Below are 43,688 nucleotides of genomic sequence, written 5' to 3'. Positions count from 1 at the left end.
TGACCGCTTGGCGCTTGGCGGACGCGCCGACCAAAATTTCGCCGTCTTCTTGGTAGGCAATGATGGACGGCGTGGTGCGTGCACCCTCGGCGTTCTCGATCACCTTGGTGGTGTTGCCTTCCATGATGGCCACGCACGAGTTGGTGGTGCCCAGGTCAATGCCAATGATTCTTCCCATTTTTTTCTCCTTTGCGAATCAGCCCCCGAAGGCAGCTGTTTCATTTCCTATAAATCGATATTTAACAATTGTGGATAACTTGGTGGATTTCAAGTGCGCAGGCTGTGTTCAAGCCTGTCACTTTGGGGCTGTGACGGTGACCAAAGCAGGGCGTAGCACGCGGTCGGCGATAAGATAGCCTTTTTGTAGTACGGAGACCACGGTATTGGGCTCTTGCTCAGCAGGCACCACCGAAATGGCTTGGTGCTGGTGCGGATCGAACTTGACACCGGCATCTGGGTTGATTTCGATGACTTTATGCCGCTCTAAAGCACTTTTGAGTTGGCGAAGTGTGGCCTCAGAGCCTTCGCGCAGCTGCTCGGCCGAGGCGTCAGCAATGGCCAAACCGGCGGTCAAGCTGTCAGCGACAGGCAGCAGGCTTTCGGCAAAGGCTTCAACTGAGAACTTTCGGGCTTTGGAAATTTCTTCTTCTGCGCGACGGCGGGCGTTTTCAACTTCCGCTTTTGCCCGCAAAAATTGGTCAGCCAAATCGGCATTTTTGGCTTGCAACACTGCCAATTCGGCCAATGCCTCGCTCAATGGGTCGGCAGGTAAATCGGATGGGGCTGAAGCTTGGCTTGGGTCCATGGAGGGCTCGGGTTGACCCGTCGGCTCTGACGGTGGGGTTGGATTGGGTTCGGACATACAAAATAAAAGGGCTGATTCAAATCAGCCCTGTAAATGGGAGGGGTTTGGTAAATTTCAAGGGCTAAAAATTAAGCCTCAATCCCCAAGAGCTCTACCTCGAACAGCAGCGTGGCATTGGGCGGAATAACGCCTCCCGCCCCGCGCGCACCGTAGCCGAGTTCGGCGGGAATCAGCAGGCTACGCTTGCCACCAATCTTCATGCCTTGCACGCCTTCGTCCCAGCCTTGGATGACCATGCCTTGGCCCAAACCGAACTCAAATGGGTCGTTACGGTCCAGGCTAGAGTCAAATTTCGCCCCTTTTTCGCCGTTGTCCCACAACCAACCGGTGTAGTGCACTGTCACATGTTGACCTGCTTGGGCGCTATCACCCTCGCCGTGGTGGGTGTCTTCGTATTGCAGGCCGGAGGGGGTGGTAATCATGGTGTGGATTTGGATGGTAAAAAGAAGTTGGCGAGTTTAAGCCCACGGCGGATCAATCTATCCTTTAGGGGGAAACCCGAGTTTTTCATCTTTATGCCAAGATCTCATTTTTGATGGGAGATGAGATGCAAGCTGCTGATATGACCCTCACCCAAACCCGCGCTGCGCTGGCCGCCAAAACCCTTGGCGCTGCGGAATATGCACAAGCTTTGATCGATGTGCAACAAGCCCAAACGTCGTTGAATGCGTGGGTCAGTCAAGATAACGATGCGCTCTTGGCTGCTGCGCGAGCGTGTGACAGCGGCGGCTGGTGTCAGCAAACGGGCAAGGCCTTGGCGGGCATTCCCATTGCGTTGAAGGACAACATTGATACGCTTTCCTTAAGCACCTCGGGTGGGACCCCCGCTTTGAAAGACGCCCAGCCTTTGCACAATGCGCCTGTCGCTCAAAGTTTGTTTGACGCTGGCGCTTTGCTGGCTGGCAAAACCAATATGCACGAGCTGGCCTTTGGCATCAGCTCCAACAACGCCTACACAGGTGCAACCCGCAACCCTTGGAACCACGCCATGATTGCAGGCGGCAGCAGTGGTGGTTCGGCCGCGGCGGTGGCGGCTCGCATGGTGCCTGCTGCGCTGGGTACAGATACAGGCGCTTCGGTCAGGTTGCCAGCGGCACTTTGTGGCGTGGTGGGTTTTCGCCCAACTGTTGGGCGTTATTCGGGCGTAGGCATCATTCCTATTTCGCATACCCGCGATACCGCAGGCCCCATCACCCGCAGCGTGGAAGACGCCGCATTGATGGACAGTGTGTTGTGCGGTGCTGGCGTGGGTTTGGACAAACTTGACCTCAAAGGTTTGCGCTTGGGTGTACCCCGAGTTGACTTTTACCAAGGTGCAGACACCGAGGTGTTAGACGCCATGGAGGCCTTGCTGGGACAACTGGCACGCGCGGGTGTGACCTTGGTTGAAGGCGATGTGGAAGGTATGTCGGCCTTGAATGCGCAGATTGGTTTTCCGCTGGCTTTATACGAGTTGACGTTGGACCTGCCAGCTTATTTGGCGCACAACCGCTACAAGTTGACGCTGGCACAGATCGCCGAGAAAATTGCCAGCCCTGATGTGGCAGGTATTGTGGGCTCGCAACTGGGTGACCAAGCCATGCCGCGAGCGGCTTACGATGCAGCATTGAAAGCGCGGGTGCATTTGCAAGCGGCCTACGCCGAACATTTCGCATCGCACCGTTTGGATGCGCTGGTGTTTCCCACCACCGTGTTGCCAGCCCGTCCAATTGGGCAAGACGAAACGGTTGAGCTCAATGGCTTACAAGTGCCTACATTCCCAACCTATATCCGTAATACCGACCCTGGCAGCAATGCAGGCATCCCGGGCATCAGCATCCCCATGGGCTTGAACACAGCGGGCTTGCCACTGGGCTTGGAGTTGGATGGGCCCGTGTCCTGCGACAGACGTTTATTGGCCGTCGCTGCGGCCATTGAAGCCTTGTTGCCGCCCATGGCTGCGCCCAAGCGTTAAAGGGGGATTAAGACTCGGCGGTAAAGCCGATGCGCTTGACGATGGGCCCCCATTGCTCGTACAGACGGCGCATGTCTTTGGCCATGTCCTCGGGGGTACTGCCCAAGGTTGACAAGCCCTGCAACGCCAAGCTGTCGATTACGCCTTTGTCTTTCAAGGCGATATTGATAGCTGCGTTGGCTGAAGCGATCACGTTGGCTGGCGTTTTGGCGGGTGCGAAAAAGCCAAACCATTCTTCAACTGTTAAACCGTTGAAGCCTTGTTCGGCAAAGGTGGGTATATCAGGCACGAACACGGATCGCTGTTTGCCTGAGGTGGCGAGAATGCGAAGTTTGCCTGCACGGTGATTGGCCAAAAAGTCGCCGTGCGGCGTGAACATGGCGGGAATTTGGCCAGCGATCACATCGGTTACCCCTGGCACCGAGCCTCGGTAGGCCACATGTTGCATGGCGACACCAGACTCCAAGCTCAGCAATGCACCCAAGAAGTGGGGTGTGGAACCTGCTGCAGGTGAGCCGTAATTGGCACGATCGGGATTGGCTTTACACCAAGCGATAAAGTCTTTCACGTTTTTCACATTTGCTGGCACCATGGGGCCCACCGCCAAGCCATGTGACAGCACCGAAGCTGTGGACACAGGGGCGAAGTCTTTGAAGGGGTCGTAGCTCAAAGATTTATAAATATGGGGATAAATCAGCAGCATGGAATAAGCGCTGAGTAACAAGGTGCTGCCATCAGCTGGGGCGTTTTTCACTGCCTCAATGGCGATGCGCCCACCCGCACCGGTTTTGTTCTCCACCATCGCCGCATTGCGAGAGTAGGCAGAGCTTGCCAATTTGTCGCCGATCCGTCGACTGGTAGTGTCGGCAGTGCCGCCCACTGGAAAACCACACAGAATTTTTACCTGCTCGATGGGCAAGGTGTTTTGGGCAAGCGCAGACCAAGGTGCGAGTGCACTGGCGGCCAAGGGCAGGCTAAGGGCTTGCAAGGCCTTGCGACGGGGTAAATGCTTGTTCATGGGTGTTGTCCTTGTGGCTGGGGAAGAAGGGTGTGCACGGTTGTGCCGCTATGAAAAGCTTGCACCAGCGCATCACGGTGTTTGAGCACTGCACGTTGGTTGATGGAACCTTTATCGGTTACCTCTGCCTTATCGATGGAGGGTGGTTCTGACAGCAAGACCAAGCGAGCCACACGGTTAGCGCTGCCAGTGGCCTTGGCAGCGAGTTGGTTCAACACGTTTTGGAAATGGGCCAGCACCTTGGGGTCTTGCAAAACTTCAGGCCAGTCAGCGTTGCTGGGCAAACCTGCCAACTCTCGCACCCTGGGCGTGGTGAACAGCATGGCGCCCACTTCTTTCATGTTCAAGCCGGTGATGACCGCATCTTGCACATAAGGTGCGCCTGCGGCGATGATCTTGGCTCTGAGCGGTCCAACACTCACAAAGGTACCGGTAGCCAGTTTGAAGTCTTCCGCAATGCGGCCGTCAAACTTTAATCCGACGTGGATGTTGTCGGGGTCTATCCACTGCACCGCGTCACCGCTTTTGAAGAAGCCTTCGTCGTCGAAAGCATCGGTTGTGGCCTCAGGCGCTCTCCAGTAGCCGGGCGTGATATTGGGGCCTTGGTAACGTACCTCTACCTTGTCGCCCATGGGCACCAGTTTCAAGCGCATACCTGCGGCGGGCAGTCCGAGGTCACCGGATTGCACCTCGGGTCGAGGCACAAAGATGGCAAAGGGACCAGACTCGGTCATGCCCAAGCCCGTGCCCATCACAATGCGCTCGCCTATCTCGCGCTCTTGCGCCGCATGCAAGCTGTCCCAAATAGGTTGAGCCAAGGCCGCACCCGAGTAAAAAAACATCCGCAACCGGCTGAGCAAATTTCGCCTGAGTTCATCATCACTGTGCATGGCGTTGGCGATTGCTTCAAGCCCAGTTGGTACATTGAAGTAGACAGTGGGTGCTACTTCACGCAGGTTGCGTAGAGTTTCGCCCATGAGTGCAGGAACGGGTTTGCCGTCGTCGATATAAAGCGAGCCGCCATGGAACAGCGTGAGGCCCATGTTGTGGTTTCCACCAAAAGTGTGGTTCCACGGCAGCCAGTCCACCAGCACGGGCGGGGTCTCGCCCAGCACCGGCATGGACTGCCACATTTGTTGTTGGTTGGCGCACCACATGCCATGCGTGTTGATCACGCCTTTGGGCATATTGGTCGAGCCCGAGGTAAACAAAAACTTGACAATGGTTTCAGGACCTGTGGCAGCCATTGCTTCATCCACATTAAAGGTGTCTGGCGTGTCAAACAAAGCGCCTAAAGGTGTGTGTGCTCGATGAGACAACTCTCCATGACTGATCACCACCTCGACACCGCTGGACACCGTGGCAGCAATGGCTGGACCATACTTTTGAGCATCGGTAGCGAAGACCAAGCCGGGGGTAAGGGTGCTGAGAATGTGGCGAAGTTTGTCGAAGTCTTTGCTGACGGTGGAATACGCAGGCGACACAGGGCAATAAGGCACGCCCACCAACATACATCCCAATGCCAGCATGGCGTGTTCCAAGCTGTTTTCGCTCAAGATGACCACGGGCCTTTCAGCGCTCAGCTTGCGCTGTAACAAGGCTTGACCAATGCGCCGAGCGCCTGCCAAAGCGCGGCCATAGTTCAGGTGCTGCCAGTCGCCTGTGCGGCCATCGGCAAAGCGTTCTCGTCTGGCCAACAGGGTGCGTTCAGGCGTGTGCTGGGCCCAATGCAAAAACTTATCCGTCATGCGCTGGGGATGGGCTTGCAGGGCTTGCTCGGCTTGCACATATTCCACACCATCGGGTGTGACTTCTTTTTGCACACGGGTGATGCCATAGCGCATGGCGCGGTACTTTGGCGCCGACAGCGTCATTTCTTTTCAACCTTGGCGGCGCGGCCTTGCAAAAAAGCCTCAACCCGGGCCTTTGCCTCAGGCGCGGCTTGGGTGATGGATGACATCAGCGACTCGGTAACAAACCCATGGTCGGCGGCTTGCTCAGCGATACGGGGCAGCGCGTGCATCAGCGCATAGTTGGTCAGGGGCGCGTTGGTGGCAATGCGTTGGGCCAACTCCATGGCTTTGTCAAATGCGGTTCCAGCAGGTACCAGGTACTGCGCCAAGCCAATGCGTTCGCCGTCTACCGCGTTGTAGACGCGACCGGTCATCATCATGTCGGTCATACGTGCTACGCCAATCAGTTTGGGGATGCGCACCGCGCCGCCGCCGCCCACGAAAATACCGCGCGAGCCTTCGGGCAGCGCGTAAAAGGCGGTGTCGTCGGCCACACGGATGTGGCAGGAGGCGGCCAACTCTAAACCGCCGCCCACCACAGCGCCTTGCAAGGCTGCCACCACAGGCACCGCGCCAAACTGGATGCGCTCAAAAGCGCTGTGCCACATTCTGGAGTGGTGCATGCCTTCGCCTGCGTTGCGGCTTTGCAGTTCGCTCAAGTCCAGTCCTGCACAAAAATGTTCGCCATCGCCACACAGTACGGCGGTTTTGGCGGTGCTGGGCAAGTTGTCAAAGGTGTGGCGCAAGGCCAGAATCAGGTCATCGTTCAAAGCGTTGCGTTTGGCCGCGCGGGTGATGCGCACCACGGCCACATCACCCTGCATATCGAGTTGTAAATCGGGGTTCATAAAGCGTGTCTCTGATCGTTATAGTTGGTACAAAGGATCTTATTCGACCATGAACCATGCCGACTTGATTGCCATTGACATCCACACCCACGCCGAGGTGAGCTGCTGGAACCCATTTGACAACTATGGCGAGGAATACGACCGCGCCGCTGACAAATACTTTGGCTCGGACCGCCGTCCCACCATCGAGGAAACCGTGGCTTATTACCGCGAGCGAAAAATCGGCTTGGTGATGTTCACCGTGGACGCTGAGTCGCACATGGGCAGGCGCCGTATTCCCAACGAAGAAATCGCCAAGGCCGCGCGGGACAACAGCGACATGATGATTGCCTTTGCCAGCATAGACCCGCACAAGGGCAAGATGGGTGCGCGTGAAGCCGAGCGGCTCATCAAAGAGGAGGGCGTGCGTGGTTTCAAGTTTCACCCCACGGTGCAGGGCTACCATCCTTACGACAAGATGGCTTGGCCGATTTACGAAGTGATCAACGAACACAAATTGCCTGCTATTTTTCATACCGGCCACAGCGGCATTGGTTCGGGCATGCGCTGCGGTGGCGGCCTGCGACTGGCCTACAGCAACCCCATGCACTTAGACGAGGTGGCCGCCGACTGGGGCGATATGCAAATCGTCATGGCGCATCCTAGCTTTCCCTGGCAAGACGAGGCGCTGAGTGTGGCCATGCACAAGCCCAATGTGTGGATCGATCTTTCAGGTTGGAGCCCCAAGTACTTCCCCAAGAGCCTCGTTCAGTATTCCAACACTTTGCTCAAAGACCGCGTACTTTTTGGCAGTGATTACCCCCTGATTACCCCCGAGCGTTGGATGAAGGACTTCGAGGTGGCGGGCTTCAAACCCGAGGTCATGCCCGGTATTTTGAAGGGCAATGCGGTGAGGTTGTTGGGCTTGGCTTGATTTGCCTGTCATCCAGGACTCAATTGGGAAATGGGCTCTTTGCAAACCCTATTTAGATAAGCATAATGGCTAGCGATTTCGTGAATCCAACTTCCCGCAACTTTTGGAGGTGCCAATGTCCCCGTCTACGATTATTTTTATATTGTTCGTGCTATTGGTCTTGTTGTTCTCCACACAAACCTATTCCCTGAAAAGCTGGTTTTTCAGTGGCAGCTTGTTGGACAATGACCCAGGTGAAAGCAAATTGCGAAAGAACCCTGAATTTGGCAAAAAGCTGATGGCTAACCCGTTGGATGCTCGCTGACTTGATAGCCTAACCTCAAACCCTTTCGGGTTGAAGTTTTAGTTGGTGCCCCAAACCTCTTGTGCGGTTTCCACGACCAAGCGCAGTTTGTTGCGCTGGTCTTCCACGGCGATGTTGTTGCCGTGCACCGTGCTGGAAAAACCGCACTGTGGTGACAGGGCCAATTGAGACAGGGGTGCGTATTTCGCGGCCTCATCAATACGGCGCTTAATGCTGTCCTTGGTTTCCATTGCGCCAAATTTGGTGGTCACCAAACCCAGAACCACCAACTTGTCTTTGGCCAAGAAGCGCAAGGGGCGAAAGTCGCCGCTTCGGTCGTCGTCGTACTCAAGAAAATAGGCATCGATATTCATCTCAGACAACAGCGCTTCGGCCACGGGTTCATAGTTGCCTGCTGCTGCGTGGGTGCTCTTGAAATTGCCGCGGCACAGGTGCATAGCCAAGGTCATGCCAGCGGGTTTTTGCGCCACCACTTTGTTGATGAAGGCCGCGTAGCGGTGGGGCAATTCGTTGGGGTCGTCGCCACGGGCGCGCGCTGCTTCACGCATTTTGTCGTCGCACAAATAGGCAAGGTTGGTGTCATCCATTTGCACATAGTTGCAACCCGCAGCAGACAGGCTGCGTAACTCGTCGCCATAGGCCTTGGCGACATCATCGTAAAACGCAGGGTCGAGCTCGGGGTAGGCGTCTTTGCTGATGCCAGCACGGCCGCCACGAAAGTGCAGCATGGTGGGCGAGGGAATGGTCACCTTGGGTGTGCTGCCTTTGGCAATTTGAGACTTCAGGTAGTTGAAATCGGCAAGTTGTATGTCTTTCACATGGCGCACTTTGTCAATCACGCGGATGACTGGGGGTGCCAGTTCTTGGGTGCCATCAGGTCGCTCGATGGTCACAGGGATATCGGTTTTCACGCCGCCCATTTGCTCCAAAAAATCGATATGGAAATAGGTGCGACGGAATTCGCCGTCGGTGATGGACTTTAAGCCCACGTCCTCTTGAAATTTCACAATCTCGGTAATGGCTTTGTCTTCCACTACGCGCAGTTGTTCGGGGGAGATGTGGCCTTTCGCATTTTGTTCACGGGCTTGCAGCAGATAGGCGGGACGTAAAAAGCTGCCAACGTGGTCATAACGGGCGGGGATGTGGGGGGTAGTCATAGGGGCTCCATGGGTGAAGGCTGGTTTTGGTATACAAAAAATGCAAGATATTTGATTTTCAGCGCTATTTTAAGGGGTTTTTGGGTCGTATTGCATACAATAGTGTCCCATGAGCACCTCATCCGATACCGAAGAGCATCCTGTCCATTCGCAATCGGTCAAAGCGCAATTGCGCTTGCGCGAAATGATTTTGGCGGGTGACTTGCCCGCAGGCTCACGCATTGCAGAGCTTACTTTGGTGGACAAACTGGGCGTATCTCGCACACCGATTCGCACGGCCTTGATGAAGCTGGAGCAAGAAGGTTTGCTTGAGGCCCTGAGCAACGGTGGCTATGCGGTACGTACTTTTACCGAGCGCGATGTGTCGGACGCCATCGAGCTGCGAGGCACCTTGGAAGGCTTGGCGGCACGTTTTGCGGCGCAGCGTGGGTGTGCCCCCGTGGTGTTGGCCCAGGCCAAAGCTTGTTTGGACCTGATCGATCAGTTATTGGCCAGTGACAGCTTGAACGACGAAGCTTTCAGCGCCTATGTGGCGCACAACGAGCGCTTCCATGCCCTGTTGTCGGAGATGACAGGCAGCGCTGTGCTGCAAAGAGAGTTAGAGCGAGTGATTGGTTTGCCCTTTGCCTCGCCCTCGGGCTTTGTCATCAGCCAAGCCAACAGCCCTCAAGCGCGTGACATGCTCATCATTGCCCAAGACCAGCACCGTCAGGTGTTGACTGCTGTCGAGCAACGTGAAGGTTCAAGGGCCGAGGCCATCATGCGTGAGCATTCACGCATGGCGCAACGCAATTTAAGCGAAGCCATGCGCAGCCCCGATTTGCACCATATGCCAAGCGTTCGGCTGATTCGCCGCAAAAGTTGAGTTACTGTCCACCTAGAATCAAGGGCTTGCCCCTCGGAGTTTGTTCATGAAAACATCGTTCATAGTTCGTTGTCTGACCTCGGTCTTGCTTTTCTGTTCATCGCTGGCTTGGGCTGAAGAATCTTTCAAAATTGGCCTGATCCTGCCCATGACGGGGCAATCAGCGTCCACCGGCAAACAAATCGAGGCGGCGGCGCGTTTGTTCATGGCGCAAAACGGCTCTGCTGTCGCCGGTCGCAAAGTTGAGCTGATCATTAAAGACGACGGCGGCGTGCCCGACGCCACCAAACGCATCGCACAAGAGTTGGTGGTGAATGACAAAGTCGGTGTGCTCAGCGGCTTTGGCCTGACCCCCTTGGCCTTGGCCACAGCGCCTATCGCCACCCAATCCAAAACCCCCATGGTGGTCATGTCGGCTGCCACCTCCAGCATCACCGAGGCATCGCCTTTCATTGTGCGAACCAGCTTTACCTTGCCGCAATGCGCCGTTGCCATGGGCGACTGGGCACCTAAAAATGGTCTCAAGCGTGTGGTGACTTTGGTCAGCGATTACGGCCCTGGCATTGACGCTGAGCGTTATTTCAAAGAGCGCATGCAACTCAACAGCGCCCAGGTGATTGAGAGTTTGCGTGTGCCCTTGCGTAACCCCGATTTCGCCCCTTTCTTGCAAAAGGTCCGCGATTTGAAGCCAGATGCCTTGTTTGTGTTTGTGCCATCTGGCGCGGGTGCTGCAGTGATGAAACAGTTTTTAGAGCGTGGCATGGACAAAGCCGGTATCAAGCTGATTGGCACTGGTGACCTAACGGACGACGACCAGTTGAACGACATGGGCGAGGGCACCCTAGGGGTGGTCACGGCCCACCATTACTCTGCAGCACACCCGTCTGCTTTGAATAAAAAATTCGTCGAAGCCTTCAAGAAAGCCAACAATGGCTTGCGTCCCAACTTCATGGCGGTGGGCGGCTATGACGGAATGCGGGTCATTTACGAAGCTTTGAAAACCACCAAGGGTGGGCAAGGCGGTGGCGAAGCTATGCTAGTGGCCATGAAGGGGCAAATTTTTGAAAGCCCACGCGGTCAAATTTATATCGATGCACAAACCCGCGATGTGGTGCACAACATTTATCTGCGCAAAGTTGAAAAGAAAGATGGCCAGCTTTACAACGTGGAGTTTGATGTCATCAAAGACATGAAAGACCCAGGCAAAACCAAATAAGCACAGTCATGCTGACCTTGCTGTTCGATGGTGTGGCCTACGGGATGTTGCTGTTCATCCTGTCGATTGGCTTGGCGGTCACGCTGGGGTTGATGAATTTCATTAACTTGGCCCATGGCGCTTTTGCCATGGCAGGGGGCTACACCACGGTGCTGCTCATGCAGCATGCAGGACTGCCTTTTTTGCTGTGTGTGCCGCTGGCGTTCGTGGTCACTGCCCTGCTCGGCGCAGTCATGGAAGCCACGCTTTACCGTCGCATGTACAACAAACCCCACTTAGACCAAGTGTTGTTCTCGATCGGTTTGACATTCATGGCCGTGGCTGGGGTGGACTACTTTGTGGGCTCCACCCAGCAGCTGGTGCAACTGCCGGAATTTTTAAAAGGCCGCACCGAGCTTTGGGACGGTGCTTTGGGGATGGGCCATTACCGCTTGGCCATCATCGCGGTGTGTGCGGTATTGGCGCTGGCGCTTCAACTGCTGTTGGTTCGTACCCGCTTTGGCTCTCAGTTAAGAGCTGCAGTGGACAACCAACGCGCGGCCGCAGGTTTGGGCATTGATGTCAACAAGGTGTTTTTGCTCACCTTTGCGGTGGGATCGGGCCTGGCAGGTTTGGGCGGGGCTTTAGGCGCAGAGGTCTTGGGCTTGGACCCCGTCTTTCCCCTCAAATTCATGATTTATTTTTTAATTGTGGTCGCGGTGGGCGGCACCTCTGGCTTGACAGGTCCTTTGGTGGCGGCCTTGCTTTTGGGTATTGCGGATGTGGCGGGCAAATACTACATCCCTAAGCTGGGTGCCTTCATTGTTTACAGCTTAATGATTCTGATTCTTTTGTGGCGACCCCAAGGCTTGTTTTCGAGGGGTGGTAAATGAACCGCGTGGCGCTGAGCTTGTCGCTTGCTGCCAAGCCACGGTGGTGGGAGTTTGCCTTGTGGGCTTTTTTGCTGTGCCTGCCCTTGTTGTTGCCAACACATGCTTTGTTGATCAGTGAAATCACCGTCATTGCACTGTTTGCCATGTCCTTGGATTTGATTTTGGGCTACAGCGGCATCGTGTCTTTGGGTCATGCCGCATTTTTTGGTATGGGGGCTTACAGCGCCGCTTTGTTTGCCAAGCATATCAACCCTGACCCCTTGCTGGGGCTGGCAGTTGCAACAGTGGTTACAGCCTTGTTGGGGGCGTTTTGTAGTTTGGGTATTTTGCGCGGCTCGGACCTCACCCGCTTGATGGTGACTTTGGGCGTGGCTTTGATACTGCAAGAGTTGGCCAACAAGTTGGACTTCATCACCGGCGGGGCTGATGGTTTGCAAGGCGTTGTGATGGGGCCAGTGTTGGGTCAGTTTGAGTTTGACTTGATGGGTCAAACCGCCGCTTGGTACACCTTGGGTATCACTTTGGCAGTCTTTGTATTGTTGCGTCAAGTCGTTGCTTCTCCTTTTGGCTTGAGTTTGCAAGCCATACGCGACAACGCTCTGCGTGCCCAAGCCATTGGCATACCTGTCCATGCCCGTTTGATTGCGGTTTACACATTGGCAGCGGCTTTGGCAGGGATGGCGGGTGGACTACAAGCCCAAACCACGGGTTTTGCTTCTTTGGATGTGTTCGGTTTTGATCGTTCAGCAGATGTGTTGCTGATGCTGGTTATTGGTGGCACGGGATGGCTGTGGGGCGGCATCATCGGCGCCGTGGTGTTCAAGAGTTTGCACAGCATCATCTCCGCTTGGACACCACAGTACTGGACGTTTTGGTTGGGGCTTTTCTTGGTACTGCTGATGTTGGTGGGCCGAGCGCGGTTGCTTCGCCCTTGGACATGGGGGCGTCGCGCATGAGTGAAGACATCGTTTTGTCCTGCGAGGGCTTGGTCAAGCGTTTTGGTGGCATTACAGCCACCGACAATGTCAGTTTGCAGTTGCTGCGTGGTGCGCGTCATGCCCTCATTGGTCCCAATGGTGCTGGCAAAACCACGCTCATCAATTTGTTCACGGGTGTGTTGCCACCTACCGCGGGTAGTATTCGACTGCTGGGTCAAGACATCAGTCGTTTGGCACCGCATCAGCGTGTACAGCGAGGTCTGGTGCGTACATTTCAAATTAACCAATTGTTTGACGGCCTCACCCCTTTGCAAACCTTGGCCATGACGGTCTCACAGCACCTAGGTATGGGTGCAATAACGCTGCGACCGCTTGGGCATGACCCGCGGGTTGCTGAGCGCTGTGAAAACTTGTTAAACCAGTTTCATTTGCTTGAGGTCATGGACCAACCCACGCAGCAACTCCCCTATGGCAAAAGACGTTTGCTGGAAATGGCGATTGCCTTGGCTTGTGAGCCCAGTGTGCTGTTATTAGACGAACCGGTGGCCGGTGTGCCTGCGGGTGAGCGGGAAGAACTTTTGCGTACCGTGGCAGCCTTGCCTGCCGATGTCAGTGTGTTGCTGATTGAACACGACATGGATTTGGTGTTCAGCTTTGCCAAAAGCATGACGGTCATGGTCAACGGAGCAGTTCTCACACAAGGCACACCTGCAGAGATGGCAGCTGACGCCAGAGTGCGCGAGGTTTACTTGGGCCATGGGGGCAGCCATGGCTGAGTTGCTGCGCATTGACAATTTGAGCGCAGGTTATGGCGAAGCGGTCATCTTGCATGGCATTTGTTTGTCGTTGGCGCAAGGCGAAACACTGGCTTTGCTAGGTCGCAATGGCACAGGAAAAACCACCTTGATTAACACCATTGCAGGTGCTGCTCGCCAGCATGATGGCAGCATTCTTTTGGGAGGAGTTGCGTTACACACATTGGCTCCACACCAAAGGGCAGCAGCTGGCATTGGCTGGGTTCCTCAAGAGCGTGATATTTTCAAGTCACTCACGGTACTGGAAAACCTGACAGCTGTTGCCAGACCCGGTGCTTGGACACCTTCTCGGGTGTTCGAAATGTTTCCGCGCTTGGCCGAGCGCAAAAGCAGTATGGGCAATCAACTCTCTGGCGGAGAGCAGCAAATGTTGGCAGTAGGTAGAGCCTTGGTGCTCAACCCCAAATTACTTTTGTTGGATGAGCCTTTAGAGGGCTTGGCCCCCATCATCGTGGAAGAGTTGCTTCGTGCCATTGCACGTATCGCCCACAATGAAGGCCTGTCAGTCATCATCGTCGAACAACACCCCCAAGCGATTTTGGCCATCAGTCACCAAACGGTGGTGTTGGACCAAGGGCGTGTGATTCACAGTGGTTCTGCTTCGGATTTACAAGCCCAGCCTGCGTTACTTGACAGCTTGCTGGGCATTGCTAGCACTAAGGATTGACCCATGGACATCTTGTTTTCTCATTCTTATCTGGACTTTTTTTTGGCGGCATTGATAGGTTTGCAATTGGGCAGTTTTCTGAATGTGGTGGTGTGGCGTTTGCCTTTGATGATGCAGCGCCAATGGGAGACCGAATGTGCTCAACTGCAAGGCACTAGCAGCGAGGAAGCAGAGGCTTTCAATTTATCAACGCCTCGCTCGCATTGCCCTGCTTGCAAAACACCTTTGCGCGCCACAGATCTGATACCGGTGTTGAGTTATCTTTGGCTCAAAGGTAAGTGTGGTCATTGTGGCGTTGCTGTATCCCTGCGCTACCCCTTGGTTGAGTTGGCTGTGGCTTTGGTATGGGGCTTTTGTGCATTGCGTTGGGGGTTTTCTGTCGAGGCATTGGCATGGGCTGGTTTTGGCAGCATGTTGCTTGCCTTAGCGTTGATTGACGCAGACACCATGTTGCTGCCTGACAGCTTGACTTTGCCCTTGTTGTGGGCGGGTATTTTGTGTGCATCGATGGGTGTGATTGAACTCCCTCTTTTGCAAAGCGTGTGGGGTGCCGCAGCAGGGTATGGCGTTTTGTGGTTGGTACAAACGGTGTTCAAGCTCATCACAGGCAAGCAAGGCATGGGCGAGGGGGACTACAAATTGTTGGCAGCCTTGGGTGCTTGGTTGGGATGGATGGTCTTGCCCATGGTGGTCTTGATAGCTTCATTGCTTGGCGTGATCGTGGCTTTGGCGATGCGCTGGCGTGGAAGTTTGAAAGCTGGCGAGCCTTTGCCTTTTGGCCCTTATTTAGTTTTGGCCGGTCTAGTCTGTGCAGCGGTGGACTTGCGTAGCAGTTTGTATTATTTTTAATTGACATCAACCCATGAATCCCATTCGTCAATCTCCTCATGCTGTGCCCTGCATGTTCATGCGAGGTGGTACTTCCAAGGGACCATTTTTCAATGAAACCGATTTGCCCACAGACATAGCCACACGTGACCGAGTGCTCTTAGCCATCATGGGTTCGCCCGATAAGCGGCAAATTGATGGACTCGGCGGCGCACACCCTCTCACCAGCAAAGTAGGCATAGTGCGTCCCAGTACCACACAGGGCGTTGACCTTGATTTTTTGTTTGCCCAACTTCAGCCTGACAAAGACACGGTAGACACCACCCCGAATTGCGGCAATATGCTGGCGGCTGTTGTGCCATTTGCTTTGGCGTCTGGCATGGTGAAAGCGCCAGCTGATAGCACCACTTTGCGTGTACTGACCCTCAATACCGATATGCAATGCGATATCACGGTGCAAACCCCCATGGGATCCGATGGCAAACGTTTTGTCGCTGACCAAGGTGAGGCTCGCATCGATGGCGCACCAGGCACCTCGGCGCCCATCACCATCAATTTCCTTGATACAGCTGGCTCAGTGTGTAGTGGTTTGCTGCCAACAGGAAAAGTGAAAGACCGCATTCTTGTCGCTCCGTCAGACAAGCACAGCGGGTTTAAGCCTTTCGAAATCGATGTGACTTGCATTGACAACGGCATGCCCTTGGTCTTGTTCAAGGCCAGCGACATGGGTCGCACAGGCTATGAATCAGTCGATGCGTTGAATGCGGATACCGAACTCAAAACCCGCATTGAGGCTTTGCGTTTGCAAGTGTCGTTGTTGATGGGATTGGGCGACGTCAGCGCCAAGAACTACCCCAAAATGACATTGATTGCGCCACCTGTAAATGGTGGTGCATTGACCACCCGCAGCTTCATCCCCCATGTCTGCCACGACGCCATAGGGGTGCTGGCTGCTGTCACCGTGGGTACGGCCTGTGTATTGCAAGGCACGGTGTGCGAAGGCGTGGCGGTCATGCAAGTCGGCGACCATCAGGCTTTGTCGGTTGAGCATCCCACAGGTGAATTCAGTGTGGCTTTGCAAACCCGTGCTGCCCCCCATTTACCTGGCGGCTATGAGGTCACACAAGCTGCGTTGTTGCGTACTGCGAGACTCATTATGCGTGGCGAGGCCATGGTGCCTGCCTCGGTTTGGAATTTTGGAGACAAGACATGAGTTTGATCATTGACTGCCACGGCCACTACACCACAGCACCTAAAGCTTTGGAAGACTGGCGAAATCAACAAATCGCGGGAATCAAAACCCCTTCTCTGATGCCAAAGTCGTCTGACTTGAAGATCAGCGATGACGACCTGCGCCACAGCATCGAAACCAACCAATTGAAGCTAATGAAAGAGCGGGGGAGTGACATCACTTTGTTTTCGCCCCGCGCTTCGTTCATGGCGCACCATATTGGCGACTTTGCAGTTTCCAGTACGTGGGCCGCGATTTGCAACGAACTGTGCTTCAGGGTCTCTACCTTGTTTCCAGACCATTTTGTGCCTGTTGCCATGCTGCCCCAATCGCCTGGTGTAGACCCAGCTACTTGCATTCCAGAGTTGGAGCGTTGCGTCAAGGACTATGGCGCGGTGGGCATCAACCTGAATCCTGATCCCTCAGGCGGTCATTGGACCAGTCCACCCTTGAGTGACAAACACTGGTACCCGATCTACGAAAAGATGGTGGAGTACGACTTGCCCGCCATGATCCATGTGTCTACCAGTTGCAATGCCTGCTTTCACACCACAGGGGCGCATTATTTGAACGCCGATACCACTGCCTTTATGCAGTGTTTGACCAGCGACTTGTTCAAAGATTTCCCCACCCTGAAATTCTTGATCCCTCACGGCGGCGGTGCTGTGCCATACCACTGGGGACGCTTCAGGGGCTTGGCCCAAGAGCTGAAAAAACCCTTGTTGGAAGAACACTTGCTCAACAACATCTTTTTTGACACCTGTGTGTATCACCAGCCAGGTATCGATTTGTTGAACACTGTCATCCCTGTGAAAAACGTGTTGTTTGCTTCCGAGATGATTGGCGCAGTGCGTGGCATTGATCCCCAAACAGGGCATTACTATGACGATACCAAGCGTTATATCCAAGCCAGCACTTTGCTCAGCGACGCAGACCGTCACCAGATTTACGAAGCCAATGTGCGCCGCGTTTTTCCGCGCTTGGATACACGCTTGAAACAGAAAGGACTTTGAGATGCATTACCCTTTAGGAACAGTCAAGCGTCACATTCAGCGTGCTGACAGAGGCGCTGTCGAGCAGCTTGGGCTTTACGGTGTTGCAACCGTTCACGAAGCCATGGGTCGTTTAGGTTTAATGCATACCATCATGCGCCCCATCTATGCGGGTGCTCGTGTGTCTGGTACCGCTGTTACCGTGTTGCTTCATCCCGGTGACAACTGGATGATGCACGTGGTGGCCGAACAAATCCAACCCGGCGATATTGTGGTTGCGGCTATCACTGCACCCTGCACCGATGGTTATTTCGGAGACTTATTGGCGACCTCTTTCATAGCAAGAGGTGCCCGTGCCCTCATCATTGATGCAGGTGTGCGCGACGTGGCAGAACTCACGCAAATGGGTTTTCCTGTTTGGAGCCGGGCCATCAGTGCCAAAGGAACGATCAAAGCCACGGTTGGCTCTGTCAATGTGCCGATTGTGTGTGCAGGTGCTGCGGTCAACCCAGGTGACGCCATCGTCGCTGATGACGATGGTGTGGTGGTGGTACCCGCCAACATGGCGCAGCAAGTAGCCGATGCCGCCGCTGCACGAGAAGCCAATGAAGGTGAAAAGCGTGCCAAATTAGCGTCGGGCGTGTTGGGCTTGGACATGTACAACATGCGTGAGCCACTGGCCAAGGCTGGCTTGAATTACATCGACTAAGAGCATGAAACCCACCACTGGCAATTTCACCAAAACTGATGGCTGGCTCGACTGGTTTGATGGTCCGTCAACACCCCACTTTATATTGCCTGCTGGTGCAGTCGATGCACATTGTCATGTGTTTGGCCCAGGGGCAGAGTTCCCTTATGCGCCTGAGCGCAAGTACACCCCTTGTGATGCTTCCAAGGCGCAGTTGTTTGCGTTGCGAGACCACTTGGGCTTTGACAAGAACGTGATTGTGCAAGCCACTTGCCACGGCGCAGACAACAGCGCCATGGTAGACGCCTTGTTGCATTCTGGTGGACGGGCACGTGGTGTGGCGACCGTCAAGCGTGATGTGACTGATCAAGCCCTGCAAGAGATGCATGAAGCTGGTGTAAGAGGCGTGCGTTTCAATTTCGTCAAACGCTTGGTGGACTTCACACCGAAAGACGAGTTGATGGAGATTGCACACCGCATCAAAGCCTGGGGCTGGCATGTGGTGATTTATTTTGAAGCGGTGGACTTGCCCGAGCTTTGGGATTTCTTCACCGCTTTGCCCACCACCGTGGTGGTGGACCACATGGGCAGACCCAATGTGCAGCACCCTCTGGACGGACCCGAGTTCAGCTTGTTCATGAAGTTCATGTACGAGCATGACAACGTGTGGAGCAAGGTGTCTTGTCCCGAGCGTTTAAGCACCAGCGGCCCTAAAGCTTTGCATGGCGAACAAAACGCCTATCAAGATGTGGTGCCGTTTGCTAGGCGAGTGGTGGAAACTTTTTCAGATCGTGTCCTGTGGGGCACCGATTGGCCGCATCCCAATTTGAAGGACCACATGCCCGATGACGGTTTACTGGTGGACTTTATTGCGCACATTGCAGTAACGGCTGAGCTGCAGCGCAAACTGTTGGTTGATAACCCCATGCGTTTGTATTGGTCACAGGAGTAATGAATTTTGGCTTTAGATAAACCTTATTTGGATGTGCCTGGCACCACCATTTTTGATACTGAACAGTCACGCAAAGGTTACTGGTTGAACCAATTTTGCATGTCTCTCATGAAAGCCGACAACCGCGCTCGCTTCAAAGCCAATGAGCGTGCTTATCTGGATGAATGGGCCATGACCGAAGAGCAAAAAAGTGCGGTGTTGGCACGCGACCTGAACTGGTGTATTCGCACCGGTGGCAATATTTATTTTCTTGCCAAGATTGGTGCGACGGATGGCAAAAGTTTTCAGCAAATGGCGGGCAGCATGACGGGCATGACCGAAGAGGAGTACAGAAACATGATGATCGGTGGCGGTCGCTCGGTAGAAGGTAACCGATTCATTGGGGAAGATGGTAACGCTCAAGCGCATCGGCAGCCGCAAGGCCAAGCAGGAAAGGCCTGACGCATGGCTCATATCTCTGCATCGGTTTACACCTCTCATGTGCCTGCCATTGGCGCCGCCATCGACATGGGTAAAACACAAGAACCCTATTGGCAACCCCTGTTCAAAGGCTATGAGTTTTCCAAACAATGGCTGAAGAACAACACACCTGACGTCATCTTCTTGGTCTTTAACGACCACGCCACCGCTTTTAGCTTGGACATGATTCCCACGTTCGCTATCGGAACGGCTGCGCAATACATTCCAGCCGACGAAGGCTGGGGGCCCCGACCAGTCCCTGTTGTTCAGGGCCATCCTGAGTTGGCATCGCACATTGCACAGGCTGTCATCCAACAAGACTTTGACTTGACCATCGTCAACAAAATGGATGTGGACCATGGCCTGACGGTGCCCTTGTCGCTCATGTGCGGTCAGCCGCTCACTTGGCCTTGCCCCGTCATTCCTTTTGCGGTGAATGTGGTGCAGTATCCTGTGCCCTCAGGTCAGCGGTGCTTTAACCTTGGCAAAGCCATAGCTAAAGCAGTCAAAAGTTTTGATGCAGATTTGAATATCCAAATATGGGGCACAGGTGGCATGAGCCACCAGTTGCAAGGACCTCGTGCTGGCCTGATCAACAAAGATTTTGACAATGCGTTCTTAGATCAACTCATTGCCGACCCAGCAGCCTTGGCACAAAAACCTCATATTGACTATGTGCGAGAGGCAGGGAGCGAGGGCATAGAGTTGGTGATGTGGCTCATAGCCCGTGGCGCCTTGAGCGATGTGAATGAAGGCAAGCCCACGCCGAAGGTGGTGCACCGTTTTTACCATGTGCCTGCCAGCAACACGGCGGTGGGACATTTGATTTTGGAGAACACATGAATAAAACCATCAAAGTAGCCTTGGCAGGCGCAGGTGCGTTTGGCATCAAACATTTAGATGGCATCAAACTTATCGAAGGGGTGGAAGTGGTCTCCCTCATTGGCCGAGAGTTGGAAAAAACCCAAGAGGTGGCCAAGCAATACGGCATTGCGCATGTCACCACCGACCTGAATGAAAGCTTGGCCCTCAAAGAGGTGGATGCGGTCATTTTGTGCACACCCACTCAAATGCATGCCTCACAAAGCATTGCTTGCTTGAAAGCAGGCAAGCATGTGCAGGTGGAAATTCCCTTATGTGATGTGTACAAAGATGGCGCTGAAGTGGTGGCATTGCAAAAGCAAACAGGTTTGGTGGCCATGTGTGGGCACACGCGGCGCTTTAACCCCAGTCACCAATTTGTGCACCAGCAAATCAAGGCGGGGCAGTTCAATGTGTTTCAAATGGATGTGCAAACCTATTTTTTCCGCCGCACCAATATGAACGCCTTGGGTCAAGCGCGCAGTTGGACCGACCACCTGCTGTGGCACCATGCAGCGCACACAGTGGATTTGTTCGCCTACCAAACAGGCAGTCCCGTGGTGAAAGCCAATGCGCTTGAAGGTCCGATTCACCCCACACTTGGCATTGCCATGGACATGAGCATTCAGCTGCAAGCCGCCAATGGTGCGATTTGCACCCTGTCTCTCAGCTTCAACAACGACGGCCCTTTGGGTACTTTCTTTCGCTACATAGGTGACAAAGCCACTTACATTGCCCGTTATGACGACTTGTTCAATGGCAAAGAAGAAAAACTCGATGTCTCCAAGGTGGCTGTATCCATGAATGGCATTGAATTGCAAGACCGCGAGTTTTTTGCGGCCATTCGCGAGGGCCGCGAACCTAACGCAAGCGTGGCACAGGTACTGCCTTGTTATCAGGTGCTGCATGATTTGGAACAACAATTGTCATGAATAAACGTCAAGTAGGCCCTTTCCACATCAACCCCATCGGCTTGGGTTGTATGAATATTTGCGCTGTTTACGGACCGCCCCCTTCGTTCGAAGATGCTGAACGTTTGCTGTTAACTGCTTTAGATGAAGGCGTTGATTTTTTTGATACCGCCGCCCTGTATGGCTTTGGCGAGAGCGAACGCATCATCGGCCAAGTGTTGTCCAAGCACCGTAGTCGCTTCACCCTGGCCAGTAAATGCGGTATGCAAGGCGTCGATGTCAATGGGGACGGCAAAAAGGTGCGTGTCATCGATGGTCGCCCAGAAACCATCAAGGCCACCTGCGACGACAGTTTGCGACGCCTCAATACGGATGTGATTGACCTGTATTACCTGCACCGCTGGGACAAGCGGGTGCCCATAGAGGAAAGCGTCGGTGCATTGGCTGATTTGGTACGAGCCGGAAAAATCCGCAGCATCGGTTTGTCCGAGGTGTCTGCGACCACGCTTCGCAAAGCCCATGCTGAGCATCCCATTGCTGCCTTGCAAACCGAGTATTCCCTGTGGACCCGAAACCCCGAAATCGCGGTATTGCAAGCCTGCCAAGACCTTGGTGTGGCTTTTGTTTCATTCAGTCCCTTGGCGCGCAAATTCTTATGCAACGACTTGCATAGCACCGCCCATTTATTGCCCACCGATTGGCGTCACACCTCGCCGCGTTTCAATGCAGAGCATTACCCGCGCAACCTTCAATTGCTCCACGATTACGTGCAGATTGCGCAAGAGCTAGCTTGCACCCCAGCACAGTTGGCCATTGCATGGGTGCTGCACCAAGCGCCGCACATCGTCACCATCCCAGGAACCTCTCGCATAGACCATCTGAAAGACAATATGGCGGCTTTGAGTATTCAACTCTCCCCCGAGGTGTTGGCGCGTTTAAACCAGGCCATCAACCAACACAATGTGGTGGGTAATCGCTACAACGCCCAAGCCAGCAGCGAAGTCGACACCGAAGTTTTTTCGGGGTGAATCCCCCCTGCAGAACCCCTCTTGCATTTGTTTTAAATAAAATTTATTACAACGTGTTTCTGAAAAACTTTATGTACCCAGTCAGACGGGCTCACAAGATATTGGTAGACAATTCCTAGGCCATTTGGCGAGTTCTTATATTAAGAAGAAGAATGCGTCAGTCGCAATCAATCCTACTATTAGAGGCATTAAAAGTAAGCGTTAAAAGTCGTTTATCACAGATTTTCCATGCCTTACACAGACAAATGATGCCAAATTCAATCGTGGATTAAATAAGGAATCGTAAAAAAGACAGATGCGGTCATTAAGTGTTCACATACCACCTATAAAACATCGTTATCAACATAGGAGGCTGAACATGGACAATTCGGTTTCATCTATTGAACTGCTTGCTCGTCTCTTTAACCAATCATTACGCAAGCGGGGTTTTACCAGAGCCATACATAGGGCGATGAACCCTAGTGAATGCACCGGAATCATGTATCAAGATTTCGGGGTTGTCGGTCTGGTCGTTGCAGGTGAATTGGCGCTTGAATTTTATGAATCAAGTCAAAGCCACGGCACTGGAGAAGAGTTCACACTTCCTGCAAATATCTATTTCCAAGCTACTGCCGGTGATGATGGGGCACAACTGCTAATTGCAAAGAAGCGAGCACACTTGGCAAGTACAACAGAATCGCTTGAAGAGATCTGATCAAACATTAACCAAAGGAGCCTGACCATGGAAAACCAAGCCACTGAAAAATTCTCTGAATTAGTTGACGAGTACCAAGAAGAATTTGAAACGCCAGCAGAATTACACCGAATGGCAGCCTATCACTTGATGCAAGCATCAAAGCAGCACGAGTTAGCCGCAGAGGCTTTTGAGAACGATGATCAAGTCACCTGCGATCTTCATTCCCTTCGTGCATACAAGCATGAACTCAATGGAAGGCAGTATTCTGAAATGGCCATGATGGATGCTGACGATATTGATGACATAGAAGACGTTGAAGCTACACAGACATAGGCATCAAAAGATCTCTAAATTCAATGAAGCGAGCCAGCAAATACGATAATCTTTTGAATCCAATCAACCAAAAGAAAATTGACGATCTGTGCCAATCAATCAGTGAAAACTGTGACAGCCCCTTAGGATGGGAGCAATTAACCAAGCTAAGTGGCTTCACTCACAAAGAATTGATTGCTCTTTTTCAACTCTACAAACAAACAACGCCTATGGCGTTCATCAAACACGCTAGGCTACTTAGAAAAATTGACTCACCAGTATTTCCTCAAAATCAACTTTTTCCAAAATTTATAAAAAATACAGATACGACAGGATGAAGAACATGATCACAACAAATGAATGTGTTGTTGAGAGTTTTTTCTAAAACAAGACACACCCCTGCCATAAACAAATCTTCTAATACGAAGTGTTTTTTAAAAAGTACTTCCATGTCAGTAGAGTCAGTGAGTACAGAATTCCACTTAATCAATGATGGTGGCATCAAGCGCAAAGTAGCCTATTCACGATTAGGTGAACTAAATGCAAAGCATATTTTTTTATGCTTACCAGGATTGTTAGAGACGCGTGAGAGCTTTTATCCTTTGCTTGCTATGGTTGAGCAATTTGATGATTGTTGCTGGATAAGTATCGATTACTGTGGCAGAGGTAATTCAGATCAATTGCCTGCCTCTGAGCAATACTCCTTCTCAAAATATCTTGCTGATGCACAGGATCTGATTGAAGCTTTGCTACAGCCAAGTCAAGTAAATTCCAATCGAAAACTCCATCTGATTGGAACTAGCATGGGCGGCATTTTGGCAATGCATCTTGTGAATCGCTTAAGCCATAAGGTCGACAGCGTGATGCTTAACGATATTGGCTTTTATCTCCACTGGTCAGCTTTGATGACTCTTTACCAGAATATCAAAAAATCAGATAACCAAATCGATAAATTAACAGTAGATGTGCGTGCCTTGGAAGCAGTACAAAGCAGCTCACACTTTGATTTGCCCTATGAATTTGATTTACTTGGAATGCGGTTTCACACTCTACTTCAAAATTTCACCGGCCGGGTTGTTTTGCTGCACAACGCTGAGAGCCCGATATGTTCATTGAACATAGCGAATCAATCCAAAGCAAAATTTCCAACCTTGAAGGTTTGGACCTTAGATAAGTCAGGCCACCCAGCCAATTGGGAGAAAAGCTTCGCCATCAAACTGGCACAGCTGATAAGACTCAAGCCTAGGTCAATGGAGACGATTGAGGTTGAAGAAGAGCTAAAAACGTTTGAAACTGCTCAAGAAAGTACATTCAGCTTTGTCTTTGTTGATTCTTTTTTACAAACCAGCAAGTCCTACCTTGAATCAACTGAAAAAAATCGAAACCGCTGGGTTCGTCAGTTGTTCAATCGCTTGAAGTTTGGTAAGAGTTCTTACTCTTGAAAAATTGACACATTTCAAAAAACCGACCTATGTGGACCGTATCAATCTGCTGTCTGCTTTTTACTGGCTAAGTCTGAGGCGTGGGTAGCCATATCAAATGCTTTGGCTTTTCCAATGTAAAAACGATCAACTCGCCAATCTTTCATGAGTTCTATAGCTAACTCAAAATCATGGGCATTCAATTTGTAAAGTTCTTTGATGAGAAAATCTTCTTCCGATTCCAATGCGAGTATGAGTCTTAAATAAACTAATCCGGTAGTCGACTCAGGCGAATGTTCGATAATTTTTTTAACTTTTTTGATGGCACGCATGTTGTTGTTGATGTTGTAAGGATGACTGAATTTTAGCCTTTTCCTAGCATCATTCAATGTCAAAATTATGACAAAAAAGCAATATGATTTTTATTTAGATATCGTTCACATGTGACGCACAATTTGAACGAATTATTTGCCTGCCTTCGTATTGATATCTTCAGCCAAGAAAGTAACGCACATCTTGTTCAGCAAACTTTGCTCAGGACTGCCGTTTTTTATTTCTTTCCAAACGCCTAAGTTTTTATCTACTGGCCGACCAGCGGCATCCCAAGTTTTGTATCCAGTCTCCAAGACGATTTGGTAAGCCTGTTTGGTGCAACTGTATTGAGCAATGCTTTCAACATAAAGAAAACCATCTTGATTGGGCTTGTCGTTGCTGGCCATCTGTTTCACAAAGCGAAGTTCACCATCTGTGGCTAATGATTGTGAAGATGCAAACAGTTGTCGATCTGAGGATGCTTCACTGATATCCCATGCTGAATGTGCAGCAAGAGAATTCAGGCATATCAAAATTGTAAGTAAGTTGCGCAAAGATTTAAACATTTGATGCTTTCCCTTTTGAATGGCATGTACAAGCTGTCGAAGGACAATCGAGTCACTCCTGTTGCTAGATTAGCGTCACCTAGGGTAACTACTATGACAATTTCAAATTTATTTTTAAAAACAGATTTTTTTGAGAGACTATAGAAGCATCGTCTGTATGACCTTAAGTAACGAAACGGTCATATTAAATTGTAAAGGTCGTTATTCCAATAAATCTGGGGTTGCATTCACTACGTGCTGACTGCGCAGCATCATCAAGCCTGCACCGACCAGCAAAACCATACCGCACCATGCCATGGTGTTGGGAATATCCCCCCACACCACAAAGCCCATGACCACGGCGGTCAGCAAGCCCACGTAGCGAAACGGAGCGACCACGGTCAGGTCGGCGCTACGCGTACTTTGAATCAGCAGGAAATAGCCAATGCTAAGTAGCGCCGCTGCGCCACCCAAACACGCCCAAGAGGTCATGCTCACCGCTGCCCAGTCTTGCCACAAACTCCACACCCCCGCCATCAAGGTGGCAGTTGTCGCTGTGCTCAAGGTCACGATCATCGAAGGGATTTGCGATGGCACAAAACGCATGCTGATGTCGCGCAAAGCGTGTAGCAAGGTGCCACCCAAACAGACCCAAGCCCACTGGTTAAAGCCATTAGTCTGGGGTTGCACCACCAGCAACACACCGGCAAAACCGGTTGCGATGATGAGCCAGTTACCCAAGCTCACCCTCACACCCAGTATCAGTCCCGATAGCAGGGCGATCAGCAAAGGGGTTGCCATATTGATAGCCGTGGCATTGGCCAAGGGCATGTGAAACATCGCAGTCAAATACACCAGACTGGCCAAACCATCTAACGATGAACGAATGAATACCCAGCGGTCACGCAAAGCCGTGATGGCGCTGCGTGGGCTTTTGAAAGTGCCCATGTAAACACACAGCAATGCCAAACCCAACATGGCCAAAAGCCCACGCAAAAAGATCAGTTGGGATGGGGGCAAACTGTCGCTGACGTACTTGACCAGCGAGTCGTTTAAAACAAAGCTGGCCATACCGACCGACATGGCGATCACGCCACGTCGGTTGTTGGCTGCGGTCATAGGGTGTCGATGAAACTGCGCAGTTTGTCAGAGCGGCTGGGATGCTTGAGTTTGCGCAAAGCCTTGGCTTCGATTTGGCGAATACGCTCGCGTGTGACGTCAAACTGTTTGCCCACCTCTTCCAAGGTGTGGTCGTTGTCCATCTCGATACCAAAGCGCATACGCAGAACCTTGGCTTCGCGGGGTGTGAGGCCATCCAAGATTTCCTTCACAACGTCACGCAAACCAGCTTGCATGGCAGCTTCCAGCGGCGCTGTGTTGGCGCCGTCTTCGATGAAGTCGCCTAAGTGCGAATCGTCATCGTCGCCGATGGGCGTTTCCATGGAGATAGGCTCTTTGGCAATCTTCATGATCTTGCGAATCTTGTCCTCGGGCATTTCCATTTTTTCGGCCAAGACAGACGCATCGGGTTCAAAGCCAAACTCTTGCAAGTGCTGGCGGCTGATACGGTTCATCTTGTTGATGGTCTCGATCATGTGCACCGGAATACGGATGGTGCGGGCCTGATCGGCGATGGAACGGGTGATGGCCTGTCGAATCCACCAAGTGGCGTAAGTGGAGAACTTGTAGCCTCGGCGATATTCGAATTTGTCCACGGCCTTCATCAAACCGATGTTGCCCTCTTGGATCAAGTCAAGGAACTGCAAGCCACGGTTGGTGTATTTTTTGGCAATCGAGATGACCAAGCGCAAGTTAGCCTCGATCATTTCTTTCTTGGCGTTGCGTGAGGAACGCTCGCCTTCGTTCATGCGCTTGTTGATGTCCTTGAGTTCGGCCAAGGGAACCACCACGCGGGTTTGAATGTCTGTGAGTTTTTGCTGCAACTCTTGGATGGCAGGAATATTACGGGTCATGGTGACGGACCAAGGCTTGGCCGCAGCAGACTGTTTCTCCACCCATTTCAGATTCAACAAATTGACGGGGAACTCTTTGATGAACATGTCTTGTGGCATGCCACAGCGGTCCACAATGATGCGGCGCAGTTCGCGTTCTTTTTTGCGCACATCATCGACTTGTGAGCGAACCAAGTCGCACAATTTTTCAATGGTGCGAGCGGTAAAGCGCACGGTCATCAACTCTTCGCTGATGGATTTTTGGATTTTCAAATAAGTAGGTGAACCGTAGCCTTCTTTGTCAAAGGCCTTGCGCATCTTTTCAAACAAGGTTTGCACACGGTCAAAGCGGGTAAGAGCTTCGGTTTTGAGTTCTTCAAGCTTCTTGGTGAGCGCTTTAGATCCACCTTTGCCATCGTCATCATCGGAGTCGTCAAACTCGTCGAAGTCTTCCTCGGCCACATAGTCGTCAGCCTCGTTGGCATTGCTAAAGCCGTCCACAATGGTGGAAATAACCACCTTACCTTCGCGTATGTCTTCGGCCATGCGCAAGATTTCAGCGACAGTGGCGGGGGAGGCGCTGATGGCCTCCATCATCGCCATCAAGCCGCCTTCAATGCGCTTGGCAATTTCAATTTCCCCTTCGCGGGTCAGCAGTTCCACTGTGCCCATTTCGCGCATGTACATGCGCACCGGGTCGGTGGTTCGGCCAAATTCGCTATCGACAGTCGACAAAGCCGCTTCGGCTTCTTCTTCTGCCTCTTCCTCACTGGCCACGGTGGGGCCGGTGTTGGTGATGAGCAAGGTTTCTGCGTCGGGCGTTTGTTCGTACACCGCAACACCCATGTCGTTCAGCATAGTGATAACCACTTCCATGGTCTCAGCGTCAACCAGTTTGTCGGGCAGGTGGTCGGAGATTTCGCCATGGGTCAGGTAGCCACGCGTTTTGCCGAGTTTGATCAGGGTCTTTAAGCGCGAGCGGCGTTTGGCCAAGTCTTCTTCGGACAAGACGGCTTCGTCCAATCCAAACTCTTTCATCAAGGCGCGTTCTTTGGCCTTGCTGATCTTCATGCGCAAAGGCTTGACCTTCTCGCCAGTGGCTACGGTCTCTTCGGCAAATTCGGCCTCTAAGTCGACCAAGTCTTCATTGGCAGGCAGACCTTTTTTAGCCGCTTTGCCTTTGGCCGCAGCTTTGGCGGTAGCTTTGGGTGGTTTGGCTTTTTCAGCGCTGGGTTTGACAGGTGCTTTTGCTGGCGTTTTTGCGCTTGGCTTGGCGGCAGCTTTCACAGGGGCTTTTGCAACAGGTTTAGCCGCAGGTTTTGCCGCAGTTTTCGCAACTGGCTTGGCGGCTACTTTGGCCTCAGGCTTGGCGGCGGTTTTGGCGATAGGCTTGGCAACAGGTTTGGCAGGGGCTTTTTTGGCAGTCGACACAGGAGAGGCTTTCTTGGGGACAGGTTTCGCGGAGGACGCTGATGGTTTAGCGGCTGTTTTGGCCTTGGCAGGCTTTGTGGACTTCTTGGCTGGCATGTCAATCCTTGGACAACAAAAAGGGGTATCAGCGTACTTTTAAGCACGCTAACAGGACAGTGGCAGGGGTTCCAAGCAAGTTGAAAGGGCGATCATTTGGTATGCAGTCCTTGCGGTGAACGGCGGGTTGTGAACGAAGTCACGTTTGGCCTGGCCCGGAGGTGTTGCTGTCGCGCTTGCTATGGAAAAGTGGATTATACCAGAGGGGCTTTTTTCAGGACTGCTAAACGGCCATTCAATTGCTTGATGCGCTCATAGGCCAGTGGGTCGCTCGCCATGCGGCGGGTCAAGCTGTCTATCTCTTGGGAGAGTTGGTCTTTTTCTAAAGCCAACATGATGCTTTGCAATTCACCTGCATCGCTGTCGATGTCGGCAAGGGCGTCATCGATCAAGCGCGACACCACCGCTTCAAGGGCGTGTCCACGCAAGCCCTCGCGCAAGCCTGCCAAGGGTTGCACACCGTTTTCCAACCACTGCTGGTTGAGCCACGCCATCAACTCGCCATAAGGTGCCGGCATTTCCAGCAGCAAGTGGTGTTGGTGTGCAGACAAGCCATCCCATTGCTGCATATCCGCAAACAAAATTTGCAACGCCCTGTCGTGGCGCGAAGGCGCTTTGCTGCGCAGGTTGATGCCTATGGGTGGGGGGCGTTTACTGTTACCTGTGCGTGTCCAAGGGCTGGTGGAGGCAAACCCAGATTTATGAACAGGCTTGGTGGAGGGGTTAAAGCCAGGGGTGCCTGAGGGTGCAGAAGCCAGCCATAAACGCTGCAGTTCGTGCGGGCCGATGCCGACTGCATTGGCCAGTTCATTGAGCATTTGGGTTTTGAGCACGCCCTCGGGCATTGCTAACCACAACGGTTTGGCTTGAGCAGCGAGCAAAGCCCGACCTTCAGCGGTTTCGATGTCGCAGCCATCGCGGGCAACTTCCATCACAAAGCGGGACAGGGGCGTGGCGTCAGACACCATCCGAGAAAATGCATCTGCGCCATAAGCGCGTACAAAACTGTCGGGGTCGTGTTCCGCCGGCAAAAACAAAAACTTCACATTGCGGGTATCACTGGCAAAGGGCAGGGCGCCGTCTAGCGCTTTTCGGGCGGCTCGTCTGCCAGCTGCATCGCCGTCAAAGCTGAACACCACCGAGTCGGTAAAGCGAAACAGTTTTTGCACATGGTCGGTGGTGCAAGCCGTACCCAAGGTGGCCACTGCATTGGGAAAGCCCAGTTGAGCCAAAGCCACCACATCCATGTATCCCTCGGTCACCAACACATAGCCAGCTTCGCGCAAGGCAGTTCGCGCTTCAAACAAGCCGTACAACTCTCGGCCTTTGCTGAACACAGGGGTTTCTGGGGAATTCAGGTATTTGGGTGTGCCGTCGCCGAGCACACGCCCACCAAAGCCTATGCACTCGCCTTTGACATTGCGAATGGGAAACATGATGCGGTCGCGAAAGCGGTCGTAGCGCTTGTCTTCTTCGCCACTTTCTTCGTGTGAGATGACCAAACCCGATTCCACCAGCAAAGTATCTTGGTAGTCGGCAAAAACACTGGCCAAGCTGCGCCATCCGTCGGGCGCATAGCCCAAACCAAATTGCTTGGCGACCTCACCCGACAAGCCTCGGCCTTTGAGGTAGGCCACCGCTTGTGGGCTGCCTTTGAGGTGTTTGCGGTAAGACTCACCTGCTTTTTCCAGCACCTCGTTCAAAGTGGCTTGGCGTTGGCGCTGTTGCTGGGCGCGTTGGCGCTGTGCAGGGTCGGCTTCGTCTTCAGGCACTTGCAGACCATAGCTTTGCGCCAAATCTTTCACCGCTTCGATGAAGCTCATGCCGCCATGCTCCATCAAAAAGCCAATGGCGTTACCGTTTTTGCCGCAACCAAAGCAATGGAAAAATTGTTTGGTGGGACTGACAGAAAAAGAGGGTGACTTTTCGCCGTGAAAAGGGCACAAACCCATGTAGTTGGCGCCGCCCTTTTTCAACTGCACATAGCGCCCCACCACCTCGACCACATCGGTGCGGTTGATCAACTCTTGGATGAAAGATTGGGGTATGGCCATCTCAGTCGCCAGCGACCACGCCCTCGCGGCGCGGGTCGGCTGCGCCAAACCAATCGGGTCCTAGGCGCTGCAACGCTTGCAAGCCGCTGGGCATGTCTATTTCTTTCACCGAATGACCAAGAATTTGTAAATTCGACACAGTGGCAGAGGGAAACAAGCCCGCTTCCAGCAGCAAGGGTGTGTTTGCGCCGGTCACCCCAGAGTGCGGCAGGTTGATGGCTTGCTGGGCGTCAAGCTCCCAGTGCAAAAGGGCCCACAAAGTTTGTGCAGTGAAGTGGATGATCATGGCGCCCCCTGGGCTACCCAAACTGGCCAGCAATTCGCCGCGTTCGTGGTCGGGGTTTTCAGCAAAAACCAAGGTGGGGCTCATCGAGGAGCGAGGGCGTTTGCCCGCTTGAACACGGTTGGCAACAGGGCGGCCGTGCTGGTCTTGCGGGGTAAAGCTGAAGTCGGTCAATTGGTTGTTCAGCAAAAAACCACCGGGCAAATTTTCCACACTGACCATCATGCGAGCGCCAAAACCACTCTCGATGGTGGTGGTCATGGCCAAGGCGTTTCCCAAGCCATCGACGATGCTGATGTGGCTGGTGCCATACTCGGTTTGGTCTGGCATGGGAGCCATTCCCTGTAAACGGCTGCCAGGGTTGCCGGCGCTTACCTGCGGAATTCGCCTATCGACAATTTGGCTGGCACGTGACTGCAAATACGCGGTATTTAGAAGCTCGTCCCAGTCTTGGGCAGGGGGGCCAACAAAAGCAGGGTCTGCGATGAACTGGGCGCGATCGGCAAATGCCAAACGAGCTGCTTCGTTGTAGTTGTGCAGCCAAGCTGTGCTGGGAATGGCGGTGTTGCGCTCAGTCCAAGGGGAGGGGGGAAGTTGGTTGCTGGGGTCGGTGGCAAGCATACCCACGATTTGCCCTATGGTGATCAAGCCCGAGCTGGGTGGACCCACGCCGCAGACCTGTACCTGCTGGGTGGTGCTGAAGGGACTGGCATGTGAAAAACACAGGGCATCACGCTCCAGCGCCTCGTATTTTTGCAAATCTTGCAGGCTGAGAAAGCCAGGGTTGGCGGGGTGCTGCTGCACTTTGTCGGCCATCGCTTGGGCAATTTCGCCCGTGTAAAAAATGTCTGCCCCGTCTTGCGCGATGCGCTTGAAGATAGCCGCCATGGCGGGGTTTTGTAAACGGTGTCCTACGGGCCAAGGTGTGCCATCCGACTGAAAAAAGTACGCCAAGGCTTGGTGGTCGCGTTGCAGCGTGGTATCGGCACTCAGCAATGTATGCAAACGTGGGCTGATGGGAAAGCCTTCCTCGGCCAAGGCAATAGCGGGTTCAAACAATTGCGCCCAAGCCAGTGCGCCGTGTTGCTGGTGTGCTTTTTCCAACATGCGCAGCAAGCCTGGCACACCCACCGAACGGCCACCCACCACGGCGTCGTTAAAGGCCATGGGCTTGTCTTGCAGCCAAAACAAACGCTCGGTAGCTAGGGCGGGGGCGGTTTCTCGTCCGTCAAAAACTTGCAAGTGCTCGCTGTCGTGGTGCAGCAAAAAGGCCCCGCCGCCAATGCCGCTCGACTGCGGTTCCACCAATGTCAACACCATTTGTACTGCAATGGCGGCATCCACCGCCGTGCCACCAGCTTGCAGGACTTGGTAACCCGCATCGCTGGCCAAAGGGTTGGCCGCTGCCACACCGCGCTGCTTGAGGTGCCAACCTGGTTTAGCTTGGTAGCCGCTGGCTGCCTCTGGCAAATCGGGAATGCGGTAATTCAGCTGAGCCTGCGCATACCCTGCGAACAAGCTAAGCGTTAGAGCGAGTACTTCTTTGCGCACTTACTTTGGCGGCAGGCGAATCGCACCATCAAGGCGGATGACCTCACCATTGAGCATGTCGTTGTCCAAAATATGCATCACCAATTTGGCGTAATCCATGGGTGTACCCAAGCGCGAGGGGAAGGGCACACCTGCAGCCAAGGCTTCTTGCACTTCTTTGGGCATGGAGAACATCATGGGCGTGCCAAAAATGCCAGGGGCAATGGTCATGTTGCGAATGCCCAGTTTGGACAAGTCGCGGGCGATGGGCAGGGTCATGCCGACAATGCCGCCTTTGGAAGCGGAATACGCAGCTTGGCCAATTTGGCCGTCATAGGCCGCCACCGAAGCGGTAGAGATGAGCACACCGCGCTCGCCTGTGGCTTCGGGAGGGTTGGTGCTCATGGCCTGAGCGCTCAAGCGAATCATGTTGAAGCTGCCCACCAAATTGACATTGATAGTGCGCTGAAAACCTGCCAGCAAATGCGGGCCGGTTTTACCAACCGTACGCTCGGCGGTGGCGATACCTGCACAGTTGATGAGGCCGCTCAATTTGCCCAAGCTTTGCGCTTTGGCGACAACGGCCGCGGCTTGCTCTTCATTGGAAACATCGCAATGCATGAACACACCGCCCAACTCAGCGGCGATGGCTTGGCCTTTTTCGTCTTGCATATCCGCGATAACGACTTTGCCACCAGCCTGGCTAAGAAGTCTTGCCGTGCCTTCGCCCAAACCGGACGCACCGCCGGTCACGATAAATACATTGCCCTTGATTTGCATGAATTGCCTTTCAATACGGTCTAAATGAGATAAGCCAATGATTATCGCAGTGCCTGCTGGGTGACAATCGGCGTATGCATAACTTCACAGCTTTTTCTCGCCGCTTTTGCCAACTCGGTTTGGCCGCTTTGCTGATGGCCTTGGCTGCCTGCACCACCGTCAAACCCCCCGAGGTGGTTGTACAGCCTGAAGTACCGCAAGTCCCTGCGCCAAAGAAAGTACCTAAATTGGGGCTGGCTTTGGGCGGCGGTGCGGCGCGCGGGTTTGCGCACATTGGGGTGATTCAGGTCTTGGAGGAAAACGGAATCAAGCCGGACATGGTGGTGGGCACTTCCGCGGGCAGCGTGGTAGCCGCTTTTTACGCCAGCGGTAAGACGGGTGCACAGTTGCAGTGGTTGGCCGACAGCATGGACGAGTCGCAGCTCACCGATTGGACCGTGCCTTTCATGAGCCGAGGTATGTTGCGCGGTGATGCACTGGGCCGCTACATCAACTCGCAACTCAACGGCGCCAAGATCGAAGACCTGAAGATGCCCTTAGGGATAGTCGCCACCGATTTGCAAAGCGGAGACGGTATTTTGTTCAGGCGTGGCGATATCGCCACTGCGGTGCGAGCTTCCAGCGCTGTGCCCTCGGTGTTCGAGCCTGTGCGCATTGGCAACAAAGACTATGTGGACGGTGGTTTGGTCTCGCCTGTACCTGTGCGCTATGCCCGTCAGATGGGCGCAGATATCGTCATTGCGGTGGATATTTCCAGCCGTCCCGAAGACGCCAAAACCACCGATATGCTGAAGGTTCTTTTGCAAACTTTCAGCATCATGGGTAAAAGCATCAGCCAGTTAGAAATGGCGCAAGCTGAAGTGGTTGTGCGACCCGCCATGCCAGATGTGGGCAGCACCGAGTTTGCCGCCCGCAAGAAAAGCATAGAAGCGGGCAGGGCTGCCATGAAACTGGCCTTGCCAGCGCTTAAAGCGGCACTGGCCAAATAAAAAAGGCTTCTCGAAAGAAGCCCTTTTCTAAGACCGTCAAAGCAAATTAACGCTTGCGTGAAGCCTTGGGGGTAGCGGTGGCAACAGTAGAAGCAGCCATGGCGTGCATATTGGATTCAGCAGCTTCGGTGGCTTGTTTCACCGCTTTTTGAACGCTTTCGATAGCGCTTTGGCTGGCAGCGATGGCGCTCTTGACCATGGCCACAGCAGTTTCAGAGCCAGCAGGTGCGTTTTTCACAGCAGAGTCCACCAAATTGGTGACGGTTTTTTGTGTTTCAGCGGCTTTTTCTTCCACAGCCTTGGTGAATTCGCTGCCAGTGCTGGAAGCGATTTCATACATGTGGCGGCTGAAAGAAACCGCTTTTTCGCTCAAGGGTTGCAGGTAGCCCGCTTGCAGAGCCATCAGTTCTTGAACGTCTTTGACGCTCATCAGGGCGTGGACGTGGTCTTGGTTGTCAGACAGAGCAGCTTTGGCAGCGGCCATGTTCAGTTCGACCAATTTTTCAACGCCGGCGAAAGCTTTGTGGCTCAGGCCGAAAAGTGTATCAATGCTGGCTTTGTTGGCGGCAATCATTTGTTCTGCGGTCATCATGGTGTTTTCCTTTGAAGAAGTTAAAAGTGGGAACCTGGTCACTGCGTTTTGTTTTTTTGTTGCGGCGCAGCATGGATTGAAGTATAGGGTTAATACTGGTCAAATCAAGTGTTATTTGTTGCAATGCAACAAATTAGACGTGGTTTTCTAAACCCTTTTGATCTGGCGCAAATCCAGTCTTTTCAGGATTTATGGCACTTTTACCCGCACAATCTTTGACAAATGAAGCTTTTTTACGCTGCCACCCACATTCAGACCTTGCCGGCAGGTCACCGGTTTCCCATGGGCAAATACGAGCTCTTAAGGCAAAGCTTGGCGGCGGACATGCCGCAACTGGGTCTGCTTTTGGCCGAACCCGCCAGCGAAGGCGAGTTGGCGCTGGTTCATACGCCTACATATATAGAGGCGGTATTCAAGGGCAGTTTGCCCCCTGCAGCCCAAAGAGAAATTGGATTTCCGTGGTCCGAGGGCATGGTTGAGCGGGCCAGGCGCTCGGTGGGCGCCACCATAAGCGCGGCCAGACTGGCCATGAAAGAAGGTATTGCGGCCAATTTGGCTGGCGGCACCCACCACGCCTATGCCGACAAGGGCGGCGGTTTTTGCGTTTTCAACGATGTGGCGGTGGCTGCACGGCTGATGCAAGCCGAGTGGGGCAGGCAGCTGCAAGGGGATTTGCAAGTGGCAGTGATTGATTTGGATGTCCACCAAGGCAACGGTACCGCGCATATTTTTCGTGACGACCCCACGGTATTCACCCTCTCGCTGCACGGCGCAAAAAACTTCCCGTTTCGCAAAGAGACCAGCGATATTGACGTGGAGTTACCTGACGGCTGCAGCGATGCGGCGTATCTGGACGCTTTGAATGAAGCTTTGCGCAAGTTGCAAGACCGCTGTGCGCCCGACTTGGTGTTTTACTTGGCTGGCGCAGACCCCCACGAGGGCGACCGCTTGGGGCGCCTGAACTTGAGCTTTGAAGGTCTGCAAGAGCGAGACCGCTGTGTGCTGGCGTGGGCCAACGACAGGCGCATCCCTTTGGCCATGGCGATGGCTGGCGGTTACGGCAAGCAGATCGAGGACACGGTACAGGTGCAAATGAACAGTTTTGCCCAAGCTTTCAGCAGTTGGCAAGACTGGCAAAATCAGCCGTTATGACCGCCTCTACTTCAGCTCGCCCCCAACCCCACGGGCGTGACGCTTACCCCATCTTTCGCCGCATCACCACCCGCTGGTTGGACAACGACGCCTATGGCCATGTCAACAACGTTATTTACTACCACTGGTTTGACACCGTGGTGAATGCGCATTTGATCGAACACGGTGTGCTCGACATCCAACACGGTGCAACCATTGGTTTGGTGGTGGAGACGCATTGCAATTACTTTTCGTCGCTTGCGTTTCCGCAAAACGTGGACGCTGGTTTGCGGGTGGCGCGCATAGGCTCGTCCAGTGTGCGCTACGAGGTGGGTTTGTTTGCCGAAGGCGAAGCACTTACCGCTGCCCACGGGCATTTTGTGCATGTGTATGTGGACAGCCAAACCCGCCGCCCCGTCAGCGCTTTGCCCCCAGAGTTACAAAAAGTTTTAGAGGACCTCGCATGACAGCCACCCTGAATGCCGTTGACCAAGCCATCACCACCCGCATGTCGGCCCGAGCCTTCACCTCGCAGCCTGTGCCGCGTGAGGTGTTAACGCAGTTGCTCGAACTCGCCGCTCGCTCTCCCTCGGGTACCAACACCCAGCCTTGGAAGGTGTATGTCTTGCAAGGCAAAAGCCGCGACAGTTTGGTGCAGAAGGTGTGCGCCGCCCACGACGAAATCCGCGCCAACCCCGACATGGCCAATGACTACCGCGAAGCCTACGACTATTACCCCGAAAAATGGGTCAGCCCCTTCATCGACCGACGCCGAGAGAACGGCTGGAGCTTGTACGGCTTGCTAGGCATTGGCAAGGGCGACAAAGACAAAATGCATGCCCAGCACCAACGCAATTACCGCTTCTTCTATGCCCCCGTCGGCTTGATGTTCACCTTGGACAAAGTCATGGGGCGTGGCTCGCTGGTGGACTACGGCATGTTTTTGCAAACCTTGATGGTGGCCGCCCGTGGTCACGGCCTGCACACCTGCCCGCAAGCCGCGTGGAACGGTTTTGCCAAGATCATCCTGCCGCACATAGGCGCAGGTGACAACGAAATGCTGGTCTGTGGCATGGCGCTGGGCTACGCCGACGAGGGCGATATCGTTAACACCTTTCGCACACCTCGCGAGAGCGTGGCCTCTTTCACCACTTGGCTGGAGTAAGCCCCATGGTCATCACCAGCTTGCTTGACACCGATCTGTACAAATTCACCATGATGCAGGCGGTGCTGCACCAGTTCCCAGGTGCGCAGGTGAGCTACAAATTCAAATGCCGCACCACAGGCGTGAAGCTCGCTGCCTATGTGGATGACATCCGCGCTGAAATTCACTCGCTGTGCAAGCTGCAATTCACCGAGCAAGAGCTCGATTGGATGCGTGCCATGCGCTTCATCAAAAGCGACTTTGTGGATTTTTTAGGCTTGTTTCGCTTAAATGAAAAATACATCGACGTCGTGGCGCTGCCCAGTGGCGAGATTGATATGCGCATTCACGGCCCTTGGTTGCACACCATCTTATTTGAAATCCCGGTGCTGGCCATCGTCAATGAGGTGTATTTCCGTCATACCCAGCCGGTGCCTGACTATGTGGAAGGTCGCCAACGTTTGGACACCAAAATCGCCCAACTGCAAGAGGCTGACTTGGGCGACTTGAAAATCGCCGACTACGGCACCCGCCGACGTTTTTCCAAAGCGTGGCATGAAGAAGTGCTGCGGGTGTTGACCTCTCGTTTGGGCTCGGGTGCGACAGGGCGGTTTGCCGGTACCAGCAATGCGCTGTTTGCCATGAAGCTTGGCTTGACGCCCTTGGGCACCATGGCGCACGAGTACCTACAAGCTTGCCAAGCCTTGGGGCCACGCTTGCGCGACAGCCAAGTATTTGGCTTTGAGACATGGGCGCGTGAATACCGCGGCGACCTAGGCATTGCTTTGAGCGATGTTTACGGCATTGAGCCGTTTTTGCGCGACTTCGATATGTATTTTTGCAAGCTCTTCGATGGCGCGCGTCACGACAGCGGCGACCCCTTCACATGGGGTGAGCGCATGATTGAGCATTACAAAAGTAACCGCGTGGACCCGCTCACCAAAATTTTGATCTTCAGCGACGGCTTAACTGTGCCACGCACCATCGAGCTTTACCAACGCTTTCGAGGCCGCTGCCAACTGGCGTTTGGCATTGGCACCAACCTGACCAACGACTTGGGCTATGAGCCGCTGCAAATCGTCATCAAAATGGTGGAATGCAACGGTCAGCCTGTGGCAAAGCTGTCGGACACGCCTTCCAAAAACATGTGTGAAGACACCAACTACTTGGCCTATTTGCGCCAGGTGTTTGACATTGAACAACCCACTTCTTAAGCCATGGCCTACCTTCGTTTGTTTTTTCTTTTTGTTGCTGCCCTCGAGCTCAATGCCTTCTCGCCCGATGTGCTGTCGCACCTGCAAAGCTTGGGTGGCACCGAGGCCACTTTGGCGCAAAGCCTGTGGTGCTTGGGTTTGTTGATGGTATTTGGCTGGTTGGCCAGCAAAGCGTCCGTTGGCACGGTGTTTCCCAGCTTCACTTTGCAATTACTTTTGGGCATTGTGTTGCACGATGCGCTTTCGCCCTTGTCGGCGCAACTGGCCTTGGCGGTGGTGGTGTGTACCGCGCTGGCTGCCATCATTTTGAAGTCGGGTGGCGACGAGCTTGACCGCCATCAGTTTGCCAAGATCGCTTATCCCACTCTGATGATTGCAGTGGCAGGCTATTTGGTCACTTTCTTTGTGATGTTCGCCTTGCTGATGTGGCTGGGGCTGGACAGCAAAACCGCGGCGCTTTTGTCGGCCATCATTGGGTCCACAGACCCCGCAGCGCTCATTCCCACTTTGAAAAATGTGCGCTTCTTGCAAAAATACCAACGTGTGGTGGACATCTCTGTGGCCGAGAGTGCCTTGAACGACGCGGTAGGCGCCATCTTCACCGCCGCCGTGGCGGCCATGGTGCTGGCGCAAGTGCCGATGGATAACCTTGGCAACTTGGCGCAGGGCTTGTTCAGCCCCGACAACCTGTTTCAGTTGGGCAAGCAGTTTGCCTTTGGCACGGTGGCGGGTTTGGTCGGTTGGGCTGCCATGGTCTGGCTAGAACGCTATCGCAAAGCCGACCATCCGTTTCAAGCGCCATTTGATTTTGCGCTGGTGGTGGCCATTCCACTGTTGACGTTTTTGCTGGCGCAGGCCCTGCACGGCAATGGGTTTTTGGCCGCTTTTGTGGCAGGTTTGTTGGCCAATTTCAACCGCAGTGCGGCGCATTTTCACCACCTGATTGAGCAGACCGAGACGCAAATTGAGAGCGTGGCCAAGCCCGTCATTTTCATGATGGTGGGACCGTTCGTGTCCCTGCCCATGTTGATGGACACCGCTCTCATGGGCTTGTTGGTGTCCTTGTTGTTTATCTTTGTGGCGCGGCCTGTGGCGGTGTTTGCCTCTTTGTTGCTCACTGGCATTTCTTTCAAAGAGAAATTGTTTCTTTGCGCTGTGCGTGAGACTGGCGTCATCCCCGTGGTGTTGGCTGTCATCACGGTGGCGCAGTTTTCAGACCTTCAGGGCTTGATGCCCTTGACCGCTTGGGTGGTCATTTGGACATTGACTTTGCTGCCAGCGATCACTCCTTGGTGGTCGCGTCGATTGAATATGGTGCAGTCGTGAGTAAACCTAAGTTGCTGGTGGGACGCCCCACCTACCCCGAAGTCGTTGCGCGTTTGCGTGAGCATTTTGACGTCACCGACAACCAAGACGACAAGCTGTGGACCACCGAATCATGGATAGCCGCACTCAGCCAGCACGAAGCTGCTTTGTGCATAGGCGTAGAGCCTGTCAATGAAACCGTGTTGGCGGCTTGCCCGCATCTGCGCATCTGCGCCAACCTGAGTGTGGGCTACAACAACTTCGATGTTCCCGCCATGACCCGACACAAGGTCTTGGCCACCAACGCCCCCGACGTGCTGAATGAAACTACCGCCGACCTAGGGTTCGCATTGATGATGGCCGCTGCCAGGCGTGTGAGCGAGAGCGAAATATTCATCCGCAATGGCGAATGGACGCACTGGCGCTACGACCAATTTGCAGGTGCAGAAGTGCATGGCAGCACCTTAGGCATCATCGGTATGGGCCGCATAGGGCAGGGCATTGCCAAGCGAGGTGCTTTGGGGTTTGGTATGAAGGTCATTTACCACAACCGCAGTCGCTTGGACGCTGGCACCGAGGCCGAATGCAAAGCCACTTACGTCAGCAAGCAAGCGCTTTTGCAGCAAGCCGACCATGTGGTCTTGGTATTGCCGTATTCCAAAGCGTCGCACCACACCATAGGCGCGGCCGAGTTGGCGCTGATGAAACCCACGGCCACGCTCACCAATATTGCCCGTGGCGGCATTGTTGACGATGCAGCGCTGGCGCAAGCGCTGCAGCAAGGGCAAATTGCCGCCGCGGGTTTGGATGTGTTCGAGAACGAGCCACGTTTGAACCCTGAGTTGCTAAAGTGCCGCAATATCGTGATGACGCCGCACATCGGCAGCGGTACTTTGGCCACCCGTTTGGCCATGGCGAACTTGGCCAGCGACAACCTGATTGCCTTCTTCACCGAGGGCAAAGCCCTCACCCCCCTCAACCCTGAAGTGCTGGGATTGGCATGAGTACCGACAATTGGATGGTCGCGGCTGTGGTCGTGGCTGCTTTGCTGATCATGGCGATCTTTCGCCGCTATGCCAGCAAAGCCGCCACCCAAGAAGATCCGTTGCTCAAACTTGACGACAAGTTAGAACGCTTGGAGCGTGAGTTGCGCTACGCCATCAGCGAGTCCTCTCGATCTGACCGCCAAGAGCTGTCGCACAACATGGCGCAGTTGCAGCAAACCCTCACCGAGCAACTGACGCTGATGCAAGGCACTTTGAATACCCAACTGCAAGCGCTGGGCGAGGGTAATGCAAGGCGAATGGGTGAGGTGCGAGACACCTTGGACCAGCAGTTACAGCAGCTGCAAAAAACCAATGCCGCCAAGCTCGACGAGATGCGCCAAACGGTGGACGAAAAACTGCAAACCACCTTGGAAGCGCGGCTGAGTGAAAGCTTCAAGCAAGTGGCCGAGCGTTTGGAGCAAGTGCACCAAGGCTTGGGCCATATGAAAACCTTGGCCCAAGGTGTGGGCGACTTGCAACGGGTTTTAAGCAACGTCAAGACCCGCGGCATTTTTGGCGAGGTGCAGCTGGAAGCCTTGCTGGAACAGGTGCTGACCATCGAGCAATACGGCAAACAAGTGGAAACCAAGCCGCGCAGCAACCAGCGGGTGGACTTTGCCATCAAGCTGCCTGGTCGCAGCGACGATGGCGCTACGGTGTGGCTGCCCATCGACGCCAAGTTCCCGCGCGAAGACTACGAGCGTCTGCTCGACGCCCAAGACCGCGCCGACCCCTTGGCCGCCGAAGCCTCGGCCAAGGCCATGGAGTCACGCATTCGCCAAGAGGCCAAGAGCATCGCCGAGAGTTATTTGGCACCACCCCACACCACCGACTTTGCGATTTTGTTTTTGCCGGTGGAAGGTTTGTATGCCGAGGTGCTGCGCCGCCCCGGCCTCATGGACAGCTTGCAGCGGGACTACCGCGTCACCTTGGCAGGCCCCACCACCTTGCTCGCGATTTTGAACAGCTTGCACATGGGCTTTCGCACCTTGGCGTTGGAGAAACAAGCCTCTGAGGTGTGGAAGGTGCTGGGCGCGGTCAAAACCGAGTTCGACCGCTATGGCGAGTGGGTGGCCAAGGTGCGCGAGCAGGTACAAAAAGCGGCGGACACCTTGGACCGCGCCGACACCCGCAGCAAGCAAATGCGCCGTGTTTTGAAAGGCGTGGAGGCCTTGCCCGAGGCCGAGGCCTTGGCACGCTTGCCGTTGGATGCCTCGGATGCCTCAGAGGTCGTTGACCCCGAATAAAGTCATTGCTTCTCACAATGACCACTCTGATTGCTGTACTTCGCCGTTGCTAAAACAAATCTTTAAATACTCAAATTTCAATAATTTTCATAATAAATAGCTACTTTTTATGTTAAGGTGTAACTCTTGAAGTTGACACTGAGGTTGAGGGTCATGGTCTACAAAACAAAGCGTTTTCATACACCCATGTTTGAGCAAATGCTGTTTCCGAACGACATTGAAGGTGTCTTGATGGAAATGGAATTTACTTCAGACATGTTGAGCCAAGCAGCCGAGTTTCGGCAAAATGTGCTCATGAACGGGCTCAACCGTTTCAAGTCGCACAGCCCTCATTGGCGTCGCCCGGTCAATGTCGAGCGGGTTATTTTGGTGGTTGGTCAGGTTGAGTCCGACCCCTCACTCAAGCACGGCATTCAAAGCATTCGCACCAATCTTGGCTTACTCAAAGCCGTTTGTCAGGCCAATGCTGATGCTTATATCGTCTACAAGCCTCACCCCTTGGTGTGGTCTGACATTCAGGCCATTCAAAACAGTCGGCAAGACCGTCAACTCTGGTGCGATGAGTGTGTGGGAGATGTGTCTCTGAGTCACTTGTTGCCCAAAGTCAACGAGGTTCATGTCATGACCTCGTTGGCAGGTTTTGAGGCCTTGCTGCGCGGTAAAAAAGTCAGCTGTTATGGCCGCTCTTTCTATGCCGGTTGGGGCCTGACCACTGACATGGTGCCCATGCCTGTTCGCCCACGCCAACTCAATGTCGATGAACTTATAGCGGGTGCTTTTTTCAGCTATCCCCGCTATATGAGCCGGCTTGAGGGCAAGGTACGCAGCACTCCCGACATGGCACTGGATGGGGGGCTAGGCTCTTGGCATACAGAGCCTGCCATGCTCACGGCAAGGGCTTAAACGCGCTTGCGGTATTCGGCGGTACGGGTGTCGATTTCCACCTTATCGCCTTGCGCCACGAAAATAGGCACACTGATGTCAAAGCCGGTAGAAATTTTGGCGGGTTTAAGAACCTTGCCTGAGGTGTCGCCTTTGACAGCGGGTTCTGTCCAGGTAATTTCTCGCACCACGCTGGTGGGCAACTCTACGGAAATGGCCTTGCCGTCATAAAACACCACCTCAGCCGACATACCGTCTTCAAGGTAGTTGAGCGAGTCGCCCATGTTTTCGTTTTCTACTTCGTACTGGTTGAACTCGGTGTCCATCCACACATACATGGGGTCGGCAAAGTAAGAGTAGGTGCACTCTTTTTTGTCGAGCACGATTTGGTCCATCTTGTCGTCAGCCTTGAACACCACCTCGGTGTTGAAGTTGGCAATCAGGCTTTTAAGCTTCATGCGCACTGTGGCGGAGTTGCGTCCACCACGGCTGTATTCAGTTTTGAGAACGACCATGGGGTCTTTGCCGTGCATGATGACGTTGCCGGCGCGAATTTCTTGAGCTATTTTCA

General features: G+C 53.6%; 47 protein-coding genes. 31 read left to right on the top strand and 16 right to left on the bottom strand.

Annotated elements, in window-relative coordinates; translation table 11 throughout:
- From AC9UEO_RS11390 to AC9UEO_RS11380, 3 genes are all read right to left on the bottom strand, one after another.
- Nucleotides 1-178, bottom strand: a 178-nt coding sequence (locus tag AC9UEO_RS11390; protein WP_509533428.1) for an Hsp70 family protein, incomplete at its 3' end; no start/stop codon positions are given.
- A gap of 117 nt (nucleotides 179-295) precedes the next feature.
- Nucleotides 296-862, bottom strand: coding sequence for a nucleotide exchange factor GrpE (gene grpE, locus AC9UEO_RS11385; RefSeq protein ID WP_509533425.1), 567 nt, complete (start codon nucleotides 860-862; stop codon nucleotides 296-298).
- Nucleotides 863-933: 71 nt separating this feature from the next.
- Nucleotides 934-1,287 (bottom strand): FKBP-type peptidyl-prolyl cis-trans isomerase, encoded by a 354-nt coding sequence (locus AC9UEO_RS11380; RefSeq protein WP_509533423.1) that lies wholly within the window; start codon nucleotides 1,285-1,287, stop codon nucleotides 934-936.
- A 125-nt stretch (nucleotides 1,288-1,412) separates the two neighbouring features.
- On the opposite strand from AC9UEO_RS11380, the gene iaaH reads away from it, so the two are divergent.
- Nucleotides 1,413-2,819, top strand: coding sequence for an indoleacetamide hydrolase (gene iaaH, locus AC9UEO_RS11375; RefSeq protein WP_509533422.1), 1,407 nt, complete (start codon nucleotides 1,413-1,415; stop codon nucleotides 2,817-2,819).
- 7 nt (nucleotides 2,820-2,826) lie between these two features.
- Here iaaH and AC9UEO_RS11370 read toward each other — a convergent pair whose 3' ends face one another.
- The 3 genes from AC9UEO_RS11370 to AC9UEO_RS11360 are packed head-to-tail and all read right to left on the bottom strand — an operon-like array spanning nucleotide 2,827 to nucleotide 6,478.
- A complete protein-coding gene (locus tag AC9UEO_RS11370) occupies nucleotides 2,827-3,837 on the bottom strand; it encodes a Bug family tripartite tricarboxylate transporter substrate binding protein (protein WP_509533420.1) in 1,011 nt (336 codons plus the stop codon).
- Entirely contained in the window at nucleotides 3,834-5,711 is a 1,878-nt protein-coding gene (locus AC9UEO_RS11365) for a feruloyl-CoA synthase (RefSeq protein WP_509533417.1), read from the bottom strand. Before AC9UEO_RS11365 ends, AC9UEO_RS11370 begins: the two co-directional genes overlap by 4 nt.
- Nucleotides 5,708-6,478 carry a crotonase/enoyl-CoA hydratase family protein gene (locus AC9UEO_RS11360; RefSeq protein ID WP_509533415.1) on the bottom strand — a complete coding sequence of 257 codons (771 nt, stop codon included), beginning with the start codon at nucleotides 6,476-6,478 and terminating at the stop codon, nucleotides 5,708-5,710. Before AC9UEO_RS11360 ends, AC9UEO_RS11365 begins: the two co-directional genes overlap by 4 nt.
- A 49-nt stretch (nucleotides 6,479-6,527) precedes the next feature.
- On the opposite strand from AC9UEO_RS11360, the gene AC9UEO_RS11355 reads away from it, so the two are divergent.
- Nucleotides 6,528-7,391 carry an amidohydrolase family protein gene (locus AC9UEO_RS11355; protein WP_509533412.1) on the top strand — a complete coding sequence of 288 codons (864 nt, stop codon included), beginning with the start codon at nucleotides 6,528-6,530 and terminating at the stop codon, nucleotides 7,389-7,391.
- Between the two features lie 115 nt (nucleotides 7,392-7,506).
- A complete protein-coding gene (locus AC9UEO_RS11350; protein ID WP_509533409.1) occupies nucleotides 7,507-7,695 on the top strand; it encodes a hypothetical protein in 189 nt (62 codons plus the stop codon).
- Between the two features lie 38 nt (nucleotides 7,696-7,733).
- Here AC9UEO_RS11350 and AC9UEO_RS11345 read toward each other — a convergent pair whose 3' ends face one another.
- Nucleotides 7,734-8,852, bottom strand: coding sequence for a 5-methyltetrahydropteroyltriglutamate--homocysteine S-methyltransferase (locus AC9UEO_RS11345; protein ID WP_509533407.1), 1,119 nt, complete (start codon nucleotides 8,850-8,852; stop codon nucleotides 7,734-7,736).
- Between the two features lie 109 nt (nucleotides 8,853-8,961).
- Here AC9UEO_RS11345 and AC9UEO_RS11340 point away from each other — a divergent pair, with 109 nt between their 5' ends.
- From AC9UEO_RS11340 to AC9UEO_RS11250, 19 genes are all read left to right on the top strand, one after another.
- Entirely contained in the window at nucleotides 8,962-9,717 is a 756-nt protein-coding gene (locus AC9UEO_RS11340) for a GntR family transcriptional regulator (protein WP_509533404.1), read from the top strand.
- Between the two features lie 46 nt (nucleotides 9,718-9,763).
- The gene (locus AC9UEO_RS11335) at nucleotides 9,764-10,933 is read left to right on the top strand and encodes an ABC transporter substrate-binding protein (RefSeq protein ID WP_509533401.1); all 1,170 of its coding nucleotides are present in this window, start codon (nucleotides 9,764-9,766) and stop codon (nucleotides 10,931-10,933) included.
- An 8-nt stretch (nucleotides 10,934-10,941) separates the two neighbouring features.
- A complete protein-coding gene (locus AC9UEO_RS11330; RefSeq protein WP_509533398.1) occupies nucleotides 10,942-11,805 on the top strand; it encodes a branched-chain amino acid ABC transporter permease in 864 nt (287 codons plus the stop codon).
- Entirely contained in the window at nucleotides 11,802-12,761 is a 960-nt protein-coding gene (locus AC9UEO_RS11325; protein WP_509533395.1) for a branched-chain amino acid ABC transporter permease, read from the top strand. The genes AC9UEO_RS11330 and AC9UEO_RS11325 overlap by 4 nt, the downstream gene beginning before the upstream one ends.
- Nucleotides 12,758-13,519, top strand: coding sequence for an ABC transporter ATP-binding protein (locus AC9UEO_RS11320; RefSeq protein ID WP_509533392.1), 762 nt, complete (start codon nucleotides 12,758-12,760; stop codon nucleotides 13,517-13,519). The genes AC9UEO_RS11325 and AC9UEO_RS11320 overlap by 4 nt, the downstream gene beginning before the upstream one ends.
- On the top strand, nucleotides 13,512-14,225 hold the full coding sequence (locus tag AC9UEO_RS11315; protein ID WP_509533389.1) for an ABC transporter ATP-binding protein: 714 nt from the start codon (nucleotides 13,512-13,514) through the stop codon (nucleotides 14,223-14,225). Before AC9UEO_RS11320 ends, AC9UEO_RS11315 begins: the two co-directional genes overlap by 8 nt.
- Before the next feature lie 3 nt (nucleotides 14,226-14,228).
- Complete coding sequence (locus AC9UEO_RS11310) at nucleotides 14,229-15,074, top strand: prepilin peptidase (RefSeq protein WP_509533386.1); 846 nt, start codon at nucleotides 14,229-14,231, stop codon at nucleotides 15,072-15,074.
- A gap of 13 nt (nucleotides 15,075-15,087) precedes the next feature.
- A complete protein-coding gene (locus AC9UEO_RS11305; protein ID WP_509533383.1) occupies nucleotides 15,088-16,266 on the top strand; it encodes a 4-oxalomesaconate tautomerase in 1,179 nt (392 codons plus the stop codon).
- Complete coding sequence (locus AC9UEO_RS11300; RefSeq protein WP_509533380.1) at nucleotides 16,263-17,297, top strand: amidohydrolase family protein; 1,035 nt, start codon at nucleotides 16,263-16,265, stop codon at nucleotides 17,295-17,297. The genes AC9UEO_RS11305 and AC9UEO_RS11300 overlap by 4 nt, the downstream gene beginning before the upstream one ends.
- A 1-nt stretch (nucleotide 17,298) precedes the next feature.
- Entirely contained in the window at nucleotides 17,299-17,985 is a 687-nt protein-coding gene (ligK, locus tag AC9UEO_RS11295) for a 4-carboxy-4-hydroxy-2-oxoadipate aldolase/oxaloacetate decarboxylase (RefSeq protein WP_509533377.1), read from the top strand.
- Between the two features lie 4 nt (nucleotides 17,986-17,989).
- A complete protein-coding gene (locus AC9UEO_RS11290) occupies nucleotides 17,990-18,916 on the top strand; it encodes an amidohydrolase family protein (protein WP_509533374.1) in 927 nt (308 codons plus the stop codon).
- 6 nt (nucleotides 18,917-18,922) lie between these two features.
- Nucleotides 18,923-19,357: a protocatechuate 4,5-dioxygenase subunit alpha gene (gene ligA, locus AC9UEO_RS11285; RefSeq protein ID WP_509533371.1), complete on the top strand. Its 435-nt coding sequence runs from the start codon at nucleotides 18,923-18,925 to the stop codon at nucleotides 19,355-19,357.
- A gap of 3 nt (nucleotides 19,358-19,360) precedes the next feature.
- Nucleotides 19,361-20,218, top strand: coding sequence for a class III extradiol dioxygenase subunit beta (locus AC9UEO_RS11280; RefSeq protein WP_509533368.1), 858 nt, complete (start codon nucleotides 19,361-19,363; stop codon nucleotides 20,216-20,218).
- Nucleotides 20,215-21,168 carry a Gfo/Idh/MocA family oxidoreductase gene (locus tag AC9UEO_RS11275; protein ID WP_509533366.1) on the top strand — a complete coding sequence of 318 codons (954 nt, stop codon included), beginning with the start codon at nucleotides 20,215-20,217 and terminating at the stop codon, nucleotides 21,166-21,168. The genes AC9UEO_RS11280 and AC9UEO_RS11275 overlap by 4 nt, the downstream gene beginning before the upstream one ends.
- Nucleotides 21,165-22,175: an aldo/keto reductase gene (locus AC9UEO_RS11270; RefSeq protein ID WP_509533364.1), complete on the top strand. Its 1,011-nt coding sequence runs from the start codon at nucleotides 21,165-21,167 to the stop codon at nucleotides 22,173-22,175. The genes AC9UEO_RS11275 and AC9UEO_RS11270 overlap by 4 nt, the downstream gene beginning before the upstream one ends.
- A gap of 358 nt (nucleotides 22,176-22,533) precedes the next feature.
- Nucleotides 22,534-22,869 carry a hypothetical protein gene (locus AC9UEO_RS11265; protein WP_509533362.1) on the top strand — a complete coding sequence of 112 codons (336 nt, stop codon included), beginning with the start codon at nucleotides 22,534-22,536 and terminating at the stop codon, nucleotides 22,867-22,869.
- 27 nt (nucleotides 22,870-22,896) lie between these two features.
- The gene (locus AC9UEO_RS11260; protein ID WP_509533360.1) at nucleotides 22,897-23,184 is read left to right on the top strand and encodes a hypothetical protein; all 288 of its coding nucleotides are present in this window, start codon (nucleotides 22,897-22,899) and stop codon (nucleotides 23,182-23,184) included.
- A gap of 23 nt (nucleotides 23,185-23,207) precedes the next feature.
- Nucleotides 23,208-23,501, top strand: coding sequence for a hypothetical protein (locus AC9UEO_RS11255; protein WP_509533358.1), 294 nt, complete (start codon nucleotides 23,208-23,210; stop codon nucleotides 23,499-23,501).
- Between the two features lie 111 nt (nucleotides 23,502-23,612).
- Nucleotides 23,613-24,605, top strand: a complete 993-nt coding sequence (locus AC9UEO_RS11250; RefSeq protein ID WP_509533355.1) for an alpha/beta fold hydrolase — start codon at nucleotides 23,613-23,615, stop codon at nucleotides 24,603-24,605.
- 41 nt (nucleotides 24,606-24,646) lie between these two features.
- On the opposite strand, the gene AC9UEO_RS11245 is transcribed toward AC9UEO_RS11250, so the two are convergent.
- From AC9UEO_RS11245 to AC9UEO_RS11215, 7 genes are all read right to left on the bottom strand, one after another.
- Nucleotides 24,647-24,916 (bottom strand): hypothetical protein, encoded by a 270-nt coding sequence (locus AC9UEO_RS11245; protein ID WP_509533352.1) that lies wholly within the window; start codon nucleotides 24,914-24,916, stop codon nucleotides 24,647-24,649.
- Between the two features lie 132 nt (nucleotides 24,917-25,048).
- Nucleotides 25,049-25,462: a surface-adhesin E family protein gene (locus tag AC9UEO_RS11240; RefSeq protein ID WP_509533350.1), complete on the bottom strand. Its 414-nt coding sequence runs from the start codon at nucleotides 25,460-25,462 to the stop codon at nucleotides 25,049-25,051.
- 201 nt (nucleotides 25,463-25,663) lie between these two features.
- On the bottom strand, nucleotides 25,664-26,560 hold the full coding sequence (locus AC9UEO_RS11235; protein ID WP_509533347.1) for a DMT family transporter: 897 nt from the start codon (nucleotides 26,558-26,560) through the stop codon (nucleotides 25,664-25,666).
- On the bottom strand, nucleotides 26,557-28,920 hold the full coding sequence (rpoD, locus tag AC9UEO_RS11230; RefSeq protein WP_509533344.1) for an RNA polymerase sigma factor RpoD: 2,364 nt from the start codon (nucleotides 28,918-28,920) through the stop codon (nucleotides 26,557-26,559). Before rpoD ends, AC9UEO_RS11235 begins: the two co-directional genes overlap by 4 nt.
- Nucleotides 28,921-29,114: 194 nt before the next feature.
- Nucleotides 29,115-30,974: a DNA primase gene (gene dnaG / locus AC9UEO_RS11225; protein WP_509533342.1), complete on the bottom strand. Its 1,860-nt coding sequence runs from the start codon at nucleotides 30,972-30,974 to the stop codon at nucleotides 29,115-29,117.
- Between the two features lies 1 nt (nucleotide 30,975).
- Nucleotides 30,976-32,808, bottom strand: a complete 1,833-nt coding sequence (locus AC9UEO_RS11220) for a gamma-glutamyltransferase family protein (protein ID WP_509533339.1) — start codon at nucleotides 32,806-32,808, stop codon at nucleotides 30,976-30,978.
- On the bottom strand, nucleotides 32,809-33,567 hold the full coding sequence (locus AC9UEO_RS11215) for a 3-hydroxyacyl-CoA dehydrogenase (RefSeq protein WP_509533336.1): 759 nt from the start codon (nucleotides 33,565-33,567) through the stop codon (nucleotides 32,809-32,811).
- A 74-nt stretch (nucleotides 33,568-33,641) separates the two neighbouring features.
- Here AC9UEO_RS11215 and AC9UEO_RS11210 point away from each other — a divergent pair, with 74 nt between their 5' ends.
- Nucleotides 33,642-34,556, top strand: coding sequence for a patatin-like phospholipase family protein (locus tag AC9UEO_RS11210; protein ID WP_509533333.1), 915 nt, complete (start codon nucleotides 33,642-33,644; stop codon nucleotides 34,554-34,556).
- A 46-nt stretch (nucleotides 34,557-34,602) separates the two neighbouring features.
- Here the strand turns inward: AC9UEO_RS11210 and AC9UEO_RS11205 are convergent, their stop codons facing one another.
- On the bottom strand, nucleotides 34,603-35,148 hold the full coding sequence (locus AC9UEO_RS11205) for a phasin family protein (RefSeq protein ID WP_509533330.1): 546 nt from the start codon (nucleotides 35,146-35,148) through the stop codon (nucleotides 34,603-34,605).
- A gap of 222 nt (nucleotides 35,149-35,370) precedes the next feature.
- Here AC9UEO_RS11205 and AC9UEO_RS11200 point away from each other — a divergent pair, with 222 nt between their 5' ends.
- The 8 genes from AC9UEO_RS11200 (at nucleotide 35,371) to AC9UEO_RS11165 (ending at nucleotide 43,138) form a co-directional block, all read left to right on the top strand.
- On the top strand, nucleotides 35,371-36,300 hold the full coding sequence (locus tag AC9UEO_RS11200; RefSeq protein ID WP_509533327.1) for a histone deacetylase family protein: 930 nt from the start codon (nucleotides 35,371-35,373) through the stop codon (nucleotides 36,298-36,300).
- Nucleotides 36,297-36,746, top strand: coding sequence for an acyl-CoA thioesterase (locus tag AC9UEO_RS11195; protein WP_509533325.1), 450 nt, complete (start codon nucleotides 36,297-36,299; stop codon nucleotides 36,744-36,746). The genes AC9UEO_RS11200 and AC9UEO_RS11195 overlap by 4 nt, the downstream gene beginning before the upstream one ends.
- The gene (locus AC9UEO_RS11190) at nucleotides 36,743-37,444 is read left to right on the top strand and encodes a nitroreductase (RefSeq protein ID WP_509533323.1); all 702 of its coding nucleotides are present in this window, start codon (nucleotides 36,743-36,745) and stop codon (nucleotides 37,442-37,444) included. The genes AC9UEO_RS11195 and AC9UEO_RS11190 overlap by 4 nt, the downstream gene beginning before the upstream one ends.
- A gap of 5 nt (nucleotides 37,445-37,449) precedes the next feature.
- Entirely contained in the window at nucleotides 37,450-38,637 is a 1,188-nt protein-coding gene (gene pncB, locus AC9UEO_RS11185; RefSeq protein ID WP_509533320.1) for a nicotinate phosphoribosyltransferase, read from the top strand.
- Nucleotides 38,638-38,640: 3 nt separating this feature from the next.
- Nucleotides 38,641-39,963 carry a cation:proton antiporter domain-containing protein gene (locus AC9UEO_RS11180; protein ID WP_509533317.1) on the top strand — a complete coding sequence of 441 codons (1,323 nt, stop codon included), beginning with the start codon at nucleotides 38,641-38,643 and terminating at the stop codon, nucleotides 39,961-39,963.
- Nucleotides 39,960-40,946, top strand: a complete 987-nt coding sequence (locus AC9UEO_RS11175) for a 2-hydroxyacid dehydrogenase (RefSeq protein ID WP_509533314.1) — start codon at nucleotides 39,960-39,962, stop codon at nucleotides 40,944-40,946. The genes AC9UEO_RS11180 and AC9UEO_RS11175 overlap by 4 nt, the downstream gene beginning before the upstream one ends.
- The gene (locus AC9UEO_RS11170) at nucleotides 40,943-42,235 is read left to right on the top strand and encodes a DNA recombination protein RmuC (protein WP_509533312.1); all 1,293 of its coding nucleotides are present in this window, start codon (nucleotides 40,943-40,945) and stop codon (nucleotides 42,233-42,235) included. Before AC9UEO_RS11175 ends, AC9UEO_RS11170 begins: the two co-directional genes overlap by 4 nt.
- Before the next feature lie 153 nt (nucleotides 42,236-42,388).
- On the top strand, nucleotides 42,389-43,138 hold the full coding sequence (locus AC9UEO_RS11165) for a capsular polysaccharide export protein, LipB/KpsS family (RefSeq protein ID WP_509533310.1): 750 nt from the start codon (nucleotides 42,389-42,391) through the stop codon (nucleotides 43,136-43,138).
- On the opposite strand, the gene efp is transcribed toward AC9UEO_RS11165, so the two are convergent.
- A partial coding sequence (efp, locus tag AC9UEO_RS11160) for an elongation factor P (protein ID WP_509533308.1) occupies nucleotides 43,135-43,688 on the bottom strand: 554 nt, incomplete at its 5' end. The genes AC9UEO_RS11165 and efp overlap by 4 nt on opposite strands.

This window comes from Limnohabitans sp. (assembly GCF_040401495.1).
Classification (GTDB): domain Bacteria; phylum Pseudomonadota; class Gammaproteobacteria; order Burkholderiales; family Burkholderiaceae_C; genus Limnohabitans.
This window is presented reverse-complemented; position numbering and strand designations above follow the sequence as displayed.

Excerpts from the sequence above, each read along its gene's own strand:
- AC9UEO_RS11235 (WP_509533347.1), bottom strand. The coding sequence starts at position 26,560 with ATGACCGCAGCCAACAACCGACGTGGCGTGATCGCCATGTCGGTCGGT.
- rpoD (WP_509533344.1), bottom strand. The coding sequence starts at position 28,920 with ATGCCAGCCAAGAAGTCCACAAAGCCTGCCAAGGCCAAAACAGCCGCT.
- AC9UEO_RS11360 (WP_509533415.1), bottom strand. The coding sequence starts at position 6,478 with ATGAACCCCGATTTACAACTCGATATGCAGGGTGATGTGGCCGTGGTG.
- ligK (WP_509533377.1), top strand. The coding sequence starts at position 17,299 with ATGCATTACCCTTTAGGAACAGTCAAGCGTCACATTCAGCGTGCTGAC.
- AC9UEO_RS11300 (WP_509533380.1), top strand. The coding sequence starts at position 16,263 with ATGAGTTTGATCATTGACTGCCACGGCCACTACACCACAGCACCTAAA.
- AC9UEO_RS11340 (WP_509533404.1), top strand. The coding sequence starts at position 8,962 with ATGAGCACCTCATCCGATACCGAAGAGCATCCTGTCCATTCGCAATCG.
- AC9UEO_RS11270 (WP_509533364.1), top strand. The coding sequence starts at position 21,165 with ATGAATAAACGTCAAGTAGGCCCTTTCCACATCAACCCCATCGGCTTG.
- AC9UEO_RS11380 (WP_509533423.1), bottom strand. The coding sequence starts at position 1,287 with ATGATTACCACCCCCTCCGGCCTGCAATACGAAGACACCCACCACGGC.
- AC9UEO_RS11265 (WP_509533362.1), top strand. The coding sequence starts at position 22,534 with ATGGACAATTCGGTTTCATCTATTGAACTGCTTGCTCGTCTCTTTAAC.
- AC9UEO_RS11345 (WP_509533407.1), bottom strand. The coding sequence starts at position 8,852 with ATGACTACCCCCCACATCCCCGCCCGTTATGACCACGTTGGCAGCTTT.
- AC9UEO_RS11210 (WP_509533333.1), top strand. The coding sequence starts at position 33,642 with ATGCATAACTTCACAGCTTTTTCTCGCCGCTTTTGCCAACTCGGTTTG.
- grpE (WP_509533425.1), bottom strand. The coding sequence starts at position 862 with ATGTCCGAACCCAATCCAACCCCACCGTCAGAGCCGACGGGTCAACCC.
- AC9UEO_RS11170 (WP_509533312.1), top strand. The coding sequence starts at position 40,943 with ATGAGTACCGACAATTGGATGGTCGCGGCTGTGGTCGTGGCTGCTTTG.
- AC9UEO_RS11290 (WP_509533374.1), top strand. The coding sequence starts at position 17,990 with ATGAAACCCACCACTGGCAATTTCACCAAAACTGATGGCTGGCTCGAC.
- AC9UEO_RS11350 (WP_509533409.1), top strand. The coding sequence starts at position 7,507 with ATGTCCCCGTCTACGATTATTTTTATATTGTTCGTGCTATTGGTCTTG.
- AC9UEO_RS11240 (WP_509533350.1), bottom strand. The coding sequence starts at position 25,462 with ATGTTTAAATCTTTGCGCAACTTACTTACAATTTTGATATGCCTGAAT.
- AC9UEO_RS11280 (WP_509533368.1), top strand. The coding sequence starts at position 19,361 with ATGGCTCATATCTCTGCATCGGTTTACACCTCTCATGTGCCTGCCATT.
- AC9UEO_RS11205 (WP_509533330.1), bottom strand. The coding sequence starts at position 35,148 with ATGATGACCGCAGAACAAATGATTGCCGCCAACAAAGCCAGCATTGAT.
- AC9UEO_RS11255 (WP_509533358.1), top strand. The coding sequence starts at position 23,208 with ATGAAGCGAGCCAGCAAATACGATAATCTTTTGAATCCAATCAACCAA.
- AC9UEO_RS11365 (WP_509533417.1), bottom strand. The coding sequence starts at position 5,711 with ATGACGCTGTCGGCGCCAAAGTACCGCGCCATGCGCTATGGCATCACC.
- AC9UEO_RS11320 (WP_509533392.1), top strand. The coding sequence starts at position 12,758 with ATGAGTGAAGACATCGTTTTGTCCTGCGAGGGCTTGGTCAAGCGTTTT.
- AC9UEO_RS11165 (WP_509533310.1), top strand. The coding sequence starts at position 42,389 with ATGGTCTACAAAACAAAGCGTTTTCATACACCCATGTTTGAGCAAATG.
- AC9UEO_RS11335 (WP_509533401.1), top strand. The coding sequence starts at position 9,764 with ATGAAAACATCGTTCATAGTTCGTTGTCTGACCTCGGTCTTGCTTTTC.
- AC9UEO_RS11305 (WP_509533383.1), top strand. The coding sequence starts at position 15,088 with ATGAATCCCATTCGTCAATCTCCTCATGCTGTGCCCTGCATGTTCATG.
- AC9UEO_RS11245 (WP_509533352.1), bottom strand. The coding sequence starts at position 24,916 with ATGCGTGCCATCAAAAAAGTTAAAAAAATTATCGAACATTCGCCTGAG.
- AC9UEO_RS11310 (WP_509533386.1), top strand. The coding sequence starts at position 14,229 with ATGGACATCTTGTTTTCTCATTCTTATCTGGACTTTTTTTTGGCGGCA.
- AC9UEO_RS11275 (WP_509533366.1), top strand. The coding sequence starts at position 20,215 with ATGAATAAAACCATCAAAGTAGCCTTGGCAGGCGCAGGTGCGTTTGGC.
- AC9UEO_RS11190 (WP_509533323.1), top strand. The coding sequence starts at position 36,743 with ATGACAGCCACCCTGAATGCCGTTGACCAAGCCATCACCACCCGCATG.
- AC9UEO_RS11325 (WP_509533395.1), top strand. The coding sequence starts at position 11,802 with ATGAACCGCGTGGCGCTGAGCTTGTCGCTTGCTGCCAAGCCACGGTGG.
- pncB (WP_509533320.1), top strand. The coding sequence starts at position 37,450 with ATGGTCATCACCAGCTTGCTTGACACCGATCTGTACAAATTCACCATG.
- AC9UEO_RS11370 (WP_509533420.1), bottom strand. The coding sequence starts at position 3,837 with ATGAACAAGCATTTACCCCGTCGCAAGGCCTTGCAAGCCCTTAGCCTG.
- AC9UEO_RS11215 (WP_509533336.1), bottom strand. The coding sequence starts at position 33,567 with ATGCAAATCAAGGGCAATGTATTTATCGTGACCGGCGGTGCGTCCGGT.
- AC9UEO_RS11200 (WP_509533327.1), top strand. The coding sequence starts at position 35,371 with ATGAAGCTTTTTTACGCTGCCACCCACATTCAGACCTTGCCGGCAGGT.
- AC9UEO_RS11355 (WP_509533412.1), top strand. The coding sequence starts at position 6,528 with ATGAACCATGCCGACTTGATTGCCATTGACATCCACACCCACGCCGAG.
- AC9UEO_RS11315 (WP_509533389.1), top strand. The coding sequence starts at position 13,512 with ATGGCTGAGTTGCTGCGCATTGACAATTTGAGCGCAGGTTATGGCGAA.
- AC9UEO_RS11260 (WP_509533360.1), top strand. The coding sequence starts at position 22,897 with ATGGAAAACCAAGCCACTGAAAAATTCTCTGAATTAGTTGACGAGTAC.
- AC9UEO_RS11250 (WP_509533355.1), top strand. The coding sequence starts at position 23,613 with ATGTCAGTAGAGTCAGTGAGTACAGAATTCCACTTAATCAATGATGGT.
- dnaG (WP_509533342.1), bottom strand. The coding sequence starts at position 30,974 with ATGGCCATACCCCAATCTTTCATCCAAGAGTTGATCAACCGCACCGAT.
- AC9UEO_RS11330 (WP_509533398.1), top strand. The coding sequence starts at position 10,942 with ATGCTGACCTTGCTGTTCGATGGTGTGGCCTACGGGATGTTGCTGTTC.
- iaaH (WP_509533422.1), top strand. The coding sequence starts at position 1,413 with ATGCAAGCTGCTGATATGACCCTCACCCAAACCCGCGCTGCGCTGGCC.
- AC9UEO_RS11180 (WP_509533317.1), top strand. The coding sequence starts at position 38,641 with ATGGCCTACCTTCGTTTGTTTTTTCTTTTTGTTGCTGCCCTCGAGCTC.
- AC9UEO_RS11195 (WP_509533325.1), top strand. The coding sequence starts at position 36,297 with ATGACCGCCTCTACTTCAGCTCGCCCCCAACCCCACGGGCGTGACGCT.